The sequence below is a fragment of the Nocardioides aurantiacus genome (assembly GCF_003752505.1).
GTDB lineage: Bacteria > Actinomycetota > Actinomycetes > Propionibacteriales > Nocardioidaceae > Marmoricola > Marmoricola aurantiacus.
Map to the genome: position 1 here is coordinate 3,280,342 of NZ_RKHO01000001.1, position 55,388 is coordinate 3,335,729.

Annotated in this window: 54 protein-coding genes and 1 tRNA gene (2 of these 55 only partly in view); 18 read left to right on the top strand and 37 right to left on the bottom strand. The window is 74.2% G+C overall.

The annotated features are described in order from the left end of the window. The 3 genes in view from EDD33_RS15935 to EDD33_RS15945 are tightly spaced (at most 10 nt apart) and all read right to left on the bottom strand, a layout consistent with a single transcriptional unit that may run on beyond the window. Positions 1-210, bottom strand: partial view of a glutamate mutase L gene (locus EDD33_RS15935; RefSeq protein ID WP_123391972.1) — the 5' end (the start) only. Its footprint begins 1,155 nt before the window's first position; the window shows 210 of its 1,365 coding nt (coding positions 1-210); the start codon lies at positions 208-210; the stop codon falls past the left edge of the window. Position 211: 1 nt separating this feature from the next. Further along, positions 212-532 carry a YidH family protein gene (locus EDD33_RS15940; RefSeq protein WP_170169848.1) on the bottom strand — a complete coding sequence of 107 codons (321 nt, stop codon included), beginning with the start codon at positions 530-532 and terminating at the stop codon, positions 212-214. Between the two features lie 10 nt (positions 533-542). After that, positions 543-1,715, bottom strand: coding sequence for a cystathionine gamma-synthase (locus EDD33_RS15945; RefSeq protein WP_123393547.1), 1,173 nt, complete (start codon positions 1,713-1,715; stop codon positions 543-545). Between the two features lie 101 nt (positions 1,716-1,816). On the opposite strand from EDD33_RS15945, the gene msrA reads away from it, so the two are divergent. Continuing rightward, positions 1,817-2,461: a peptide-methionine (S)-S-oxide reductase MsrA gene (msrA, locus tag EDD33_RS15950; RefSeq protein ID WP_123391975.1), complete on the top strand. Its 645-nt coding sequence runs from the start codon at positions 1,817-1,819 to the stop codon at positions 2,459-2,461. Between the two features lie 135 nt (positions 2,462-2,596). On the opposite strand, the gene EDD33_RS15955 is transcribed toward msrA, so the two are convergent. Genes EDD33_RS15955 through EDD33_RS15970 form a run of 4 tightly spaced genes read right to left on the bottom strand, consistent with a single transcriptional unit; the run spans position 2,597 to position 5,289 of the window. Further along, positions 2,597-3,319, bottom strand: a complete 723-nt coding sequence (locus EDD33_RS15955; RefSeq protein ID WP_123391976.1) for a sulfotransferase-like domain-containing protein — start codon at positions 3,317-3,319, stop codon at positions 2,597-2,599. Between the two features lie 5 nt (positions 3,320-3,324). Then, positions 3,325-4,119, bottom strand: a complete 795-nt coding sequence (locus EDD33_RS15960; RefSeq protein ID WP_123391977.1) for a spermidine synthase — start codon at positions 4,117-4,119, stop codon at positions 3,325-3,327. Positions 4,120-4,129: 10 nt separating this feature from the next. Beyond that, positions 4,130-4,633 (bottom strand): VOC family protein, encoded by a 504-nt coding sequence (locus EDD33_RS15965; protein WP_123391978.1) that lies wholly within the window; start codon positions 4,631-4,633, stop codon positions 4,130-4,132. 35 nt (positions 4,634-4,668) lie between these two features. Continuing rightward, positions 4,669-5,289, bottom strand: a complete 621-nt coding sequence (locus EDD33_RS15970; protein ID WP_123391979.1) for a YceI family protein — start codon at positions 5,287-5,289, stop codon at positions 4,669-4,671. 103 nt (positions 5,290-5,392) lie between these two features. Between EDD33_RS15970 and EDD33_RS15975 the strand changes: the two genes are divergently transcribed. Further along, on the top strand, positions 5,393-6,253 hold the full coding sequence (locus EDD33_RS15975) for an SDR family oxidoreductase (RefSeq protein ID WP_123391980.1): 861 nt from the start codon (positions 5,393-5,395) through the stop codon (positions 6,251-6,253). Positions 6,254-6,265: 12 nt separating this feature from the next. Here the strand turns inward: EDD33_RS15975 and EDD33_RS15980 are convergent, their stop codons facing one another. The 3 genes from EDD33_RS15980 to EDD33_RS15990 all read right to left on the bottom strand — a co-directional run bounded on the left by EDD33_RS15980 (position 6,266) and on the right by EDD33_RS15990 (position 9,609). Next, positions 6,266-7,087 (bottom strand): DUF309 domain-containing protein, encoded by an 822-nt coding sequence (locus tag EDD33_RS15980; RefSeq protein WP_246003551.1) that lies wholly within the window; start codon positions 7,085-7,087, stop codon positions 6,266-6,268. Then, entirely contained in the window at positions 7,084-7,827 is a 744-nt protein-coding gene (locus EDD33_RS15985; protein WP_170169849.1) for a PH domain-containing protein, read from the bottom strand. Before EDD33_RS15985 ends, EDD33_RS15980 begins: the two co-directional genes overlap by 4 nt. 102 nt (positions 7,828-7,929) lie before the next feature. Further along, complete coding sequence (locus EDD33_RS15990; protein ID WP_123391982.1) at positions 7,930-9,609, bottom strand: formate--tetrahydrofolate ligase; 1,680 nt, start codon at positions 9,607-9,609, stop codon at positions 7,930-7,932. Positions 9,610-9,855: 246 nt separating this feature from the next. Here EDD33_RS15990 and EDD33_RS20735 point away from each other — a divergent pair, with 246 nt between their 5' ends. Further along, positions 9,856-13,383: a YncE family protein gene (locus EDD33_RS20735; RefSeq protein WP_170169850.1), complete on the top strand. Its 3,528-nt coding sequence runs from the start codon at positions 9,856-9,858 to the stop codon at positions 13,381-13,383. Between the two features lie 18 nt (positions 13,384-13,401). Here the strand turns inward: EDD33_RS20735 and EDD33_RS16005 are convergent, their stop codons facing one another. From EDD33_RS16005 to EDD33_RS16020, 4 genes are all read right to left on the bottom strand, one after another. Next, a complete protein-coding gene (locus tag EDD33_RS16005) occupies positions 13,402-14,256 on the bottom strand; it encodes an SDR family NAD(P)-dependent oxidoreductase (protein WP_123391986.1) in 855 nt (284 codons plus the stop codon). A gap of 32 nt (positions 14,257-14,288) precedes the next feature. Continuing rightward, positions 14,289-15,278 (bottom strand): aldo/keto reductase, encoded by a 990-nt coding sequence (locus EDD33_RS16010; protein WP_123391987.1) that lies wholly within the window; start codon positions 15,276-15,278, stop codon positions 14,289-14,291. 133 nt (positions 15,279-15,411) lie between these two features. After that, positions 15,412-15,485, bottom strand: a tRNA-Met gene (locus tag EDD33_RS16015). 88 nt (positions 15,486-15,573) lie between these two features. Next, positions 15,574-16,155 carry a hypothetical protein gene (locus tag EDD33_RS16020; RefSeq protein WP_123391988.1) on the bottom strand — a complete coding sequence of 194 codons (582 nt, stop codon included), beginning with the start codon at positions 16,153-16,155 and terminating at the stop codon, positions 15,574-15,576. Positions 16,156-16,315: 160 nt separating this feature from the next. Here EDD33_RS16020 and EDD33_RS16025 point away from each other — a divergent pair, with 160 nt between their 5' ends. Continuing rightward, positions 16,316-17,857, top strand: coding sequence for an adenylate/guanylate cyclase domain-containing protein (locus EDD33_RS16025; protein ID WP_123391989.1), 1,542 nt, complete (start codon positions 16,316-16,318; stop codon positions 17,855-17,857). Between the two features lie 304 nt (positions 17,858-18,161). Here the strand turns inward: EDD33_RS16025 and EDD33_RS16030 are convergent, their stop codons facing one another. From EDD33_RS16030 to EDD33_RS16050, 5 genes are all read right to left on the bottom strand, one after another. Further along, positions 18,162-21,146 (bottom strand): UPF0182 family membrane protein, encoded by a 2,985-nt coding sequence (locus tag EDD33_RS16030; RefSeq protein WP_123391990.1) that lies wholly within the window; start codon positions 21,144-21,146, stop codon positions 18,162-18,164. Beyond that, on the bottom strand, positions 21,146-21,754 hold the full coding sequence (locus EDD33_RS16035; RefSeq protein ID WP_211332572.1) for a PPA1309 family protein: 609 nt from the start codon (positions 21,752-21,754) through the stop codon (positions 21,146-21,148). The genes EDD33_RS16030 and EDD33_RS16035 overlap by 1 nt, the downstream gene beginning before the upstream one ends. Next, positions 21,751-22,866 carry a YlbL family protein gene (locus EDD33_RS16040; RefSeq protein ID WP_123391992.1) on the bottom strand — a complete coding sequence of 372 codons (1,116 nt, stop codon included), beginning with the start codon at positions 22,864-22,866 and terminating at the stop codon, positions 21,751-21,753. The genes EDD33_RS16035 and EDD33_RS16040 overlap by 4 nt, the downstream gene beginning before the upstream one ends. Before the next feature lie 72 nt (positions 22,867-22,938). Beyond that, positions 22,939-23,220 (bottom strand): hypothetical protein, encoded by a 282-nt coding sequence (locus EDD33_RS16045; RefSeq protein ID WP_123391993.1) that lies wholly within the window; start codon positions 23,218-23,220, stop codon positions 22,939-22,941. 70 nt (positions 23,221-23,290) lie between these two features. Beyond that, entirely contained in the window at positions 23,291-23,764 is a 474-nt protein-coding gene (locus tag EDD33_RS16050; protein ID WP_246003552.1) for a molybdenum cofactor biosynthesis protein MoaE, read from the bottom strand. Positions 23,765-23,858: 94 nt separating this feature from the next. Here EDD33_RS16050 and EDD33_RS16055 point away from each other — a divergent pair, with 94 nt between their 5' ends. Both EDD33_RS16055 and EDD33_RS16060 read left to right on the top strand, forming a co-directional pair. Next, complete coding sequence (locus tag EDD33_RS16055; protein ID WP_123391995.1) at positions 23,859-25,229, top strand: zinc-dependent metalloprotease; 1,371 nt, start codon at positions 23,859-23,861, stop codon at positions 25,227-25,229. Then, entirely contained in the window at positions 25,226-25,795 is a 570-nt protein-coding gene (locus EDD33_RS16060) for an NUDIX hydrolase (protein WP_123391996.1), read from the top strand. The genes EDD33_RS16055 and EDD33_RS16060 overlap by 4 nt, the downstream gene beginning before the upstream one ends. On the opposite strand, the gene EDD33_RS16065 is transcribed toward EDD33_RS16060, so the two are convergent. Both EDD33_RS16065 and EDD33_RS16070 read right to left on the bottom strand, forming a co-directional pair. Next, positions 25,792-26,328 carry a M48 metallopeptidase family protein gene (locus tag EDD33_RS16065; protein WP_246003553.1) on the bottom strand — a complete coding sequence of 179 codons (537 nt, stop codon included), beginning with the start codon at positions 26,326-26,328 and terminating at the stop codon, positions 25,792-25,794. The two genes, EDD33_RS16060 and EDD33_RS16065, sit on opposite strands and share 4 nt — an antisense overlap. Next, positions 26,325-27,371 carry a PHP domain-containing protein gene (locus tag EDD33_RS16070; RefSeq protein ID WP_123393553.1) on the bottom strand — a complete coding sequence of 349 codons (1,047 nt, stop codon included), beginning with the start codon at positions 27,369-27,371 and terminating at the stop codon, positions 26,325-26,327. The genes EDD33_RS16065 and EDD33_RS16070 overlap by 4 nt, the downstream gene beginning before the upstream one ends. Before the next feature lie 404 nt (positions 27,372-27,775). On the opposite strand from EDD33_RS16070, the gene kaiC reads away from it, so the two are divergent. From kaiC to EDD33_RS16090, 4 genes are read left to right on the top strand one after another with little or no spacing between them, the layout of a single operon-like run. Next, on the top strand, positions 27,776-29,494 hold the full coding sequence (gene kaiC / locus EDD33_RS16075; protein WP_123391997.1) for a circadian clock protein KaiC: 1,719 nt from the start codon (positions 27,776-27,778) through the stop codon (positions 29,492-29,494). Further along, a complete protein-coding gene (locus EDD33_RS16080) occupies positions 29,491-29,832 on the top strand; it encodes a circadian clock KaiB family protein (protein ID WP_123391999.1) in 342 nt (113 codons plus the stop codon). The genes kaiC and EDD33_RS16080 overlap by 4 nt, the downstream gene beginning before the upstream one ends. Beyond that, the gene (locus tag EDD33_RS16085; protein WP_123392001.1) at positions 29,829-30,593 is read left to right on the top strand and encodes a PAS domain-containing protein; all 765 of its coding nucleotides are present in this window, start codon (positions 29,829-29,831) and stop codon (positions 30,591-30,593) included. The genes EDD33_RS16080 and EDD33_RS16085 overlap by 4 nt, the downstream gene beginning before the upstream one ends. Further along, positions 30,590-30,982, top strand: a complete 393-nt coding sequence (locus EDD33_RS16090; protein ID WP_123392003.1) for a response regulator transcription factor — start codon at positions 30,590-30,592, stop codon at positions 30,980-30,982. Before EDD33_RS16085 ends, EDD33_RS16090 begins: the two co-directional genes overlap by 4 nt. Before the next feature lie 40 nt (positions 30,983-31,022). On the opposite strand, the gene EDD33_RS16095 is transcribed toward EDD33_RS16090, so the two are convergent. Further along, complete coding sequence (locus EDD33_RS16095) at positions 31,023-31,832, bottom strand: enoyl-CoA hydratase/isomerase family protein (RefSeq protein WP_123392005.1); 810 nt, start codon at positions 31,830-31,832, stop codon at positions 31,023-31,025. Positions 31,833-31,958: 126 nt separating this feature from the next. Here EDD33_RS16095 and EDD33_RS20135 point away from each other — a divergent pair, with 126 nt between their 5' ends. The 3 genes from EDD33_RS20135 to EDD33_RS16105 all read left to right on the top strand — a co-directional run bounded on the left by EDD33_RS20135 (position 31,959) and on the right by EDD33_RS16105 (position 34,486). Further along, positions 31,959-32,117, top strand: coding sequence for a DUF5679 domain-containing protein (locus tag EDD33_RS20135; RefSeq protein WP_011754982.1), 159 nt, complete (start codon positions 31,959-31,961; stop codon positions 32,115-32,117). A gap of 130 nt (positions 32,118-32,247) precedes the next feature. Continuing rightward, positions 32,248-33,120, top strand: a complete 873-nt coding sequence (locus tag EDD33_RS16100; RefSeq protein ID WP_123392007.1) for a hypothetical protein — start codon at positions 32,248-32,250, stop codon at positions 33,118-33,120. Positions 33,121-33,154: 34 nt separating this feature from the next. Then, complete coding sequence (locus EDD33_RS16105) at positions 33,155-34,486, top strand: ABC1 kinase family protein (RefSeq protein WP_123392008.1); 1,332 nt, start codon at positions 33,155-33,157, stop codon at positions 34,484-34,486. A 9-nt stretch (positions 34,487-34,495) separates the two neighbouring features. Here EDD33_RS16105 and EDD33_RS20140 read toward each other — a convergent pair whose 3' ends face one another. The 5 genes from EDD33_RS20140 to EDD33_RS16125 all read right to left on the bottom strand — a co-directional run bounded on the left by EDD33_RS20140 (position 34,496) and on the right by EDD33_RS16125 (position 37,959). Further along, positions 34,496-34,657, bottom strand: coding sequence for a hypothetical protein (locus EDD33_RS20140; protein WP_170169851.1), 162 nt, complete (start codon positions 34,655-34,657; stop codon positions 34,496-34,498). A 115-nt stretch (positions 34,658-34,772) separates the two neighbouring features. Continuing rightward, entirely contained in the window at positions 34,773-34,979 is a 207-nt protein-coding gene (locus EDD33_RS16110) for a hypothetical protein (RefSeq protein ID WP_123392011.1), read from the bottom strand. An 84-nt stretch (positions 34,980-35,063) separates the two neighbouring features. Further along, positions 35,064-35,342: a WhiB family transcriptional regulator gene (locus tag EDD33_RS16115; RefSeq protein WP_123393555.1), complete on the bottom strand. Its 279-nt coding sequence runs from the start codon at positions 35,340-35,342 to the stop codon at positions 35,064-35,066. Between the two features lie 141 nt (positions 35,343-35,483). Further along, positions 35,484-35,690 (bottom strand): hypothetical protein, encoded by a 207-nt coding sequence (locus tag EDD33_RS16120; protein WP_123392012.1) that lies wholly within the window; start codon positions 35,688-35,690, stop codon positions 35,484-35,486. A 172-nt stretch (positions 35,691-35,862) separates the two neighbouring features. Further along, on the bottom strand, positions 35,863-37,959 hold the full coding sequence (locus EDD33_RS16125) for an ATP-dependent DNA helicase UvrD2 (RefSeq protein ID WP_123392013.1): 2,097 nt from the start codon (positions 37,957-37,959) through the stop codon (positions 35,863-35,865). 125 nt (positions 37,960-38,084) lie between these two features. Between EDD33_RS16125 and EDD33_RS16130 the strand changes: the two genes are divergently transcribed. After that, the gene (locus EDD33_RS16130) at positions 38,085-38,315 is read left to right on the top strand and encodes a mycoredoxin (RefSeq protein ID WP_056542024.1); all 231 of its coding nucleotides are present in this window, start codon (positions 38,085-38,087) and stop codon (positions 38,313-38,315) included. 45 nt (positions 38,316-38,360) lie between these two features. Here EDD33_RS16130 and nudC read toward each other — a convergent pair whose 3' ends face one another. Beyond that, positions 38,361-39,281 (bottom strand): NAD(+) diphosphatase, encoded by a 921-nt coding sequence (gene nudC / locus EDD33_RS16135; protein ID WP_123392015.1) that lies wholly within the window; start codon positions 39,279-39,281, stop codon positions 38,361-38,363. Beyond that, positions 39,278-41,203: a M3 family metallopeptidase gene (locus EDD33_RS16140; protein ID WP_123392016.1), complete on the bottom strand. Its 1,926-nt coding sequence runs from the start codon at positions 41,201-41,203 to the stop codon at positions 39,278-39,280. Before EDD33_RS16140 ends, nudC begins: the two co-directional genes overlap by 4 nt. A 32-nt stretch (positions 41,204-41,235) precedes the next feature. Between EDD33_RS16140 and deoD the strand changes: the two genes are divergently transcribed. Then, positions 41,236-41,946: a purine-nucleoside phosphorylase gene (gene deoD, locus EDD33_RS16145; protein WP_123392019.1), complete on the top strand. Its 711-nt coding sequence runs from the start codon at positions 41,236-41,238 to the stop codon at positions 41,944-41,946. Here deoD and EDD33_RS16150 read toward each other — a convergent pair. From EDD33_RS16150 to moeZ, 5 genes are all read right to left on the bottom strand, one after another. Continuing rightward, positions 41,943-45,170: an ATP-dependent helicase gene (locus EDD33_RS16150; protein ID WP_246003554.1), complete on the bottom strand. Its 3,228-nt coding sequence runs from the start codon at positions 45,168-45,170 to the stop codon at positions 41,943-41,945. The genes deoD and EDD33_RS16150 overlap by 4 nt on opposite strands. Further along, complete coding sequence (locus tag EDD33_RS16155; protein ID WP_123392021.1) at positions 45,167-48,511, bottom strand: ATP-dependent helicase; 3,345 nt, start codon at positions 48,509-48,511, stop codon at positions 45,167-45,169. Before EDD33_RS16155 ends, EDD33_RS16150 begins: the two co-directional genes overlap by 4 nt. A 48-nt stretch (positions 48,512-48,559) precedes the next feature. Beyond that, a complete protein-coding gene (locus EDD33_RS16160) occupies positions 48,560-48,883 on the bottom strand; it encodes an MGMT family protein (protein ID WP_342773630.1) in 324 nt (107 codons plus the stop codon). Positions 48,884-48,904: 21 nt separating this feature from the next. Further along, a complete protein-coding gene (locus EDD33_RS16165) occupies positions 48,905-49,771 on the bottom strand; it encodes a S1 family peptidase (RefSeq protein ID WP_246003555.1) in 867 nt (288 codons plus the stop codon). 182 nt (positions 49,772-49,953) lie between these two features. Beyond that, on the bottom strand, positions 49,954-51,156 hold the full coding sequence (gene moeZ / locus EDD33_RS16170; protein WP_056541772.1) for an adenylyltransferase/sulfurtransferase MoeZ: 1,203 nt from the start codon (positions 51,154-51,156) through the stop codon (positions 49,954-49,956). 186 nt (positions 51,157-51,342) lie between these two features. Between moeZ and EDD33_RS16175 the strand changes: the two genes are divergently transcribed. After that, complete coding sequence (locus tag EDD33_RS16175; protein WP_246003556.1) at positions 51,343-52,011, top strand: TetR/AcrR family transcriptional regulator; 669 nt, start codon at positions 51,343-51,345, stop codon at positions 52,009-52,011. 85 nt (positions 52,012-52,096) lie between these two features. Beyond that, a complete protein-coding gene (locus EDD33_RS16180) occupies positions 52,097-52,318 on the top strand; it encodes a DUF3107 domain-containing protein (RefSeq protein ID WP_123392027.1) in 222 nt (73 codons plus the stop codon). Here the strand turns inward: EDD33_RS16180 and EDD33_RS16185 are convergent. Further along, positions 52,290-52,715 (bottom strand): winged helix-turn-helix transcriptional regulator, encoded by a 426-nt coding sequence (locus tag EDD33_RS16185; RefSeq protein WP_123392029.1) that lies wholly within the window; start codon positions 52,713-52,715, stop codon positions 52,290-52,292. The genes EDD33_RS16180 and EDD33_RS16185 overlap by 29 nt on opposite strands. 123 nt (positions 52,716-52,838) lie before the next feature. Here EDD33_RS16185 and EDD33_RS16190 point away from each other — a divergent pair, with 123 nt between their 5' ends. Beyond that, positions 52,839-53,693 (top strand): SDR family oxidoreductase, encoded by an 855-nt coding sequence (locus EDD33_RS16190; protein ID WP_123392031.1) that lies wholly within the window; start codon positions 52,839-52,841, stop codon positions 53,691-53,693. A 63-nt stretch (positions 53,694-53,756) separates the two neighbouring features. Here the strand turns inward: EDD33_RS16190 and EDD33_RS16195 are convergent, their stop codons facing one another. Beyond that, entirely contained in the window at positions 53,757-55,352 is a 1,596-nt protein-coding gene (locus EDD33_RS16195) for an MDR family MFS transporter (protein ID WP_123392033.1), read from the bottom strand. Further along, positions 55,349-55,388: the final stretch of a MarR family winged helix-turn-helix transcriptional regulator gene (locus EDD33_RS16200; RefSeq protein ID WP_123392035.1), read on the bottom strand. It continues 482 nt past the right edge of the window; only the last 40 of its 522 coding nucleotides appear in the window; its start codon lies off the right edge, out of view; it ends in the stop codon at positions 55,349-55,351. Before EDD33_RS16200 ends, EDD33_RS16195 begins: the two co-directional genes overlap by 4 nt.

A 55,388-nucleotide genomic window follows, 5' to 3' on the forward strand; every position in this document is an offset into this window, starting at 1 on the left:
TCCGGCCGAGGAGCAGGCCAGCAGGGCGGCGTCCACGGCCTCCGGGTGGCGCTCCGCCAGCGCGGCCCGGCAGGCGTCGACGCCGTCCATCACGTCGGTGGCCAGGGTCGTGGGGTGCGACGTGGTGCCCAGCAGGTCACCGGTGTCGCCGTCGACGAGCGCGGCCTTGGTGAACGTCGACCCGAGGTCGACGCACAGGAGAGGCTCCACCTCAGTCCCGGGCCAGCAGCACGTAGGCCGTGGCGACCAGCAGGCTCACCACCACCGCGAGGCTGAGCAGGTGCGCCGCGGGACCGGAGCCGATCGGTCGCCCCTCGCGCATCGCGCGCTCCACGCCACGGAAGCGCAGGTAGCCGCCCACCGCCGCGATCGCGGAGGTCAGCACGAAGGCCAGCCCGAGCAGCAGCGACAGCGGGCCGCGCTCGAGGAAGTGCACCACCGCCACGGCGGCGGCCAGCATCGCGACCGAGGTGCGCTGGTAGGCCAGCAGGGTGCGCTCGTTGGCCAGCGAGAACCGGACGTCCGGCTCCACCGACTCGCCCTCAGCCAAGGGCCCGGTCCAGGTCGGCGAGCAGGTCGTCGGCCGTCTCGATGCCGACGCTGAGCCGGATCAGGTCCGAGGGCACCTCGAGGGCGGTGCCGGCGACGCTCGCGTGGGTCATCCGGCCCGGGTGCTCGATCAGCGACTCGATGCCGCCGAGCGACTCGGCCAGGGTGAACACCTCGGCGCGGGCGCAGGCGTCCAGGGCCGCCTGCTCGCCGGCGGCGACACGGAAGGACACGATGCCGCCGAACCGCTTCATCTGCCGGGCCGCGACCGCGTGGCCGGGGTGCTCCTCCAGGCCGGGGTAGATCACCTGCGCCACCTTCGGGTGCCCGGCGAGGAACTCCACCACCCGCTCGGCGTTGTCGCAGTGCCGGTCCATCCGCACGGCCAGCGTCCTCAAGCCGCGCAGCACCAGCCAGGAGTCGAAGGGGCCGGCCACCGCACCGATGGCGTTCTGGTGGAACCCGACCCGCTCGGCCAGCTCCAGGTCACGCACGACCAGGGCTCCGCCGACGACGTCGGAGTGGCCGCCGGCGTACTTGGTCGTGGAGTGGACCACCACGTCGGCGCCCAGCGTGAGCGGCTGCTGGAGGTAGGAGGAGGCGAAGGTGTTGTCGACGACCAGCAGCGCCCCGGCGTCATGGGCGACGCCCGCCAGCGCCTCGATGTCGCCGATGTTGAGCAGCGGGTTGGTGGGGGTCTCGACCCAGACGAGCCGGGTCCTCCCGGGGCGGATGGCGGCACGGACCGCGTCGACGTCGCTGACCGGCGCCGCGTCGTACTCCAGGCCCCACCCGGTGGCGACCTTGTCGACGAGCCGGAAGGTGCCGCCGTAGGCGTCGTCGGGGATGACCACGTGGTCGCCCGGACCGCACACCGAGTGGAGCAGCGTGTCCTCGGCGGCGAGGCCGGAGGCGAAGGCGAAGGCCCGCTCCCCCTCCTCCAGGGCGGCGAGGTTGCCCTCCAGGGCGGTGCGGGTGGGGTTGCCGGAGCGGCTGTACTCGTAGCCCCCACGGAGCCCCCCGACGCCGTCCTGCTTGTAGGTCGAGGTGGCGTAGATCGGCGGGATCACCGCGCCCGTCGCGGCGTCCGGCTCGTAGCCCGCGTGGATCGCCCGCGTCTCGAAACCGGACTTGGATCGGTGCTGGTCGTGCTGCTCCTGGGTCACCGGCAGCACGCTACTCGCCGGGAACACCTCGCCGCCCCCTGCCGTTGTGACCACAGGCACCCGCGGGTGCCACCGCAGTCGGAACCGACGAGAGGACCACGATGTTCGGTCGCACCAAGACCACCCTGCCCACCGCCGACGAGGCCCTGCGCGGCCGCGAGGAGCGGTGGTTCCCGCTGTCGGAGAAGCACCGCGCGCTCGACGCTCCCCTGGTGACCGACGAGGTGCCCGACGGCTACGAGGTCGCGGTCTTCGGGCTCGGCTGCTTCTGGGGTGCCGAGGAGATCTTCTGGCAGGTCCCGGGCGTCTGGTCGACGTCGGTCGGGTACGCCGGCGGCCACACCCCCCACCCGTCGTACGAGGAGGTCTGCAGCGGTCGCACCGGCCACACCGAGGCCGTCCGCGTCGTCTACGACCCGGCGAAGGTGGACTACGCCGAGCTGGTCGCCCAGTTCTACGAGGTGCACGACCCGACGCAGGGGATGCGCCAGGGCAACGACCTCGGCACGCAGTACCGCTCCGCGATCTACGTCTCCACCCCGGAGCAGGAGAAGGTCGCCCGCGAGGTGACCGACCGCTACCAGGCCGAGCTCACCCGCCGCGGCTTCGACGCCATCACCACCGAGATCCGCCCCGCCGCGGACACGCCGTACTACTACGCCGAGGACCCGCACCAGCAGTACCTGCTCAAGAACCCCTTCGGCTACCGCTGCCACGCCAAGACGGGCGTCCCCGTCCCCCGCTGACCCAGCGGGTCGAGCGCGTCGGGACCCGGTCGACGATCAGTTCACCGCCAGCGGACCGGTCCCACGCCTGGGCGACGGCCGCGCAGCGACGAACTGATCGTCGGTCCGGCGGACCGGGCGACCACGGCGAGCGGGTCAGCCCGGCAGGGCGTGCGCCAGGAGGCGCTCGTAGACCGGGAGCGCCGCGTCGTACGCCGCCCGGAGCCGGCTGTCCTCGTGGCCCGGGGGCGGCGGGGGCGGTCGGAGGTCGCCGAAGCCGGTGCTCCTCGAGGTCGAGGCGTGCCACTCGCCCCACAGCTCCCACTCCGGGCGCATGCCGGGCTCCCAGGTCAGCGCGGAGGGGTCGTAGGTCACGCCCATCCGCTCGCACCAGTCCTCGACGACGGCGGCGGGGTCGGCACAGAGCCGGTCGGCGTCGACGACGACCAGCGGCTGGCCGAGGTCCTCGACGAGGTCGGCCGCACGGTCGAGGTCGGCCCACCCGGTCTCCTCGTCGGTGAAGTCGGGCCACTTGCGGGCCAGCGAGGTCAGCGTCGCGGCCGGGTCGCGCACCAGGAAGGTGTTGCGGAACCGGGCCAGGAACTCGCGGTCGAGCAGCTCGGTGGGGTGGTAGGCCATGTCCTTGACGAACACCGGCCGCTCCTCGGCGGCCGCCTCGACCTCGGCGAGCACCTGCGTCGCCGCGCTGCCCGGAATGGTCTCGTCGTAGCGCTGCGATCGGCGGTCCGGGCCGAAGTAGTAGGCCCGCGAGAAGGGCTCGTCGAAGACGGTGTGGTCACCGCGCTCGCTGATCATCCGCTCGAACGACGTGGACACCGAGCGGGGCACGCTCCACAGGACGGTGATCGGGTGGCTCACGCCGCCTAGCCTGCCGAGTCGACGCCGCCCGGCGGACCGGGGTCCGCATCGTGGCGCGGCGCCCCGCCGCCGAAGGCATCGGAGACCTCGCGGCCGACGAGCACCCGGTAGGGCGCGGCGTACGACGCGGCACGCCGGCGCAGCGCGTCGCCCAGCGAGCCGTCGGGACCCGCGACGAGCAGCACGTTGCCGCCCCGACGGCCCTTGAGGGTGGCCGGCTCGGCGCCGAGCACGACGTGCTCGACCAGCGGGGAGGCGGCCGCGACGACGTCGCGCACCAGCGTGAACGGCGCGGTGTCGCTGAGGTTGGCCACCAGCGTCCCGGTGGGTGCGAGCACCTCGAGGACGACGGCCAGCGCCTCGGCCGTGACCAGGTCGGCGGGCACCTCGCCGGCGTCGTAGGCGTCGACCAGGACGAGGTCGGCACCCGCGCCGCGCAGCGCCTCCAGGCCGGGCCGGCCGGCCACCGGACGCACCCGTACGCCGCTGCGGCGCGGCAGCGGCAGCTCCTCGCGGACCCGGGCGGTCAGCGCCTCGTCGGGCTCGAGGACGACCTGCCACGAGCGCGGGCGCGTCGTGGCGACGTAGCGCGGCAGCGTCAGGCCGGCGCCGCCGACGTGGACGACGCGCAGCGGGTCGCCGGGGGCGGCGGCCGCGTCGATGACGTCGCCGGTGCGGCGCACGTAGTCGAAGGCCAGCCGGGTCGGGTCGAGCAGGTCGACGACCGACTGGTCGCGGCCGTCGAGCCGGACGAGCCAGGAGCCCGCCCGGTCGCCCTCGACGATCTCGGGATCGGGCATCGCGGGCGGCTCAGCCCTCGACGAGGCGGCCCGCCGTACGACGCCCGCCCCACCGGTCGATCTCGCCGGCGAGGTCGAGCCGCTCGGTGGTGGCGCTGTGCTCGAACTCGCCCCAGTCGGCGCGCGGGAGCATCCACATCACCTCGAACTCGTTGCCGTCCGGGTCGACGCCGTAGATGCTCTTGGTCGCGCCGTGGCTGGACTCGCCGGTGTAGGCGTCGAGGCCGGCCAGCGTGGTGCGGGCCGCCTCGAGGTCCTCCACGGTGTCGACCTGCCAGGCGAGGTGGTAGAGCCCCACCGTCCCGGGCTGCCGGGCCGGGGCGTGCGCCCCGATCCCGAACAGACCCAGGTCGTGGTGGTTCTCCGAGCGCGGCATCCGCAGGAAGGCGGCGTTCGCGCGGGGCTCCCGCGCGACCACCTCCACCCCGAACGCCGCGGTGTAGAAGGCCAGCGCGCGCTCGAGGTCGGACACGAAGAGCACCGCGTGGTTCAGGCGTACGACGGGCACGGTCATCTCGGGCTCCTGCGGGCTGGTCGGGGGTGGGTGGGTCAGGCGGACTTGATGGCGGAGACGTCGAACTCGAGCTTGATCTTCTCGCTGACGAGCACGCCGCCGGTCTCGAGCGCAGCGTTCCAGGTCAGGCCCCAGTCCTTGCGGTTGATCGAGGTGGCGCCCTCGAAGCCGATGCGGGTGTTGCCGAAGGGGTCGATCGCGGAGCCGGTGGACTCGAAGTCGATGGCGACCGACTTGGAGACGCCCTTCATGGCGAGGTCGCCGGTCAGGCGCCACACGTCGTCCTCGACGCGCTCGACCTGGGTGGTGGTGAAGGTGATCTCGGGGTTGGCGTCGGCGTCGAAGAAGTCGCCCGAGCGCAGGTGGCCGTCGCGGTCGGCGGAGCCGGTGTCGATGCTCGCGGTCTTGATGACGAGCTTCGCGCTGGAGGCCGAGGGGTTGGCGGTGTCGACGTGGGCGGTGCCCTCGAACTCGCCGAAGGAGCCGCGGACGGTGGTGACCATGGCGTGGCGGGCCGAGAAGCCGATGCGGGAGTGGCTGGCGTCGATGACGTAGTCGCCGGAGATGTCGCTCAGGTGGGCGGTGGGGGCGTCGAAGACGGCGGTGGCGGTGGTGCCCGCGTCGGCGGACTTGTCGGAACGGTTGAACAGACCCATGACGAGCTCCTGGTGGTGTGAGGTTGAGACTTCAACTAACAAGGTGGACTCTACACGAGACATTTGAAAAGTCAAACGTTTGGTCCCCGCTAGGTTCGCCCCCATGACCTCCGCTCCCCCCTCCCCCACCCGAACGCTCCGCGACCGCACGATCGTGATGTCCGGCGGCAGCCGCGGCATCGGCCTGGCCATCGCCCTGCGCGCCGCCCGCGACGGCGCCAACGTGGTGCTGCTGGCCAAGACCGGCGAGCCCCACCCCAAGCTGGAGGGCACCGTGCACACGGCCGCCGCCGAGATCGAGGCCGCCGGCGGCCAGGCGCTCGCCGTGGTCGGCGACGTGCGCGACGACGCCGACGTCGAGGGCGCCGTCGCCGCGGCCGTCGAGCGCTTCGGCGGCATCGACGTGGTGGTCAACAACGCCAGCGCGATCGACCTCAGCGGCACCCGCGAGCTGTCGATGAAGAAGTACGACCTGATGCAGGACATCAACGCCCGCGGCACGTTCCTGCTCTCCAAGACCGCGCTGCCCCACCTCGAGCGCAGCTCCGGTGCCCACGTGCTCACGCTGTCGCCGCCGCTCGACCTGCGGCCGCAGTGGGCCGGGCAGTACCTCGGCTACACGATGGCCAAGTACGGCATGAGCCTGGTGACGCTCGGGCTGGCCGAGGAGCTGCGCGAGGCGGGCGTCGCCGCCAACTCGCTGTGGCCGCGCACCATGATCGCCACCGCCGCGGTCGCCAACCTGCTCGGCGGCGACGAGGCCGTCGCGGGGTCGCGCACCCCGGAGATGGTCGCGGACGCGGCGTACGCCGTGCTGACGCGTGACCCGCGCACCTGCACCGGCAACTTCTTCATCGACGACGAGGTGCTGGCGCAGGAGGGGATCACCGACCTCGAGGGCTACCGCGCGGTGCCCGGCGGCGAGGCCCCGCTGCGCGAGGACCTGTTCCTCGACCCGATCTGAGCCGCGACCGGCTCAGGCGTCGACGCGCCGGCGGGCGCAGGCCAGCTCCGCCGCGAGGTCGAGGCCGTACGTCGGGCCGCCGGTCGCGGCGTACTCCTCGACCCGGCCGGCCCCGCGCTCGAGCAGCCGGGCCGCGCCGACCGCGTTGCCGCGGGCCGCGTGGGTGAGCGCGACGCACAGCTGGGCCAGGCCCTGCCACAGCGGCCGCTCGGCCTCCGGGGCGTCCTTCCACCGGGCCTCGAGCACCTCGTGGGCCGAGAACGGGCGTCCCTGCGCGAGCAGCTCGCGCGCGGACGCGACCGTCTCGAGCGCCGGGAGCGGCTCCTCGGACACCGGCTCGACACCGGTCTCCCCGTAGGGCAGCGGTCGGCCCAGCGCGTCGCGCGGTCGGGCCTGCCGGGCACGCCCCTCGGGATCCCGGTCGCGGCCCTCGGGCGCCCGGTCGCGGCGCCGCGCCTCGACCCCGGCGTCGTCGCAGAACCCCCCGCCGCTGCGCTTGAGGCAGAGCAGCCCGAGCAGGGTGCCGCCGTCGTCGACCACCGCCAGCCGGCGTCGCCCGGTGGCCGCCATCTGCTCGAGCAGCTGCGCCACGTCGGCGTCGGGAGAGGTCGTGCGCCCCTCGAGCTCCGCGACCTCGAGGGCAGGCTGCGCCTCCCCGTCGGCGCGCTCGAGGTCGGACCGGTCGAGGGTGCCGAGGAGCCGGCCGTCCTCGACGAGGAGCAGCAGGTGGACGTGCGGGTCCTCCAGGGCGACGTGCGCGGCACCGACGGTGAGGTCGGCCGGGTGCACGGTGGGCCGGGTGAGCATCGCCCGGGCGGCTGTCAGGGTCGTCATCGGGCGGAACCTCCGAGCTCGTCGAGCCGGCCGGTCCGCGCCCGCTCCACGGCCCGGCCGTCGGCGAGCTCGTCACGCTCGCGCGGGTGGGTCCGGTAGTGCTCGACCAGGCGGGCGACGAGATCGGGGTCCGAGCGCAGCTCGGGGCCGGGGAGTGCGAGCACGCGTCCGGAGTACCCCAGGAGCGCCAGCGGTCGCGGTCCGACCCCGGTGAGCGAGCTCCACGGGAGGTGGTCCCGCCCGTCCGGACCGCTCACCTCGACGCCGCTGGCGTGCAACCGCAACCGGCTGCGCAACCGGCGGCCGGCGAGGACGTGGCGGAGCCCGGCTGTCGCCAGCAGGGCCAGCACCGCGAGCACCGCGACCGGAGCGGCGGCGTCGAGGGAGGTGGTGCCCGGGGCGAGCGGACCCGGGTCGACCAGGGACAGCACGCCACCGACGAGGGCCAGGACGAGGACGACCGGCGCGGCGACGTCGACGGGGCGCGACCACGGCGAGCCCACGACCTCGGTCGTGCCGTCCACGGCGCGGAGGCGGAGCCGGCCGCGCCGCGTGAGCAGGGTGACGAGGAGGTCCGCCACCCACAGCAGCAGGGCGACGCCCATGGCGCCGAACATCCAGGCCCAGCTGGGCTGCTGAGGTGCCGCCAGCGGCACCGCCACGAGGCAGCCGAGCGCCACGACCAGCAGGGTGGCGTGCGCCAGGGCGGCGCGCACCGGGGTGACTCCACGCGCGGACACGCCCGTTCGGAGGGTGGTGCGCATCTGCTGTCCCTCCCCGAGTGCGGTCGACGCCAGCCTAGGCGCCGGGGTCCTCACCCCTCCCGTACCCACGGAGCCGCGTCAGGACAGGCCCAGGATGGTGCCGTCGTCGGCGAGGTCGATGCGTCCGGCCGCGGGGGTCGCCGGCAGGCCCGGCATCGTCATCATGTCGCCGCACACGACGACCACGAACCCGGCGCCGGCCGAGAGCCGGACCTCGCGCACGTGCAGCTCGTGGCCGCTCGGGGCGCCGAGCGCCGTGGGGTCGGTGGAGAAGGAATACTGCGTCTTGGCCACGCAGACCGGGAGGGCGCCGTACCCGTCGCGCTCGATCCGCTCCAGCCGCCGCCGCGCCCTGGCGTCCCAGGTGACCAGCGAGGCGCCGTAGAGCCGGGTGGCCACAGCCTCGACCTTCCCGGTCAACGACAGCTCGTCGGGGTAGGTGTAGCCGAACTCGTACGCCGGGGGCTCGGCCAGCGACCGCAGCACTCCCTGCGCCAGGTCGCGCGCCCCCACGCCGCCGTCGGAGAAGTGCGTGGCCGGGTGGGCCTCGACCCCCTCGGCCGCGCACAGCTCGACGACCTTGGCGACCTCGGCGTCGGTGTCGGTCGGGAACCGGTTGACCGCCACCACGCACCCGATGCCGTAGACGCCGCGGACGTTGTCGAGGTGGCGGCGCAGGTTGACCATCCCGGCCTCGACGGCGGCGAGGTCCTCGGCGCCGAGGTCGGCCAGGGCGACGCCGCCGTGGTACTTCAGCGCCCGCACCGTGGCCACCACGACGGCCACGTCGGGACGCAGTCCGGACTTGCGGCACTTGATGTCGACGAACTTCTCGGCCCCCAGGTCGGCCCCGAAGCCGGCCTCGGTGACCACGACGTCGGCCAGTCGGAGCCCGGCGCGGGTGGCGGCGACCGAGCTGCAGCCGTGGGCGATGTTGGCGAACGGGCCGCCGTGGACGAAGGCCGGCGCCCCCTCGAGGGTCTGCACCAGGTTGGGTGCGAGGGCGTCGCGCAGCAGCGCGGCCATGGCGCCGTGCGCCCCGAGGTCACGGGCCGTGACGGGCTGCGAGGAGCGGTCGTAGCCGACCACGATGTCGCCGATGCGGCGCTTGAGGTCGGCCCACGACTCGGTGAGGCAGAAGATCGCCATCAGCTCCGAGGCGACCACGATGTCGAAGCCGTCCTCCCGGGTGAAGCCGTTGGCGTGGCCGCCGAGGCCGACCACCACCTCCCGCAGCGCGCGGTCGTTGACGTCGAGCACCCGCTTCCAGGTGATGCTGCGGGTGTCGAGGTCGAGCGCGTTGCCGTGGTGCACGTGGTTGTCGATCAGGGCGGCCAGCAGGTTGTTGGCGGCCGCGATGGCGGCGAAGTCGCCGGTGAAGTGCAGGTTGATGTCGGTCATCGGCACGACCTGGCTCCAGCCGCCGCCGGCCGCGCCGCCCTTCATGCCGAACACCGGACCCATGGAGGGCTCGCGCAGGCAGGCCACCACCCGGTGACCCAGACCGTGGAGCGCGTCGGTCAGCCCGACCGTGGTCGTCGTCTTGCCCTCTCCCGGCGGTGTCGGCGAGAGCGCCGTGACGAGCACGAGCCGGCCGAGCGGGCGGTCCTCCAGGGAGGCGAGGTAGCCGAGGTCGACCTTGGCCTTGAAGTGGCCGTACGGCACGAGGTGCTGCTCCTCGATGCCGAGCGTCTCGGCCGCCACCTCCCGGATGGGCCGCAGCACCGCCGCGTTGGCGATCTCGATGTCGGAGCGCACGGCTCGTCCCCCTCACGGTCGGGCGGCCCCCCACGGGCCTGCTCCGCACCGTAGCCCACCGCCCGTCTAGACCGGGTGGACGAAGCGGGCGCAGCACGTCTGCCGCAACGGTAGGTTCCGGCTGCCGGGGGCGCGCCCCGGGCCCCGCCCGCTGAGGTAGATCCGCCAGCTGCCGGCCGTCAGGTCGTGCTGGACGACGTACTCACCTCTCGGCTCACCGCTGGGCTCGTCTCTTGGGAGACCTCCGTGCTGCTCACCCGCACCCCGTCCGACCACGCCCTCACCCGCCGCCCGGCACGCCGGGTCGGCATCCTCCTCGCCCTCGCCCTCGTGGGCTCGGGCACGTCGCTGGTCGGGGCGCCCACAGCCACCGGGGCGGTCACTGGGGCAGCCACCGGGGCGGTCACCGCAGCAGCGGCCGACGGCAGCACCACGACCTGCGGCCCGGTGGAGTGCACCGTGACCTTCGACTACACGGGCGAGGAGACCACCTGGATCGTCCCGACCGGCGTCACCTCGGCCAGGGTCGTCGCCCGGGGCGCCGAGGGCGGGACCTCCCTCGGCTACGACCGGCGTCCGGGTGGCAAGGGGGCGGTGGTCACCGCGACGGTCCCGATGAGCGGCGGACAACGGTTCCTGGTGACCGTCGGCGGCACGGCCACGGGGCCCGCCAACACCACCGGCGGCTGGGGGGGCACCGCCCCAGGCGGCCCCGGGTGGTTCGAGGGCGTCGAGGAAAGTCCCGCGGGGGGCGGCGGCGCCTCCGGGATGACGCTGTCGCCCTACGAGAACGTCCGGGTGGTCGCCGGCGGCGGCGGCGGCGCCGGCGGGCACGGCGTCGGCTCGGCCAGCAAGCACGGCGGCGCCGGCGGCCCGAGCGGCTCGAACGGCAGCGACGGCGACGCGCAGGAGGGCGACATCCGCACGGCCTCCGGGGGTGGCGGCGGCAAGGCGGGCACGACCTCCGCCGGCGGCGCCGGCGGTGCCGCGGGCGTCGGCGTGCTCGACTACTGGGGCGGCTCTGCGGGCCAGTCCGCCCAGGGGCGATGGGGAGCCCCGGGAGCGATCCGCTCCCACCTGGCCAGCGACAACCGCAACGCCGGGGGCGGCGGCGGTGGCGGTGGCGGCTACTTCGGTGGCGGGGGCGGCGGCACCGGCGGCGTCGCCGACGGGGCCTGGAAGCTGCGCGGTTCCGGCGGCGGCGGCGGGGGCGGCGGGAGCAGCTTCACCACCCCTGGGCTGGTGACCGACGCGAGCATCGTCGACGGCGCCCACACCGGCAACGGGCAGATCAGCATCACCTACCGCGTCCCGATCACCACGCCGACGCTGGTCACCAAGCGCGACGTCCGGGTCGAGGCCGGCAGGATGCTGGTGCAGGTCGCCTCCCTGGAGGGCGGGCACCAGCCCACCGGCGACATCCGGTTCCGGCTGTACGGCCCCTCGGACCCCACCTGCTCCGGCACCCCCCTCTCCGACAGCACGCGCAGCCTCAGCGCGCAGAGCCTCGGCTCGGTCTTCTCCGCCTACGTCAGGGCCACCCGACCGGGCACCCACCGCTGGTCCACGACGTACGCCGGCAACGAGGTCAACCGTCCCGTCAGCCAGCTGTGCACCGATGCCTCCGAGGTCGTCCCCGGTCCGCCGGCGACCCTGGTGATGACCCCCGCGACCAGCAGCGTGACCGCCGGCGGGAGGCAGGCCTACCGCGTCGTCGGCACCGACGCCTACGGCAACCTGCGCGGCGACGACACGGCGACCACCGAGTTCAGCATCGCCGGCGGCGGCACCTGCACCCAGGGCCCGCAGGCCGGGTGCACCTCGCTGGTGCCCGGGACGCACCAGGTCAGGGCGGTCAACGGCGCGGCCAGCACCACCGGCCAGCTCGTCGTCGAGCCGCTGCGCGTGGGCGTGGACGGCGCACTGCCCACCGGCACCCAGCCGCAGTCCGTCGCCGTCGACCCGACCACGCACCGCGCCTTCGTGGCCAACTCGGGCAGCGACACCGTGTCGGTCCTCGACGGCGTGACCGGCGCCCTGGTCGCCACCGTGCCGGTCGGCGACTACCCGACCGCGGTGGCCGTCGACCCGACCACCCACGCGGTCTACGTGAGCAACCTGCGCGACGGCACCCTGTCGATCCTCGCGAACGGCGGCACCGGAACGGTGTCGACCGTCGCGGTCGGGCCCTACCCGCTCGGGGTGGGCGTCGACCAGGGCACCGGGACGGCGTACGTCGCCAACAGCGGCAGCAGCACCGTCACGGTCGTCCGCGACCGCCGGGCCGTGGCCACCGTGCGGGTCGGGTCGCGCCCGCTCGGTCTCGACGTGGACCCCACGACCCACCGCGTCTACGTCGCCAACTCCGACGCCGGCACGGTCTCGGTGATCGACGGGGCCAGCAACGCCGTGACCGCGACGGTCGACCTGGGGCTCACCCGCAGCCAGCTGGTCGACGTCACCGTCGACCGGTTCACGCGCGACGTCTACGTCGCCGACCGCGAGGGGGGCCGGGTCCACGTCATCGACGCCGCCACCGACGAGGTGACCGGCTCGCTGGCCGCCGGGACCCAGCCGAGCGGTGTCGCCGTCGACCCGGGCACCCGGACGACGTACGTCACGGACGCCGGCTCCGACGAGGTCACGGTGCTCGACCAGCGGAGCGGTCAGGTGCTCGACACCCTCGGCGTCGGGAGGCGCCCCACCTCGGTGGCCGTGGACCCCACGACGCACACGGCGTTCGTCACCAACTTCGACGACGGCACCGTCTCGGTGCTGCGGCTCGCCGACGCCGCCCGACCGGTGGTGTTCACCTCGACCCCGCCGAGCCCGGCGCTGCACGAGGGCAGCTACACCCCGACGGCCGTCGGTCCCGACCCGTCGCGACCGGTGCGGTTCAGCATCGGCGCCACCAGTGACCTCGGCACCTGCGCCATCGACGACGCCGGCGTCGTGTCGTTCACCGGCACCGGCAGGTGCGTCGTCGAGGCCGACCAGAGCGGCACCCTCGGCTCCGCGTCGGCCGCCGGCGCCCGCCAGACCGTCATCGTCAGCGCGGCGCCGCGGTTCGTCTCGGCCGACCCGCCCCTGCGGGCTGCGCACGCGACGCCCTACACCGCCGCCTTCCGCGCCGCCGCCTACCCCAGCCCGACCTACTCCCTGGTCGGGGCACCCGGGTTCTTGAGCATCGACCCGGCGACCGGCCGGGTCAGCGGCACCCCGGACGCACCCGACGCCGCCTACACGCCGGCGACCTTCAGCTACGCCGTGCGCGCCGAGAACCCCGTGGGTGCGGCCACCACCGAGACGTTCACGGTGTCCGTCAGCCCGCAGGCCCTTCCCGGCGGCGACCCCGGCCCCCAGGAGCCCGGTCCCCTCACCCCGGTGCCCGGGGGCGACGGGACCGATCCGGGGGACCCGACCGACCCGACCGACCCGACCGACCCGTCCCTGCCCGACCCGACCACGTCGCCGGTGCCCCCGGTCACGGGCCCTTCCGCGGGACCGGACACCGGACCGCGACCGGACGTGGGACCGGACGTGCCGCTCGCGTCGTCGTCCCCGCTCGTCCCGGGCGCGGGGACAGCGTCCGGGTCGCCCGCCGCGGCCGGCGGGCCGGTCGTCACCAGGGGGACGACCGCCACGGGCGGCCCCCTGCCCGACACCGGCGCCCCCACGCACGCCGGCGTGCTCGGCGGGGCCGGTCTGCTGCTGCTCCTCCTCGGCGGCGCCGTGGCGTCGTGCACGCGACGTCGACCGGGTCGCGCCGGCTGAGCCGCCGCCGGGAGGCGCTCAGGCCTGCTGCTCGGCCTTGAGCAGCCGGCGCTCGAGCAGCACCGCGACGCGGGTCGCCGTGGCCGGCGCGAGCCGGACCAGTCGGTCGACGGCCACGGCGTCCTTGCCGACCCGGATCCGCGGCCGGCCACGCTCGACGCCGTCGACGATGATCGAGGCGGCCTTGTCGGCGGGCAGCTTGAGGAGCTTCTCGGTGTAGGTGCGCTGGCGGGCCTCGTGCGCGGCGGTGACCTCCATCCCGCTCGAGCGCGCCCACTCCAGCGCGTTGGCGGAGATGGCCGTGGCCACCCCGCCCGGGTGGACGACGCTCACCTGGACCGGGTGACCGGCCAGCAGCATCTCGGCGCGCATCGTCTCGGTGAAGCCGCGCACCGCGAACTTCGCCGCGCAGTAGTGCGAGAGCCCCGGCTGGGCGAGGTAGCCGTTGAGGCTGGAGACGTTGACGACGTGGCCGTCGCCGGAGTCCACGAGGTGCGGCAGGAACGCCTGGGTGCCGTGGATGACGCCGTGGAGGTTGACCCGCAGCACCCGCTCGTAGTCGGCCCAACTGCTCTCGATCACCGGGGCCGTGAAGGCGATCCCGGCGTTGTTGTAGACCTGGTGGACCGCGCCGTGGTGGGCGGCCACGTCCTCGGCGTACGCCTCGACGGCCTCGCGGTCGCCCATGTCGACCACCGCGGTGTGCAGCTCGCCGCGGGTCAGCGAGGCCGTCTCCTTCAGCCCCGCCTCGTCGACGTCGCAGCCCGCGACCCGGGCACCGCGCCGATCGAGCTCGAGGACCAGCGCCCGGCCGATGCCGGACCCCGCTCCGGTGACGACGACGACCTTGTCCGCGACGCTGCTCCGACTCATGCGGCGACGCTACCGGGCGGCGGCGTACGACGTCAGCGGTCGATCATCCGCTGCATCGCCTCGGGGTAGCGCTCGCCCACCACCTGCACGCTCGCCGAGGCCCGGTCGAGCTCGGCGAGGTCGTCGGCGGTCAGCTCGACCCGGGCCGACCCGAGGTTCTCGTCGAGCCGCTCGAGCCGGCGGGTCCCGGGGATCGGGACGATCCAGGGCTGCTGGGCGAGCAGCCAGGCCAGGGCGACCTGGCCGACGGTGGCGCCCTTGCGGTCCGCGACCGCGCGGACCAGCCCGACCAGCGCCAGGTTGGCCTCGAGCGCCTCGCGCTCGAACCGCGGCAGCGTGGCCCGGATGTCGCCGTCGCCGAACTGCGTGTCGGCGGTGAGCTGACCGGTGAGGAACCCGCGACCGAGCGGGCTGAACGGGACGAAGCCGATCCCGAGCTCGGCCAGGGCGGGCAGGATCTCCGCCTCGGGCTCGCGCCAGAACAGGGAGTACTCGCTCTGCAGCGCCGTGACCGGCTGCACCGCGTGCGCGCGGCGGATCGTCCCGACCCCCGCCTCCGACATCCCGAAGTGGCGGACCTTGCCGGCCTCGATCAGCTCGCCGACGGTGCCGGCGACGTCCTCGATGGGGACGTCGGGGTCGACGCGGTGCTGGTAGAGCAGGTCGATGCTGTCGGTGCGCAGCCGGCGCAGCGAGCCCTCCACCGCCGCGCGGATGCCGTCGGGTCGGCTGCTGACACCGGTCTGCTTCCCCTCCTCGTCGAAGGCGAAGCCGAACTTGGTCGCGATCACCACGTCGTCGCGGACCGGCTGCAGCGCCTCGCCCACGAGCTCCTCGTTGTGGAAGGGGCCGTAGACCTCGGCGGTGTCGAAGAAGGTGACGCCGCGCTCGACCGCCTCGCGCACGAAGGTGATCATCTCCCCGCGCGGGGGCGGCGTGCCGAAGGACTGGCTCATCCCCATGCAGCCGAGGCCGAGCGGGGAGACCTGGAGGCCGGAGGAGCCGAGCGTGCGGGGTTCCATGGTGCTTCCTCTCGTGGAGCGGTGGGTCACGTCCTCCACGCTAGGCCCCCGCCGGGCAGCCCGGGAGGTCGTGTCAGCACCCCCGGAACGCAGAAGTCCCGGCCCAGGGGACCTGGACCGGGACTTCGACTTGTAGCGGGGGCAGGATTTGAACCTGCGACCTCTGGGTTATGAGCCCAGCGAGCTACCGAGCTGCTCCACCCCGCGTCGGCTCTGTGAACACTACTGCCGTCGCGGGGGTGGGGCCAAATCGGGGGCCGCGCAGGACGCCGTGACGGTGGTCACGCAGCCACTCTCACCCGATGAAGAGCACCACGAGCAGGACCAGCAGGGCCAGGGCCAGGAGCGGGGCGAGGACCGCGATGGCCACCCCCTGCGCGACCGAGGCACCGAGGGGGGTGCGGTCACGACCGGCGGGGTCGTCGAGGAGGACGGTCGGCTCGTCGGGGGTCTCGCCGTCCTCGGTGCCGGCGCCGTCCTCGGTCTGCTCGGCCTCCTGGGGCTCGGGCGGCCGGGCAGGCCGCTCCCGTGGCGCGTCGTCGCGGTCGAGCTCGACGGAGACGGTCTCCTCGCCCTGGGGGTCCAGCCCGGGCGAGGGGCGCACCTCGCGCCACGGCACGCGCACGGGTGTGACGGGCTCGAGCTCGACCACCTCGACGACGAGGTCGCCGGGCGGACCGCCGGCCGCGGCCGGAGCGCCGTACCCCTCGAAGACGTGGCGCCCGACCTCGCTGACCTCGCCGACCGCCTGCCCGGTGACGTGGTCGACGACGGTCACGCCGGCCTCGAGGTCGTCGCGGTAGAAGAAGTGCGTCTGGTGGATGTCGTGACCCCGGCGCGGCGGACGCGCCGGACGACGGGCGGCGGACTCGTGCACGGGACGCTCCTCTCGGGGTTCGGTCCCCCCAGGGTGCCCCACCGGGCCTGGTCACCGCGATCCCCGCCACATCTCCCCCGCTGCCCGCCGGCGACGCCTAGGCTGTGCCCGCCCCACGACCCCGTCGCAGCCGTGCGCCCGCCTGGAAGGAGCCGGACCCGTGAGTGCCTCCACCTCGGGCTACGGCTCGGTGCTCCTGGGCACGCCGGGGCAGAGCCGCCGTCGGCTGCGCGTGCGGGTGCAGGTGCTGCTCACCGTGCTCCTGATCAGCACCAACGTGATCGGCGCGGGCATCGTGTTCGTGCTCTCCGCGGTCGTCATCCCCAGCCCCGCGGCCAACCGCGGCACGGTGCTGTCGCTGGCGATCGGGGTGCCGGTCTACGTCGGCGTCGCGGTCGTCGTGGGCGCCGCCTGGGGCACCGCCGGGGCGCTGCGCTCGCTGCGCTGGGCCACCCGCGAGGACGAGCCGACCGAGGAGCAGCGCGTCGAGGCGCTCGGGGTGCCGTGGTTCCTCACCAAGGTGCAGGCCACCCTGTGGGCCTGCGCCACCGTGCTGTTCACCGCGCTCGCCGTCGTCGTCCAGCCCGAGCGCGCGCTGACCACCGCCTTCACCGTCGGCATCGCCTCGGCCGTGGTCACCACGATCGCCTACCTGTTCTCGGAGTTCGCGCTGCGCCCCATCGCGGCTCGTGCGCTGTCGGGCGAGGAGCGGATCAAGGTGCGGCGGGTCGGCGTACGACGTCGGATGCTGCTGTTCTGGGGCCTCGGCACCGGCGCCCCCGTGGTCGGCCTGGTCTCGGTCGCCATCTTCACGCTCACCCTGCGCGAGGGCGAGGTGACGCTCGACCGGCTGGCCGTGGTGATCCTCGCCCTCGGCAGCGTCGTGCTCGTCTTCGGCGCCCTGGTGACCTGGCTCAACGCCCGCGCCGTCGTCGCCCCGATCCTCTCGGTCCGCAACGCCATGGAGCGCGTGGAGGACGGCCTGCTCGACACCGAGGTCGAGGTGTACGACGGCACCGAGCTCGGCCAGCTGCAGGCGGGCTTCAACCAGATGGTGAGCGGACTGCGCGACCGGGAACACCTGCGTGACCTGTTCGGCCGACACGTCGGTCGCGACGTCGCCGAGGCCGCGTCGCGGGGCGAGGTCGAGCTGGGCGGGGAGACCCGGGAGGTCTCGGTGCTCTTCGTCGACGTCGTCGGCTCCACCACGCTGGCCACCGAGCGCGACCCGGTCGAGGTCGTCGAGCTGCTCAACCGCTTCTTCGCCGTCGTGGTCGAGGAGGTCGACCGCCGCGGCGGGTTCGTCAACAAGTTCATCGGCGACGCCGCGCTCGCCGTCTTCGGCGCCCCCGTCGAGCTCGACGACCACGCGGGCCAGGCCTTGGCCGCCGGCCGCGCCATGGCCGCTCGGCTGGCCGACGAGGTGCCGGACCTCGCCGCCGGCATCGGCGTCGCCACCGGCGAGGCGGTCGCGGGCAACGTCGGCGACGAGAGCCGCTTCGAGTACACCGTCATCGGCGACGCGGTGAACGCTGCCGCCCGCCTCACCGAGCTCGCCAAGGACGTCGACGGCAACCTCCTCGTCGCGATGACCTCGGTCGAGCGCGCGAGCCAGGACGAGGCGCGCCACTGGCGCGAGCAGGACACCGTCACCCTCCGCGGCCGCTCCACCGAGACCACCTGCGCCGTCCCGGTCGAGTAGGCGGGTGGTGGCCGGTCGCCGATCGCCGGTCGCCGGTCGCCGGTCGCCGCATGTAACGCGGGGTTATTGCATGTGGACAAGGGGCGTACGCCGCTCTGGGCGGCACAGCACCGCACCAGATGACCCGTGGCCCGGCCCACGGACGGCCGATCCGCCCGGTGGGCGGTCGTCGACGCGCCGGTCGGGCGAGCGAGCGGCGTACGGACAAGTCGGGCGGTGACCTGACCGAAACTGCCCATCAGCGCCCGGTTCGTCCCGATCCTGCGGGCAGTTTCACCGGCTGGCCGGTGAAACTGCCCAGCCCCTACCCCTGCGAGCTCAACGCCCGCTCGACGAGGGCCTTGGCCTCGTCGACGGCGCTGGCGTAGCCCTGGAGGTCGCCGTCGGCGAGGGCCCGGTCGGCCTCGGCGAACTTGGCGTCGGCCTGCTGGAGCAGCTCGAGCGCGTCCTGCGGGAGTTGCTCGCCGGTGCCGCCACCGCCACCGCTCTCCTCGCCGGACCCGCTGCCCTCGTCGGGCGTCGGCGCGGGGGTGTCGCTGCCGGCGTCGCCGCCGCCGCTCTCGATGACGTTCTCGAGGGCCTCGGACAGCGTGGCGCCGATGCCGACCTCCTCGCCGAACGAGGCGACCACGAACCGCAGCAGCGGGTAGGTGCCGTCGCCGCCGGTCCGCTCGGTGTAGAGCGGCTGCACGTAGAGCAGGCCGCCACCGACCGGGAGCGTCAGCAGGTTGCCGTACTGCACGTTGGCGTCGGCCTGGATGAACGGCCGCAGCGCTGCCGCCACCTTGGTGTCGTTGCTGAAGTTGTTGGCGATCTGCTGCGGACCCGGGACCTGGGTGCCGGGCAGCCGCAGGATCTGGAACTTCCCGTAGGTCTCGGGGTCCGAGGCGTCCGCACCGACCGCCATGAACGACGCGAGGTTCTGGCGGTTGCGCGGCACGTAGGTCGAGGTCAGCGAGAACACCGGGTCGTCGGCGCCGGGGGCCGCCACGGAGAGGCGGTAGGCCGGCTGCTTGCGCGAGGAGCGGGAGTCCACCGGGTCGGTCGGGACGACCCACTCGTCGCTGCCCTCGTAGAAGGTGCGGGGCTCGAGCACGTGGTAGCGGGCGAGCATCTCGCGCTGCACCTTGAACAGGTCCTCGGGGTAGCGCATGTGGTCGAGCACCTCGTCGGGGATGTCCGACTTGGGCTTCACGACGCCCGGGAAGGCCTTCTCCCAGGTCTTCAGGACGGGGTCCTGGTCGTCCCACTCGTAGAGCGTCACGGTGCCGTCGTAGGCGTCCACGGTCGCCTTGACCGCGTTGCGCATGTAGTTGACCTGGTCGGTCGGCAGCGTGGCGTACGCCGAGCGCGGGTTGATCGCGTCGGAGGTCATCTCCTCCAGCGATCGCTTCTGCGCCTGCGGGAACTTGTCGCTCGTGGTGTAGCCGTCGAGCAGCCACACCATCTTGCCGTCGACGACGGCCGGGAGCGCGTCGCGGTCGACGGTCAACCAGGGGGCGACCTTCTGCACCCGCTCGCGGGGCGACCGGTCGTAGAGGATCTTGCTGTTCTCGTTGACGCGGCCCGAGAGCAGGATGTTGGCGTCGCCGAACTTGGTGGCGTAGAGCAGCTTGTTGAACACGTTGCCGACCGAGACACCGTCCTTGCCGGCGTACGTCGTGGACGTGGAGCCGCTCGGGGAGTCGCCGTCGCTGGTCGGGACGTCGAGCTCGACGTCGTTGCCGCCGGAGCGCTTGCCCACGATGGAGTACGTCGGGCTCTGCTCGCCGAAGTAGATCTGGGCGCGGTACTGGCCGTCGGGCTGCGACTCGCTGATCGCCCCGTTGGGCGGGAGGTTCTCCTCGGCCCAGACCGGCTCGCCGCCGGTCGCCGCGGGCTCGTCCTCGGCGTTGCGCTGGTTGCCGAAGGCGCCGATCAGGCCGTAGCCGTGGGTGTAGACGGTCTTCTCGTTGGACCAGTTCTTCTGGCTCTCCGGGATGCCGGCGAGGTTCATCTCGCGGGCGGCGACCACCACGTCGCGCGTGGTGCCGTCGATGTCGTAGCGGTCGACGTCGAGGACGTCGGGCACGCTGTAGTAGCCGCGCACCTGCTGCAGCTGCTCGAAGGTGTCGGAGACCAGCTGCGGGTCGACGAGCCGCACGCCCTCGGTGGTGGCGGCGCTGTCGGCCAGCTCGGACTGCGAGAGCTCGGTCGAGGCGGCGTACGACGTGGAACGGCTGTCGGCGATCCCGAAGGCGTTGCGGGTGGCCTGGATGTTGGCCCCGATGTACGTCGACTCGCGGTCGGCCTCGTTGGGCTTGACCTGGAACCGCTGCATCAGCCCGGGCCACACCCCACCGAGGAGCACCGCCGAGATGGCGAACAGCGCGAGGCCCACGCCCGGCAGCAGCCAGGTGCGGCGCACGATGTTGGCGAAGAACAGCAGCGCGCAGATCACCGCGATGAAGATCAGGATGGTCTTGCCGGGCAGCACCGCGTTGTCGCGGGTGTAGGTCATGCCGGTGACCAGACCGCCGTTCTGCGAGGTCAGGTCGAAGCGGTCCAGCCAGTAGTCGACGCCCTTGAGCAGCAGGAAGGTGCCGAACAGCGCCGAGAGCTGCCCCACGGCCGCGCCGGAGAACCGGTCGCTGGCCGACTGCAGCCGGATGCCGCCGTAGAGGTAGTGCACGACCGCGGCCAGGGCCAGGGCGGTGAACACGACCGTCATCGAGAAGTCGACGAGGAAGTGCAGCCAGGGCAGGTCGAAGACGAAGAAGCCGATGTCGCGACGGAAGTAGGGGTCGTTGCGACCGAACTCCTCGCCGTTGCGCCACAGCAGGAAGGTGCGCCAGCGACCGGTCGCCGACATGCCGGCGAAGACGCCGAACACGAGCGAGACCACGACGAGCAGCAGCCGGCGCATCGGGGTGACGACCTCGCGGTAGCGCTCCAGGTTGGCCTGCTCGGGCGAGTGCGGCCGGAACATCGGGCGCATCCGGTAGGCCAGCCACAGGTTGAGGCCGACCACGACCGCCATCAGGCCGCCGAAGGCCAGGAACAGGCCGACGCGGGTCCAGATCAGGGTGCTGAAGACGGCGCCGTAGCCGAGGCTGGTGAACCACAGGCGGTCGGTCCAGATGCCCGAGAACAGCGAGAAGCCGAGGACGACGGCGCCGACCACGATGATCGCCATGAGCAGCGGCCGGGGGCGGCGCGATCCTCTGGCGGGTCCCCGGGGCGGCGGTGCGCCCCCGGATCCGTCCCCACCGGGGGCACCGGCGGGCTGGGCGGCGAAGAAGTCACTCATCAGGGGTGGGGGTCTCCGTCGGAGGTGGGGGCGGGGCTGGGGTCGGACTCGTCGTCGGACTCCTCGTCCAGGGCGTCGTCCGGGGCGGGCTCGAGCGTGGTGTGCAGCAACTGTAGGAGGCCGGGCACAAGGTCCGGCCCGGTCAGCACGAGGTCGTCCTCGTCGTGCCCGCGCTGGCGCACCGCGCACCACGCGGCCCCCGAGCGCAGCACGCCGGCGACGACGCGGGCCTCCTCGCGGTCGGGGTCGCTGCTGGCGCGGGTGGCGAGGTCCTCGGCCGCGGTCGGGTCCTCGGGCAGGGCGCCGGCCTCGGGAGGCAGCGTGGTGGCCTCCAGGACCACCGCGCAGCCCGCCACCTCGGGCGGCCAGACGATGCGGGGCAGCAGCTCCTCGAGGCTGCCGCCCGAGGTCTCCTGCTCGACCGGGGTCAGCGAGCCGGGCGCGGCACCGTCGTCGGCGCCGAGCAGGGCGGCCAGCTGGGGCTCGCGCTGGGCGAGCTCGTCGGTGTCGACCAGGGCGAAGAGCTGCGCCGGCTGGTCCCACCCGGCGCGCGAGGCGTGCAGCTCGACCTCGCGGACGACCTCGGCGAGGCGCTCGTCGGCGCTCATCGGGTGCACCGCGGGAGGTCGGCGGCGGGGTCCTCGACCCAGGCCTTCACGTCGGCGAGCGCGTCCTTCAGGGTCTCCACCTTCACCAGTCGCATCCTGTCGGGGTCGTAGTTGCCGCCGAGCGCCTCGGCGCAGTTGCCGGCGGGGACGAGGAACAGCCGGGCGCCGTCGTCCTGGGCCCCGACCAGCTTCTGCTGGATCCCGCCGATCTCCCCGACGCGGCCCTCGGGGTCGATCTCGCCGGTCCCGGCGATGACCTTGCCGCCGGTGAGCGAGCCCGGGGTGAGCACGTCGTAGATCCCCAGCGCGAACATCATCCCGCCCGACGGGCCGCCGATGTTCTGGCTGATGTTGAGGTCGACGTCGAAGGGGAAGTCGTAGCAGCACACCGCCACGCCGATGCGCACCGCGCTGGCCTGCGGGTCGTCGGTGGCGCCGACCGTGCGCAGGCCCTCGGTGACGGTGCGGCCGTCGCGGCGTACCTCGATGCGCACGCGGGTGCCCACCGGCAGCGCGCGCACCGCCCTGGTGACCGACTCGACGTCGGTGATCCGGCGTCCCTGCACCCGCAGCAGCTGGTCGCCGGCCTCGAGCCGCCCCTGGGCCGGCCCCTCGGGGTCGACGCTCGCCACCCCGACACCCTCGTCGAAGTCAATGCCCAGGGCGGTCAGCGCGGCCGCGACGGCGTTCTCCTGCGAGGAGGTCATCTGCGCGGCGGACTGCTGGCGCACGGTCTTGCTGGTCTCCTCGCTGCCGTAGACCGCGTCGTACGGCAGGACCGAGACGTCGGGGTCCATCCAGGACCGGACCAGCTGCACCAGGTTGACCTTCTCCCCCGGCGCGCTGGGGATGACGGTGACCAGGCGGAGACCGCCCTCGTCGGAGTAGGTCCTGCGGTCCTCGACCTCGATGATCGGCTTGCCGTCGAACTCGCTCAGCACGTTGACCGTGGGCCCGGGCGAGAAGGTCGCGTAGGGCACCGGCTCGCGCAGCGCGAGGAACCCGGTCACCAGCACCAGGAGCAGCGCCAGCAGGCTGGCCCACGTGCGTCGACGGTCGGTGCGCGCCGGCGCCCCCTCCCCCGCAGGCGGGTGCTCGGGGGCGCTCGTCATGGCGTCACCTTCTCACCCTGCGGCAACACGCCCCGGGAGCAGGTCCGGGGTCTGCGTGCTGCGCCGCGGGCCTCAGGCCGAGCGGCGGGTCTCGTCGGCGCGGTCGCGAGCGGTCGGCACCGGACGCTGCGAGGGGCGTACGGCGATGCCGGTGCTGCGCTCCCGGACCGGCCGGACGGCGTGCACCTGTCGGGCCGCGGCGGGGAGGTCGCGCTCGATCGCCGCCCGGAAGCGCTCCTGCGCCGCGTCGGAGCGGTCGGGCTCGGTGGAGCGGGCGCGACCGGCCCAGCCGACCCACACCATCGCGCCCGCGGTCACGACGACGGGCGGCAGCCACCAGAGCAGGATCTCCACGGGCCCATGGTGGCCCGCGCGGACGCCCCGTCGCGGCCACGACACGCGCGACCGCCCGGAACCGCGGCGGTCAGGGGGTGCCGACCCACTCGTCGTGCCCGTCGGCGAACACCTGGTGCTTCCACACCGGCACCTCGGCCTTGAGCCGGTCGATGAGGGCGCGCGAGGCGTCGTAGGCCTGGCCGCGGTGCGCGGCCGAGGCGGCGACGAGCACCGCGGTGTCGCCGACGTGCAGCGTCCCGGTGCGGTGCACCGCGGCGACCGCCGTGACCTCGAAGTCGCGGACCACGCCCTCGGCGACCTCGCGGAGCCGGGCCAGCGCGGTCGGGTGGGCGGAGTAGTCGAGGTGGTCCACCGACTCGCCGCCGTCGTGGTCGCGCACCACCCCGACGAAGAGGTTGACGCCCCCGGCCGAGGGGTCGTCGACCGCCGCCAGGACCTCGGCGGCGTCGAGCGCCTCCTCGCGCAGGTCGAGCAGCCGGATCACGGCGTCGGCTGCGTCTGCGGCTGCGTCTGCCGGGCCGGCGGGGGTCTCGGAGGTCACCGCGGCAGCGTAGCGCCGGGCCTGCCCGGCGCCACCCCGCCCGCGCACCGGCGGTGCACAGGGACCGCTCAGGGAACAGCGGTATTTTGGGCCCATGAGCAGCAACCCCGGCGGACCCGACGACAACCCCTTCAAGGGCACCCCCTTCGAGCAGATCTTCCAGGCGCTCGGTGGCGGCGCCGGGGGCACGGGCGGCGCCGGGATGCCCGACCTGTCGGCGCTGATGGGGCAGATGCAGGCCATGATGCAGCCGTACGACGGGCCGGTGAACTGGAGCCTGGCGACCGACATCGCCCGCCGCACCACCGCCCAGGAGCCCGACCCGACGCCGGGTCGCGCCGAGCAGACCCGCGTCGCCGACGCCATCCGGCTGGCCGACCACTGGCTCGACAGCGCGACCGTGCTGCCGTCGGGGGTGACCACCAGCGCCGCCTGGAGCCGCGCGGAGTGGATCGAGCAGACCACCGAGGTGTGGCGCGTCCTGGTCGAGCCGGTCGCCGAGCACGTCGTGGGCGCGATGGGCAAGGCGATGCCCGAGGAGGCCCGCGCCATGGCCGGACCGCTCATCGGCATGCTCGGCAAGGCCGGCGGGGCGATGTTCGGCAGCCAGGTCGGTGCCGCCCTGGGCGGCCTGGCCGGCGAGGTCCTCACCGCCAGCGACATCGGCCTCCCGCTGGGCCCGGCCGGCAAGGCCGCGCTGGTCCCCCACAACATCGCGGCGTTCGCCGAGGGCCTCGACGTGGGCGTCGAGGACGTCACCCTCTACCTCGCCCTGCGCGAGGCGGCCCACCAGCGCCTGTTCGCCCACGTCCCGTGGCTGCGCGCCCACCTGATCTCCTCGGTCGAGGACTTCGGCCGCGGCGTGACCATCGACGTCTCCGGCATCGAGCAGGCCATGGGCGGGCTGGACCCGACCAACCTCGAGGCGATGCAGGAGGCGCTGCAGGGCGGTCTGTTCGAGCCCAAGCAGACGCCGCAGCAGGCGGCCGCCCTCGAGCGGCTCGAGACCACGCTGGCGCTGGTGGAGGGCTGGGTCGACGAGGTCGTCGGCCAGGCCACCGCCGAGCGGATGCCCGCCGCGGCCAAGATGCACGAGGCGTTCCGTCGTCGTCGCGCCGCGGGCGGTCCCGCCGAGGAGACCTTCGCCGCGCTCGTGGGCCTGGAGCTGCGGCCCCGCCGGCTGCGCGACGCCTCCACGCTGTGGGGGGCACTGCGCTCCAAGCACGGCACCGAGGAGCGCGACGCCGTCTGGGCGCACCCCGACCTGCTGCCCACCGCCGCCGACCTCGACGACCCGCTGGGCTTCCGCGAGGACCTCCCCGAGGTGCCCGAGCTCAGCGACGAGGACTTCGACCGCGAGCTCGGCAAGCTGCTCGACGCCGGCAGCGACGCGGGCCCCGAGGGCCCCGAGGGCCCGGACACCACCGACGGCCCCGGCGACGCGGACCCGCGCCCCGGCGCGTGACCCTGCACGACACCGCGCGGGCGGCGCTGGCCGGCTGGACGGCGCCCGGCGCCGACCAGGAACGGCTGCGCACGTCGTACGTCGCCCACCTCGACGCCCGTCCCGACGGCGTGCGCCGCGCCTGCTTCCCCGCCCACCTCACCGCCGGCGCGCTCGTGCTCAGCGACGACGGCGACCACGTGCTGCTCAACCTGCACCGCAAGGCGCGTCGCTGGTTCCACTTCGGCGGCCACCTCGAGGACGGCGACGCGACCCTCCAGGAAGGCGCGCGCCGCGAGGCGACCGAGGAGTCCGGTCTGCCCGACCTCGCCGTCGACGCCGAGCCGCTGCACCTGTCGCGGCACCGCGTCGAGTTCTGCGATCCCCGGGGGCCCGTCGACCACCTCGACGTGCGGTTCCTGGCCAGGGCCGCGGCCGGGGTCGAGCCGGTGGTCAGCGACGAGTCGCTCGACGTCCGGTGGTGGCCGGTCGACGCGCTGCCGACGCAGGACGCCGACATGGTCGAGATGATCGGCCTCGCCCGGGACCGGGCCCGCTCGGCCGACCGGGCGGGACCGGCCTGCTAGGCGTCGTCGACCTCGCTCGGGCCCGACGCGTCGGCGTGGGCGACGCCGGCCAGGAACCCCTTGGCCCGCTCGGCCCGCGGCAGCACGTCCACCAGGGCCCAGAAGCTCGGGCCGTGGTGGGGCTCGACGAGGTGCGCCAGCTCGTGGAGCAGCACGTAGTCCACGACCCAGGCCGGCATCGCCTGCAGCCGGTCGGACATCCGGATCTCGCCGGTGCCGGTCGTGCAGGAGGCCCACCGCGTCGTCATGGTGCCGACCCAGCGGACCGAGGTGGGGGCCGTGCCCGGCGGGAGGTGGGCGGCGCACAGCTGCCGGGCGCGCTCCATCAGCTGGTCGTCGCTGCGACGGGTGCGGCGCTCGGAGCGCTCCAGGCGGCCGAGCATCTTGGTGACCCACTCCTGCTCCTCGGCGCGGGAGAAGCGGTCGGGGATCAGCACCACGACCCGGCCGTCGCGGCGGTAGGCCGAGACGGTGCGGGTGCGCCGCCGGGAGCGGCGTACCTCCACCGGCGGGTGGGACTGCTCGGCGCTCACGCCGGCCGCGCCCAGTCCAGGAGCCGCTCGGTGGTCCAGGTGTTGACGATGCGCTCGGGGTCGAGGCCGAGCTCCTCGGCGCGGGCGCAGCCGTAGACCTGGAAGTCCAGCTGGCCCGGCGCGTGGGCGTCGCTGTCGATCGAGAACAGGCAGCCCGCGTCGATGGCCTGCTGGAGCAGGCGCGTCGGCGGGTCGCGCCGCTCGGGCCGGCTGTTGATCTCCACGGCCGTGCCGGTCTCCGCGCAGGCGGCGAAGACCGCCTCGGCGTCGAACTCCGACTGGGCTCGGGTGCCGCGGTTGCCGGTCACCAGCCGACCGGTGCAGTGGCCCAGGACGTTGGTCCACGGGTCGTGCACCGCGGCGACCATCCGTCGGGTCATCGCGTCGCGGTCCATCTTCAGCTTGGAGTGCACCGAGGCGACGCGCACGTCGAGCCGGGCCAGCATCTCCTCGGTCTGGTCGAGGGAGCCGTCGTCGAGGATGTCGACCTCGATGCCGCGCAGCAGCCGGAACCCGCCGTCGAGGTGCTCGTTGACGGCGTCGACGACCTCCAGCTGGCGCGCGAGCCGCGCCGCGGAGAGGCCGTTGGCGACGGTGAGCCGCGGCGAGTGGTCGGTCAGCACGAGGTAGTCGTGGCCGAGCTCCATGGCGGTGAACGCCATCTCCTCGATCGGCGAGCCGCCGTCGGACCAGTCGCTGTGGGAGTGCAGGTCGCCGCGCAGCGCCGCGCGGACCTGCTCGCCGCCCTCGACGAGGGGGCCGCCGACCTCCTGCTCCAGCTGCGCCAGGCGCCGGGGCACCCGACCCTGCACCGCCGCCTCGATCACCTCGGCGGTCGACGCCCCGATGCCGGGGAGCTCGCGCAGCGTGCCGGCCTCCACCCGGGTGACCACCTCCTCGCCCAGCGGCAGGATGGTCGCCGCCGCGGCACGGAAGGCCTTGACCTTGTAGGTCTCCGCCCGGCTCCGCTCCAGCAGGAAGGCGATCCGCCGCAGCGCCTGCACCGGCCCGGGGGGTGCCTCGGTCGTCTCGCTCGTCGCCACCGGGCCATTGTGGCCCGCGCCGCCGACAGTGCCCGGACGGGCACGGTCCGGGCTCGGCGAGGTCCACAGGGCCCGCAGCCTCGTCCACACGTCGACGACGTTGTCCACAGGTCTGTCCACAGCGGTGCACAACCGCACCGGGGCCCGTCGGACCACCGGGCGCCGCCCGTCGCGCCGACTCCATTGACCCGTCGGCGTCCCCGGCCCTAACGTGTCGGGCAGAAGGGGCCCTCGTCGGTCTCCGCGTTCGCAAGGGGAAGGCAAGCGCGGACGACCCGACGGGGGCCCCGACGACGTTTCCCCCGCCGACGTGCGACTTCTGGCGCAAACCCCCACGGCGCGTGCACGGACAAGGGAGACTGCCGCGTGGAGCACCGTCGCGCAATCAGTGAAGGAAGTGACACGTGACCACGTCCGGGAGTGGTGTGACCGGTCTGCGCAAGGCGCCGACCGGCATCACCGGGTTCGACGAGATCACCAACGGGGGCCTCCCCCGCGGCCGTCCGACCCTCGTCGCCGGCTCGGCGGGCGCGGGCAAGACGCTCTTCGGGCTGGAGTTCCTGGTGCGCGGGGCCATCGAGCACGACGAGCCCGGGGTGCTGCTGGCCTTCGAGGAGGCCGCCCCCGACATCGCCACCAACGTCGCGTCGATGGGCTTCGACCTCCCGGCGCTCGAGGCCGAGGGCAAGATCGCGATCGACTCCTTCCGGCTCGACCCGGCCGACTTCATCGAGGCCGGCCAGTTCGACCTCGAGGGGCTGTTCATCCGCCTCGAGCTGGCGGTGGCCTCCGTCGGCGCCCGGCGCGTGGTGCTCGACACCATCGAGGTGCTCTTCGCCGCGCTGCCCAACGTGGCCGTGGTCCGCAGCGAGCTCAACCGGCTGTTCCGCTGGCTCAAGGAGCGCGACCTCACCGTCGTGATCACCGGCGAGCGCGGCGGCGGCGAGGACCAGCTGACCCGCATCGGGATCGAGGAGTTCGTCTCCGACTGCGTCGTGGTCCTGGACCACCGTGTCGAGGACGGCCTGTCGACGCGACGGATGCGCGTCACGAAGTACCGCGGCTCGCTCCACGGCACCAACGAGTACCCCTTCCTGATCACCGCCACGGGCATCGTCGCGGTCCCGATCACCTCGATGGGCCTCACCTACGAGGCCTCGGACGAGCGGATCACCACCGGGATCGCCGAGCTCGACGAGATGCTGAGCGGCGGCATCTACCGCGGCTCGGCGATGATGATCAGCGGCTCCGCCGGCACCGGCAAGACCAGCATCGGCGCGACCATGGCGGCCGCCTCGTGCGCCCGCGGCGAGTCGGTGCTGTTCGTCTCCTTCGAGGAGTCGCCCGCCCAGCTGACCCGCAACATGCGTTCGATCGGGATCGACCTCGAGCGCTGGACCGAGGCCGGGCTGCTCCAGCTGCACTCGGTGCGTGCCACCGCGTTCGGGCTGGAGGAGCACCTCGCCCAGCTGCACCGGCTGGTCGACGAGCACCAGCCGCGGCTGGTCGTGCTCGACGCCGTGGTCAGCCTGGGGCGGAGCGGTTCGGGCCACGACGCCTCGCAGGTCCTGGCCCGCGACCTCGACCTGCTCAAGAGCCGCGGCGTGACCTCGGTGATGACGACGCTGACGCGCACCACCGAGGCCGAGAACAGCGAGGTGGAGGTCTCCTCGCTCGTCGACACCTGGCTGCTGCTGCGCAACCACGAGACCAACGGCGAGCGCAACCGGCTGATGTTCGTGATCAAGAGCCGCGGCACGTCGCACTCCAACCAGGTGCGCGAGTTCGTCCTCAGCGGCGACGGACCTCACCTGGTCGAGGTCTACGTCGGACCCGAGGGCGTCCTGACGGGCTCCGCGCGGGTCGAGCAGTCGCTGCGCGAGCAGGCCATGGCCGCCGCACGCGAGGACGAGCGGGTCCGCCGTCGTCGGTCCCTGGACCAGCGCTCGGCCGCGCTGGAGGCACAGATCGCCTCCCTGCGGGCGGAGCTGGACTCCGACCGCGAAGAGTTCGAGAGGTTGGTCGCGGAGGAAGCAGCCGCGCACGAGGTGGACGAGGAGGCACGAACGTCGATGGCACAGCGACGAGGAGCCCAGGACGTCCGGTCAGGGGCGGGGTCGTGACGGAGACCTGGGAGGACGACGACACCGCGGGTGCGACCGGGCAGGGACGCGAGCTCTACGACCTGCGGCTCTACGTGGCCGGACAGTCACCGCGCTCGGTCCGGGCGGTGGAGAACCTCCGCCGCGTCTGCGACGAGCACCTCGCGGGCCGCTACCGCGTGGAGGTCATCGACCTCCTGGTCAACCCCGCGCTGGCCCGCGGCGACGAGATCGTGGCCGTGCCGACCTTGGTGCGCAAGCTGCCCGACCCGATCCGCAAGATCATTGGGGACCTCTCCGACACCGACAAGGTGCTGGTGGGCCTGCAGCTGCGCGCACCCGAGAGCGGTGGCGCGTGAGCACGGCCCGGGACGACGACGACACCGTCTTCCTGGCCCAGCTGCAGGAGCAGATCTCCACGCTGCAGCGCACCCTCAACGCCATCGGCGGCGGCAGCGGCATCGACGCCGTCGTCCTCGGCGAGGGTGCGGACGAGCAGGTCTTCTCGCTGACCAGCGCCGACCGGCCCTACCGCGTGATCGTGGAGAACATGGGCGAGGGCGCGATGACGGTCTCCGAGCACGGCGTGGTCCTGTACGCCAACCCGCAGGTCGCCTCGTTCCTCGGCGTCGACGCCCAGTCGATGCCCGGACGCGACATCGCCGACTACGTCTCGGTCGACCAGCTCCCCACCCTGACCACGCTGCTCACCTCCTCCGAGCAGCCGACCCGGCGCGCGGAGCTGACGCTGCCCACCACCGAGGGCGAGCTGCCGTGCCTGGTCGCGGCGACCGACCTCGACGTCGACGGCGTGCTGGTGCGCTGCCTGGTCTTCACCGACCTCACCATGCAGAAGCTGGTCGAGCACCAGGTCGCCGTCGACTCCGCCCGCGCCGAGCGGACCCTCGTGGCCGCCGAGGTCAACGACACCATCGTGCAGGGGCTGGTGGCCGCCGAGATGGCGCTCGACCTCGGCCAGACCGACTTCGCCCGCAGCATCGTGGCCCGGACCTCCGGCCACGCCCGCCACTGGATCGGAGAGCTGGCCGGGGGTGAGTCGGTGGAACCGGGAACCGCCGTACGCACCGGGCCCGCTCGGAGCGGCTCGGAGAACCCATGACGACCGGACTCAACGTGATGGTCGTCGACGACTCCGACGACCTGCGCGACCTCATCAGCATGGTGATCCGTCGCCACCCCCACGGGTGGCGCGTCGTGGCCACGGCGACGGAGGGACGTGAGGCCGTCGACGAGGCCCGCGCCAACCAGCCCGACCTCGTGCTGCTCGACATCGCGATGCCGGTGATGGACGGCATGGAGGCGCTGCCGCTGATCCGGCAGGCCGCGCCCGGTGCCACGGTCGTGATGCTCTCGGGCTACCCGTTCGAGACCGCCGGCCGCGGGGCGCTGGACGCCGGGGCGCACGGCTACCTGGAGAAGTCCGACCTGGTCAAGAGCCTCATCCCCCGCCTGGAGAAGATCCTCGAGGGCAGCCCGCGGGGGGCCTGACCCGCTCGCCCCGGCCCACGCCGGCCCACGCCAGGTCCCCTCAGACCCCGCGGAACTCCGCGGGTCGCTTCTCGCGCGCTGCGCGGATGCCCTCCTGGAGGTCGGCCGTGGCCAGGGTGACCGGCTGTGCGAGCGCCTCCCACTGCAGGCAGGACTCCAGGTCGGGGTGCCCCTCGCCGCGCAGTGCCAGCGTCGTGTAGCGGCTCGCGATCGGGGCGGTGGCCGCGATCCCCGCCGCGATCTCCTCGACCTGTGCCGAAAGCTCCTCGCCGGGCAGCACGCGGGAGACCAGCCCGAGGCCGAGGCCCTCCTCGGCGGTCACGATGCGGCCCGTCAGCAGCAGGTCGCGGGCCACGGCCCGGCCGACGACGTCGGGCAGCAGGAAGGTGGCCGCCATGCCGGGGTTCATGCCGAGCTTGACGAACGGGGCGCCGAGCTTGGCGCCCGCGGCGGCGTACCGCAGGTCGCAGGCCAGCGCCAGGCACAGCCCGGCCCCGATCGCCGCACCGTTGACGGCCGCGATGGTCGGCACCTCGAGCGAGCGGATCGAGAGCCAGGCCCGGTAGAAGGCCATCATCCGCGTGCGCAGCCGGTCGACGCCCGCGTCGGGCTCGCTGGCGATCCAGCTGGTGTCCCCGCCGGAGCAGAAGGCCGACCCCTCCCCGGTCACGACGACCACGCGGACCGTGGGGTCCTCCCGGACCTGCGCGACCGCGCTCGTCCACGACTCCGTCATCGGCGCCGACATGGCGTTGCGCTGCTCGGGGTTGTCCAGCACCAGACGGACCACGCCGTCGGAGGGGCGCTCGAGTCGCAGGTGGGTCAGGTCGAGGCTGTCCGTGTCTGGCATGCGGCGGAGGCTACCGCCCGGCGGGGCGGGCGTGGACTAGGGTCGAGCGAGGTCCGGGCTACCGGACCCCGGCGGCGCTGCGTGCACCGCCGCCACGAGCTGGTCACACGATGCGAGGAGTCCCTCATGGCCGAGACCTGGAGCGGCGAGTTCTACTGCGTGAAGTGCAAGGAGAAGCGCGAGGCGGAGGGCGAGGTGAAGGTGAACGACAAGGGCACCCGGATGGCCAAGGCCGTCTGCCCCGTCTGCGGCACCAACCTCAACCGCATCCTCGGCAAGGCCTGACCCGAGCCGTACGCCGCCCCGCGGCGCGAGCGCCCAGGACGGCGGGACCCCACGGGTCCCGCCGTCCTGGCACGTCCGGACCTGTGGACGACCGCAGCGCGCTCCGTCCCGGGCGCCCTACGGTCACGGCGTGCCAGCCACGTCACCCTTTCCGCTCCCCGGCCTGCACCCCGACCCGTACGCCGCCGACGGCCGCGCCCGGCTCGCGCCCGGGCTGCGCGTGGTGCGGCGTGGCACCGACCTGCTGCAGGTCGGCCTCGAGCCCGACCGCCGGGTGCTGCTGCCCCGCGACCCTGCGTCCGCCGAGGTGCTGCACGCCCTGCGTGCCGACGCGCCGCTGCCCACGTCGCCCGCCGCCCGCCGGGTGGTCCACGCCCTGCTCGAGCGGGGCTGTCTGCAGGTGCGTCCCGACGCCGCACCCGCGGCGGCCGTGGCGCTGCTCGACGACCTGGCGGGCGACCCCGACGACCCGGTGAGCACGGTGCGGCTGCTCGAGGGCGCCGGGGTGGCGGTCACCCCCTGGACCGAGGGCGCCGACGCGGTGCTGGTGCGCTCCCGCGGTGAGTGCGACCGCGACCGGCTCGACCCGCTCGTGCGGGCCGGCACCCCGCACCTGCTGCTGCGGCTCGTCGACGGCGAGGCGCTGCTCGGCCCCTTCGTCGCCCCCGGGCTGACCTGCTGCCTGCGCTGCGTCGACGCGCACCGTGCCGTGACGGACCCCGACCACCACGCGGTCACCACCCGCTACGTCGAGGCAGGCGCCCGACCGCGCGAGGACGGCGTCCCCGACCTCGCCGACCCGGCCCTGGTCGCGCTCGTGACGGCCGCCGCGGTGCGCGAGGTGGCGGCGTACGTCCGGGGCGAGGAGCCGCCCGGCTGGTCCCGCACCCGCCGCTGGACCGGGACCGCCGACGAGCCGGTGGTGCAGGCGTGGGCACGCCACCCGCGCTGCGGCTGCAGCTGGGCGCCCGACGACCACGCGTGGGGCACGATGGGGGTATGAGGTCCGGCCGGAGCACCCGCACGCAGGCGCCGCGATGAGCGAGATCCCGCGGCGGGCCGTGCGACGCACGGCACGCCTGGCGGCCCTCCCCCTGGGGTACGCCGGCCGCACCGCGCTCGGCTTCGGTCGCCGCATGGGCGGGGCGTCCGCCGAGAGCGTCCTCTCGGAGGTCCAGCAGCGGACCGCCGAGCAGCTGTTCCGCACCCTGGGCGAGCTCAAGGGCGGGGCGATGAAGTTCGGCCAGGCGCTGTCGGTCTTCGAGGCGGCACTGCCCGACGAGCTCGCCGGCCCCTACCGCGAGCAGCTGACCAAGCTCCAGGACTCCGCGCCGCCGATGCCCACCATGACGGTCCGCGAGATTCTCGCCCGCGAGCTCGGCAGCGACTGGAAGCAGCACCTCGTCGAGCTCGACCCGATGCCCGCCGCCGCTGCCTCCATCGGGCAGGTCCACCGCGGCCGGTGGGCCGACGGCCGCGACGTCGCGGTCAAGGTGCAGTACCCCGGCTCCGCCGAGGCGCTGACCTCCGACCTGCGCCAGCTCTCCCGCGTCGCCCGCGGCCTGGGCCCGCTGGTGCCCGGCCTGGACGTCAAGGCGTTGATCGCGGAGGTGCAGGCCCGCGCGGTGGAGGAGCTCGACTACCAGCTCGAGGCCGAGGCCCAGCGCGGCTTCGCGGCGGCCTTCGCCGCCGACGAGGCCTTCGTGGTGCCCGACGTCGTGGCCGACGCCGGCACCGTGCTCGTGACCGAGTGGATGGACAGCCACGGCTCGCTGGCCCGGGTGATCCGCGAGGGCACCCAGGAGGAGCGCGACCACCTCGGCGAGCTGTTCCTGCGCTTCATGTTCGAGGCGCCCGGCCGTACCGGCATGCTGCACGCCGACCCGCACCCCGGCAACTTCCGCCAGGTCCTCGACCCCGACGGCGGGCCCGATCGGCTCGGCGTCCTCGACTACGGCGCCGTGGCGCGACTGCCCGAGCGCAGCCTGCCCACCTCGATGGGCACGCTGATCCGGATCGCGATGCTGGAGGACTACGACCAGCTCGTCGAGCAGCTGCGCGCCGAGGGCTTCATCCGCGACAAGATCCGGCTCGACCCGGAAGCGCTGAAGGCCTACCTCGGGCCCTTCCTGGAGCCCGCGAGCGTGGAGACCTTCCACTTCTCCCGGGCCTGGATGCAGGAGCAGTTCCAGCGGGTCCAGGACCCCCGGAGCGACGCCTACAGCACGATGCTGCGGCTCAACCTGCCTCCGTCGTACATGTTGATCCACCGGGCCTTCGCGGGCGGCATCGGCGTGCTGAGCCAGCTCGAGGCGCGGGTGCCGTTCCGTCGCGTGCTCGAGGAGACGCTGCCCGGCTTCGCCGGCTGAGCCGGGCGGCTACCACCACTCGGAGTCGAGCTTGCCCTCCATCGACCGGAGGTGCTCACGCGAGCAGGTGTCGCAGAACCACCGCTGCCGGCCGCGCTCGACGGCCGTGGTCCAGGTGAGCGGCGGCGTCTCCCCCTCGACTGCCCGACCGCAGCACGCGCACGTGACCATGCGCCCACGCTAGACCCGCCCGGCTCCCCCGGGAACGGCGACGAGCCCCGGGGAGGGCGTCCTCCCCGGGGCCCGTGGCTCCCGGTGGTGCTGGCGTGGTGCGGGGTGGGTGGGCTCAGATGACGCGGGCGACCGCGACCCGGGCCCGCGCTGCGACGCGCTCGGCCCGGACGGTGGCCCGCTCGGCCCGGAGGGCCAGGCGGGTCGCCCGGCGCTGCAGCCGAGCCGCGGCTGCGACCCGGCCCGCCCGGCGGGCGTGCTCGGCCTCGGTGCGGCGCTCCTCGTGCCGCTCGAGGGCGAGGTCGATCGAGGTCAGGCTCATCGACGTGCTCCTTGCTGGTGGTGGTGCGGACGGTGGGGGTGGTGGTGCGGGGGTCGGTCACGGAGTGCTCCTGGGGACGGGGGATCAGGCGGCCACGACGGCGTCCTTGCGGGGACGCCCGCGGGGTCGCTTGCGGGGGATCACCCGGCCCTGGGCGAAGAGCTCGCCGCCCCACACGCCCCAGGGCTCGCGGCGCTCCAGCGCCCCGTCGAGGCAGGCGGCCCGCACCGGGCACGCCCGGCACAGCTCCTTGGCCAGCTCCACGTCGGCCGGGGACTCGGCGAAGTAGAGCTCGGGGTCCTTGCTGTGGCAGGGCAGTCCCGCCTCGTCGGTCCGTGGTCGGTCGACAGCACTGGTGTTCATCTCGGTCACCTCCTCGTGAACGAAGTCGGGTCGAAGCGAGTGGCTCCGCGACCTGCTCCTCGTGCCCGGGAAGCACGAAGGCCGCGGAATCCCGGTGGGGTTCCGCGGCCTCGAGGCTGCCGACGTGTCTGAGCCGAAGGCTCAGGTGGTCGGTGGACTGGAGGTGCGGAGACCCGGGTCGGCGTCGAAGCCGCCCATGGCGGCGACCGGGGAGGTCACGTCCTGGGCGAGGGTGTCGACGCGGCGACGGCCCGTCTGCGGACGGACCTCTCCCCCGGCACCGAGCAGGACGGGCGAGACGGGACCGTGACGCAGAGCGGTCGCGGGGGTGTGGTTCCAGAACTTCATCTCGCACCTCCTTCGGTGGCTGGGGGGCAGCGGCGGTCGGCCGGGCCCGGGGACGTGGTGCACAGCACGGTAGTGGCCCCCTGCGCGAGGACGCAACGCATTTAACGCCGACCGTGTCACGAGGGCCCTGCGACGGCCGGGAGACCGCCGGGTGCGGGCCGGGCGACGGGACTCAGGCGAGCAGGGCGAGCAGCTCGTCGGCGTACTTCTCCAGCTTGGCGCGACCGATGCCGTTGATGCCCTGCAGCCCGGTGTGGGTGGTCGGCCTGACCTCGGCCAGCGCCTCCAGGGTGGCGTCGGAGAGGACCACGAAGGCGGGCACGCTCTGGGCGTCGGCCTGCGCCTTGCGCCAGCTGCGGAGCGACTCGTAGAGCTCCTCGTCGTAGGGCACCGGGCAGTCGGCGCAGTAGCCCCGGTTGCGCTCGCGGGAGCTCGCCAGCGGGCGCTGGCACTGCTGGCAGGTCGCGGCCCTGCGGGAGGTACGCCGGGCCGGCCGGCCGACGGCAGTCCCCGTGGCGCGATCGGTCGCCGACGTGGGCCGCAGCCCGTCGAGGAACCGTGAGGGCTTGCGCCGGGCCTGCCCGCCGGGGTTGCGGGCCAGCGACCAGGAGACCCACAGGTGCGTGCGGGCGCGGGTGACGCCGACGTAGAGCAGCCGGCGCTCCTCCTCGACCCCGGCCGGGGTGTCGGCGTGGACGATCGGCATCGAGCCGTCCTGCATGCCGACGAGGAACACGGCGTCCCACTCCAGGCCCTTGGCGGCGTGGAGGGTGGCCAGCGTGACGCCCTCGGCGACGGGGGCGTGCTGCTCGTGGGCGCGGCGGTCCAGGTCGGCCACGAAGGCCCCCAGCGTGGCCGGCTGCTCCTCGCCGGCCGCGGCGACGAACGCCTCGGCCTGCGAGTGCAGCGCCTGCAGCGACTCCCACCGGTCGCGGGCCTGGCCGCGGGCGGCCGGCGCCCGGGTGGACCAGCCCATGCCGCCCAGCACGCCGGTGACCTGCTCGAGCAGGTCACCGGCCGGGGTGGTCAGCTCGCCGGCGTCGGCGGCCCGCTCGGCCGCGCGGACGTCGCCGCGCAGCAGCGCGACGGCCTGCCGCACCTCCTGGCGCTCGAAGAAGCGGGCGGCGCCGCGCAGGACGTAGGGCAGCCCGTGCGCGGTGAGGGCCTCCTCGAAGGCCTCGGACTGGGCGTTGATGCGGAACAGCACCGCCATCTCGCGCAGCGGCACGCCGCGGTCGCGCAGCGCGGCCACCCGGGTCGCCACTGCCTCGGCCTCGGCGACCTCGTCGCTCGCCTCGCGCCAGGTCACCTCGGGACCGCCCGAGGACTGGGAGCGCAGCGTCACGCTGCGGGTGGTGCCGCCCGCGAGCACCCCGTTGGCCGCGGCGATCACCTGCGGTGTGGAGCGGTAGTTGCGGACCAGCTCGACGCTCGTCGCGCCGGGGAACTTGGTGGTGAAGTCGGACAGGAAGGCCGGCTGCGCGCCGGCGAAGGAGTAGATGGTCTGCGCCGGGTCGCCCACGACGCAGAGCTCGTCGCGGCCGCCGAGCCACAGGTCGAGCAGCGCGCTCTGGATGGGGCTGACGTCCTGGAACTCGTCGACCACGAACCACTTGTACTGGCGACGCACCTCGGCGGCCACGCGCTCGTCGTCGCTGAGCAGCGCCGCCGCGCACAGCAGCACGTCCTCCATGTCCATCCGGCCCTGCTCGCGCTTGGCCTCCTCGTAGGTGGCGAAGACCCGGGCCACGGTGGCGGCGTCGGCGCCGGTGACCTCGCGTCCGCGGGAGACCGCCAGCCGCTCGTAGTCGTCGGGCCGCACGTTGCTGACCTTGGACCACTCGACCTCGCTGGCCAGGTCGCGCAGCAGCGCCTGGGAGGTCTCGACCCGGTTGCGCCGGGCCGCGGCCGCCAGCACCGGGATCTTGGACTCCATCAGCTGCGGGGGCTCCCCGCCGTAGACCTTGGGCCAGAACCACCGCACCTGGCGCAGCGCCGCGGAGTGGAAGGTGCGGGCCTGGGTGAGGCCGGCCCCCATCGTGCGCAGCCGCGCCCGCATCTCGCCCGCCGCCCGGGTGGTGAAGGTGACGGCGAGGACCTCGGTGGGGTTGTAGACGCCCGTCGCGACGCCGTAGGCGATGCGGTGGGTGATCGCGCGGGTCTTGCCCGTGCCTGCGCCCGCGAGCACGCGCACCGGCCCGCGCAGGGCGCTGGCGACCTCGCGCTGCTCGGGGTCGAGCGCCGCCAGCAGGTCATCGGACGACGGCACGAAATGAACTCCCTCTGCGGTGCGTTGGCCAGGGGTCAGAGCCTAGATGCGAGAGAGGACAGCCCGTGACCGACCACCAGTCCGGCCCCACCACCCCGAGCACCCGTGGGGGCGCCGCCTTCACGATGTACAGCACCCCGTGGTGCGGCTACTGCCACCGGCTGCGCAGCCAGCTCGACCGCGAGGGGATCGCCTACGACGTGGTCGACATCGAGCAGGACCCCGCCTCGGCCGAGATCGTGATGCAGGTCAACCGCGGCAACCAGACCGTGCCGACGCTCGTCTACAGCGACGGCTCGGCCCAGACCAACCCCTCGCTGAAGCAGGTCAAGGAGAAGATCGCCGCGCTGGCGTGATCCGCGAGGCGCACGGTCCGCTCACCACGGGACTCACCACGGGCCTCACCACTGGCCGGTGAGCGGGCCGCCGTACCAGTCCTCGATGAGCGAGCGCGAGATCGAGACCCCGCTGGGCAGCACCAGCGTGCCCGCCTCGGACTGGGTCCGCAGGTCCTCGCGGGTGAACCACCCGGCGGCCTCGATCTCGGCGCCGTCGACGTCGACGCGGGTGCTCGTGGCCCGACCGGTGAACCCCACCATCAGGCTCGCCGGCATCGGCCAGGGCTGGCTGCCGAAGTAGGCCACCTCGCCCACCTCGACGCCGGTCTCCTCGGCGACCTCGCGGCGTACGGCGTCCTCCATGGTCTCGCCGGGCTCGACGAACCCCGCGAGCGTGGAGTAGCGACCGGCGGGCCAGGCGGGGCTGCGGCCCAGCAGCGCCCGCTCCTCGGGCGACCCGGGCTCGCCGTCGGTGACGAGCATGATCACGGCCGGGTCGGAGCGAGGGAACTGGTCGCGCCCGCAGCGCGGCGAGTGCAGCACGTGCCCGGCCTGCCGCGGCTCCAGGCGGTCGCCGCAGCGCGGGCAGAACGTGGTCGCCGCGTGCCACTCGGCCATGCCGATGGCGTGCATCACCAGCGGACCGTCCTCGATGGTGTCGTCGACCAGCCCCATCACGACCGAGCGCAGCGGCACCCACTCCTCGCGGTCCCCCGGTGCCTCGGTGGGGTCGACGAGCAGCGCGAAGTGCTCCACCTCGTCACGCTCCCCCAGGAGCAGCCGCAGGCCCCCGGGCGGGGCGTCGGCGGAGGGCACCCAGGCGACCTTCCCGTCGACCGGGCGCAGCCGTGCGCCGGAGATGACCAGGACCCGGGTGGCCGCGTCGTGCCAGCGCTCGTCGAGCCAGGCCTCGTCGCGGCGCAGCTCGCCGTGACGGTCGTGCGCGTGCTGCGAGAGCGCGACGTGGGGCAGGGTGCGGTTCACAGGTGGTCCTCGCCTCGGTGGTCGAGCCAGGCGCTGAACGCCCGGTCGTCGTAGGGCCGGCCGAGGAAGTCCTCGACCAGGTCGGCGGCGTCGCGGGACCCGCCCGCGGCGAGCACCGTGTCGCGGTAGCGACGGGCCACCTCGGGCGCGAACAGGTCGTCCGCGTCGAAGGCGGAGAAGAGGTCCTGGGCGATGACCTTGCTCCACAGGTAGGTGTAGTACGCCGAGGTGTAGCCCTCCAGGTGACCGAACCCGGCGTGGAAGTGGGTGTCGGTCACCAGCTCGACGAGGCTGTAGCGCGCCATCAGCTCGCGCAACCGGGCGGTCAGGTCGGGCGGGCACTCCTGGTGGAAGGCGTAGGAGATCGCGGCGTACGCCGTCTGGGTGCGGGCCAGGAGTGCGGTGCCGAGCTCCTGCGCCGCCCGCATCCGGCCCACCAGCTCGGAGGGGATGGGCGTGCCGTGCTCGTCGGTGGCGAAGCTCGCGAGCACGCCGGCGTCCCAGGCCCACTCCTCGAGCAGCTGCGAGGGCGCCTCCACGAAGTCCCACTCGGTGCTGACCCCGGAGAAGCGCACCCAGTCGTGGCGGCCGGCCAGCACGTGGTGGAGCAGGTGACCGAACTCGTGGAACAGCGTGACCACGTGGTCGAGCTCCATCAGCCCGCGCGAGAAGTTGCAGACCAGCACGCCCTCGGGCAGCAGCCGGTCGCGCACACCGGGGACGAGGCTGAACTGGGCGGCGTGGTGGTACTTGTCCGGCCGCGGGTGGAGGTCGAGGTGGACCCGGCCCAGCAGGGTGCCGTCCTCGAGGTGGACGTCGTGGCTGGTGACCTCGGGGTGCCAGGTGGGCGCGTCGACCGGCTCGTAGCGCAGCCCGAACAGCCGGCCGGTCACCTCGAGCAGGCCGGCACGGACCTTGCCGGCGTCGAGGTAGCGGCGTACCTCCTGGGTGTCGACGTCGAACCGCTCGCGGCGCAGCGTCTCCAGGTGGTGGCGCCAGGAGGAGAAGTCGACGACGTCCTCGCCCGCGGCACGGGCCACCTCCAGCAGGTCAGCCAGGTCGCGGCGCCCGGGTGCGTCGGCGGCCTCGGCGACGCGGTCGACGAACTCCGGGATCCGGTCTCCCTCGCCGATCATCTTCAGCTCCGCGTCGTACGACGGCCAGTCGGCGTGGCCCAGCAGGGTGGCCCGCTCCCGCCGGGTCGTCAGCAGCTCGGCCAGCACCGCGTCGTTCTCCGGCCAGGCGACGTTGTGCATGGTGCGCGCCACCGCCCGTCGCGCCTCGGCGTCGCGGGCGTGGGTGAGGACCGGCAGCGTGTCGGGGTAGTCGGTGCTCACCTCGACGGTGCCGTCGGCGTCGGCGGGGTGCGCGGCGAGCCAGTCGGCGGGCAGGTCGGCGAGCGAGGCCGCGGGCACCCGCGTGGTCCGACGCCCCTCCCGGATCGCGCGCGAGAAGGACTGGCCCAGCTCCTGGGCCCGGCGGTCGAGCTCCCGCACCCGCTCGCGGGTGGCGTCGTCGCGGTCGACCCCGGAACGCCGGAACGCCCGCAGGGCGTCGGCCAGCACACGCCGTGCCGGCGCGTCCAGCGCGTCGGCGTCGAGCGCGGCGAGGCGGGCGTGCACCTCGGCGTCGAGGTAGACGTCGGTGGCCAGGCGCCGGGTCGCGAGATCGTGCGACTCGGCGGCCTCGCGGACGGCCCCGTCGGGGTGCACCGCGCCCAGCAGCGAGACCAGCGACAGCACCTGCGACAGCGCGACCTCGACGTCGTTCCAGCGGGTCAGCGCCACCGGGTCGCCGGGTGCTGCGGCGCGGAGGTCGGCCAGGCCCGCCTCGGCCGCGGCCACGCCCTGCTCGACCCGGGCGTCGGTCCACGGCAGCCAGTCGCCGGCGGTGGCGGGGAGCGCGAGGGGCTGGAGGTCCATGTCGGCCGAGCGTACGACCTAGGTTGTCCCGCATGAGCACCCACATCGGCGCCGAGCCCGGCCAGATCGCCCCGACCGTCCTGCTTCCCGGCGACCCGCTGCGCGCGCGCTGGATCGCTCGGACCTTCCTCGACGACGCGGAGTGCCACAGCGAGGTGCGCGGGATGCTCGGCTACACCGGCACCTGGCGCGGGCAGCCGGTCTCGGTGCAGGGCTCGGGGATGGGCCAGCCCTCGATGTCGATCTACGTCAACGAGCTCCTCGACGACTACGACGTGCAGACCGTGGTGCGGGTCGGCTCGTGCGGCGCGCTCACCGAGCGGGTGGCGATCCGCGACCTCGTGATCGCCTCCGGCGCCTGCACCGACTCCTCGATGAACCGGCTGCGCTTCGGCGGCCTCGACTACGCCCCGGTGGCCGACTTCGGCCTGCTGCGGGCGGCGTACGACGCGGCGGCCGCGCGTGAGGACGTCACCGCCCACGTCGGGCTGATCCTCTCGGGCGACACGTTTTACAACCCCCGTCCCGAGCTGACCGCCCCGCTGGTCGAGCACGGTGTCCTCGCCGTCGAGATGGAGGCCAGCGCGCTCTACACCCTCGCCGCCGCGAAGGGCCGCCGGGCGCTGGCGATCTGCACCGTCAGCGACCACGTCGTCACCGGCGAGGAGACCACCTCCCAGGAGCGCGAGGAGACCTTCGGCGCGATGGTCGAGGTGGCGCTGGAGGCGGCGCTGGGCGCCTAGCCGGGACGCACCAGCGCCTCGAGCGCCGCCCGGTCGGGCAGGTCGGTCGGGCGCACCGTCTCGCCCGACCGCACGTAGTGGAACGCGGCGTCGACGTCGTCCGGGGGGACGCCGACCAGGTCGGCCCACGCCAGGCGGTAGAGCGCGAGCTGGAGCGGGTCCTCGTCCTGGTGGCTGCTGGTCTTCCAGTCCACGACCAGCCAGCGGCCGTCGGGCTCGGCGTACACCGCGTCGATGCGGCCCCGCACCACCTGCCCGCCCAGCACGAGCGAGAACGCCGCCTCGACCGCGTGGGGGACGCGGTCGGCGAAGGGTCCGGCCTCGAACCGGCCGACCAGCTCGCGCAGGTCGTCCTCGTCGTCGATGCCGAGGTCGCCGCGGCCCGGGAGGTCGTCGGGGTCGAGCAACGACTGCTGGCCGAAGCGTGCCTCGACCCAGGCGTGGAAGCGGGTGCCGAAGCGGGCCGCGGGCGACGGGCGGCGCGGCATCGGTCGCGCGAGGTCGCGCGCGAACGCCTCGGGGTCCTGGCGCAGCCGCACCACGGCGGTGGCCGACAGGCTGCTGGGGAGCGGCACGTCGACCACGTCGGCGCGGTCGGCCCGCGCCTCGGTGAGCAGCCGGTCGATCTCGGCGTCCCAGTCGCCCACCCGGGCGGTCTCGACCATGTCGAGGTCGTGGTCCTCCCCGTCGGGGTCGCTGGCGCGCACCAGCTCGGCGGCGGCGAGCCGGAGCGTGGCCTCGCGCCCGAGCCCGCTGAGCGGCCAGGGCGAGGACCGGTCGACGTCGTCGTAGGGGTTGGGAGCGCCCTTCTCCGGCTTGTCGAGCCAGGTCACCTCCTCGCCCCACGCCTCGACCTGCTCGCGCAGCCGCTGCTGGTAGGACGAGGGTCCGTAGGGCGTGGCCCGGGTGCCCCACAGGTGGGAGGTCACCGAGAGCCGGCGCGCCGCCCGGGTGAGGGCGACGTAGCCCAGGCGCAGCTCCTCCTCCGCGTCGTGTGCCCGCGTGGCGGCGCGGTAGGCGTCGAGCGCCGCCTTGTCGTGGCCGTGCAGCTGCGGCTGGTCGGCCGCGTCGCCGCGCAGCGGGGCGGGCAGCACCGCCGGCGAGGAGGTCCACAGCGTGCGCGAGCGGTTGGAGGGGAAGCGCGTCTCGCACACGCCCACCACGAACACCGAGTGCCACTCCAGTCCCTTGGACCGGTGCACGGTCAGCAGCTTGACCGAGTCGGCCTCGGTCGGGGTGGCCACGTCGAGGCCGTTGCCCTGGTCGTCCTCGGCCGTGAGGTAGGCCAGCAGGGCGGGCAGGGTGACGTCGCCGTCGACGGCCTGGAACTCCGCCACCGCCTTGAGGAACAGGTCGAGGTTGTCGCGGCGCGCGGCCGCGGCCGGGCTCACCGCGGAGGCCAGCTCGACGTCGACCCCGGTGGTGTCGACGATGCGGCGCACCACGTCGAGGATCGGCTCGCCGACGGCCGCACGCAGCCCTCGCAGCTCCCCGGCCAGCAGGCCGAAGCGCTCCAGCGCCTCCGGGGAGTACGCCGCGTCGCCGGGGTCGGCGAGCGCGTCGGAGAGCGCGGCCGCCTCGGCGGGGTCGATGCCGTCGGCGATCTCGGTCAGCTCGCGTGCGATCGAGACCGGCCCGTCGGCCCGACCACGCCGTCCGGCGATCTCGGTCGCGCGCTCCCCCAGCAGCCGGAGGTCACGAGGACCCACGGCCCAGCGCGGGCCGGTCAGCAGGGTCAGCAGCGCCGGGTTGGCGGTCACGTCGTGGAGCAGGGTCAGCACCGCGACGACCTCGGCCACCTCGGGCAGCCGCAGCAGGCCCGAGAGCCCGACGATCTCGACGGGCACGCCGCCCGCGGTCAGCGCGTCGAAGACCGCCTCGGCGGTGCTGTTGTCACGGGTCAGGACGCCGATGTCGGACCAGGCGACCCCGCTGCCGGGCGGTCCCCCGGGGTCGTGGGTGGCCTGGACCTCCTCCAGCAGCCACGCCAGCTCGGCGTCGGCCGTCTCGAAGACCTGCGTGGTCACCCGACCCTCGCGCTCGGCGGCGGGGACCAGGGGCGCGACGTCCGGCAGGGCGGCGTACAGCGGCTCGGCGAGGGTGTTGGCGACCTCGAGGATGCGGCGGTCCGAGCGCCGGTTGACGGTCAGCGGCAGCACCGGGACGGACCCGTCGACCGCCGGGAAGGTCGAGCCGAAGCCGAGGATGTTGGACACCGAGGCGCCGCGCCAGCCGTAGATCGCCTGGTTGGGGTCGCCGACCGCGGTGACGGCGTGACCGAGCCCGGTGTCGGGCGTCGGGCCCGAGAACAGCCGGGCCAGCATCTGTGCCTGGGCCACCGAGGTGTCCTGGTACTCGTCGAGCATCACGACCCGGAAGCGGGACCGCTCCAGCGCCCCGACCTCGGGCTGCTCCTGCGCCAGTCGGGCGCCCAGGGCGATCTGGTCGGCGAAGTCCATCAGCCCCAGGTCGGCCTTGAGGCGGCGGTAGGACCGCACCAGCCCCATCAGGTCGGCCCGGCGGTCGATGGCCGAGACCGCCTTGGCGAGCGGCTCCAGATAGGTCTTGCGGTTCTTGCCGGCCGCCTCCTCCTCGTGCGCGCGCAGGAACCCCGCCCGGGCCTCGGCGTCGAGCGCGAGCACCTGGGCCGGGCTGACGAGGTGTTCGGTCATCGCCCCGTCGAGCGCGAGGAGGTTCTGGATCACTGTGGGCGGGTGGTCGGAGAGCACGTGGACGTCACCGGCGTAGCGCTCCACCGCCCGCGCCCCGAGCTGGAACCGCGACGCGTCGGTGATCACCCGGGTGTCGGGCTCGTGCCCGATGCGCAGCCCGTGGTCGGCCAGCAGCGAGGCGGCGTAGGCGTTGTAGGTCACCACGGTGGGCTCGAGCGCGTCCTCCGGGTCCTCGCCCGGCGCGAGCGCGGCAGGGCGTACGTCGGGACCGAGCACGCCGGCGACCACGAGGGCGTCGCGGATCCGCGCCCGCAGCTCGCTGGCCGCCTTGGTGGTGAACGTCAGGCCCAGCACCTCGTCGGGTCGCACCTGGCCGGTGACCACGAGGTAGACCACGCGCGCCGCCATCAGCGTCGTCTTGCCCGACCCGGCCCCGGCGATGACCACGGCCGGGGACAGCGGCGCCGAGATCGCCTGCCACTGCTGCCGGCTGACCTCGTAGTCGCTGCGCATCACCTCGCGCAGGTCGGCCGGGCTGTCGATGCGCCTCACTGCTGGACCACCGAGCCGGCGCTCCGGGCCGGGCACACGGGCACGAAGGAGCAGTCCTGGCAGTGCGGTCCCGGCGTGGCCGGGAAGACCTCGGACCGCAGGTGGCCCGCGGCACGGCCCAGCTCGCCGCGCAGCACGTCGCGCTCGGCCCCGCCCTCGGGCTGCACCGGCTGCTGCTGGACCACCGCGTCGGGGGACTCGTCGAGCCTGCCCAGCTGCACCAGCTCGGCTCCCCCGGCCCGGCCCGGGACCGGCAGCTCGTGGCCGGCGAGGAGGTCGTCGACGGCACCGTGGTCCACGGCGTACTGGTAGAGGCCGAGCTGGCGGTGGCGCTCGACGGCCACCTTGCTCGGCACGGTGCGGCCGGTCTTGAGGTCGACCACGACGACGTGGCCGTCCGCGTCGACCTCGACGCGGTCGGCGTAGCCGGAGATGCGGACGCGCTCGCCGTCGTCGAGCACGACGTCGGTGGCGAAGTGCGTCTCGGTGCCGAGCAGCCGGCGGGGGTTGTGGCGGTGCCACTGCAGGAACCGGCCCAGCGCCGCGCGCACCCGGGCGTGCTCGCGCTGCCGCGACCACGGGGTGCGGAACTCCAGCCGGTCCCACACCGCCTCGACGTGGGCCATCAGCTCGCCGACGGCCTCGGGGTCCGCGGGCAGCTCGCCGGAGGCGACCCGGTCGGCCAGCGCGTGCAGCAGCTGGCCGAGGTTGGCCGACTGGTGCACCCGGTCGGTGCCGCCGGCCTCGCGCTGGAGGAACCACTGGGTCGGGCAGACCGCCATGGCGTCGAGCACGCTCGCCGAGACCGGCACCGGGCGCTCGGGGTCGCGCACCGGCTGCTCGGAGCGGCTGGCCGCGCGGGTACCCCACCAGGTGGCCGGGTCGGCGGTCGGCACCAGCGCGCGGCCGCTGCCGGTGGTCTCCCGGGACAGCCGGGCGAGCCGGGTGGCCGCCGCGGCGCGCAGCGCCGGGCTGGTCGCCGGGTCGGTGACGGTGCGGCGCAGCTCGCCCACCAGCCCGGCCATCGACAGCGGCCGCGGTGGGCGGCCGGTGACGCGGCGGGGCTCGAGCCCGAGCTCCTCGAGGAACCGGCTGGGCTGCTCGCCGTCGTCCTCGGGCGAGGCGACGGCCGTGACCACCAGCCGCTCGCGGGCGCGGGTGCAGGCGACGTAGAAGAGCCGGCGCTCCTCCACGAGCAGCTCGCGGCTGGTCAACGGCGGGACCAGCTCGCCCGCCCCGATCCGGTCGGCCTGCAGCAGCGTGGTGCGGCGGCGCAGGTCGGGCCAGCCCTCGGCCTGGACGTGCGCGACGACCACCAGGCGCCACTCCAGGCCCTTGGAGCGGTGGGCGGTCAGCAGCCGCACCGCCGAGCCGCGCACGCCCTGCTCGGCGAGGGTGTCGGCGGGCAGCTGCTGCGCGACCAGCGTGGCCACGAACGACTCCACGCCGTGGTGGTCGCGCTGCTCCTCGGCCCGCGCGGCGGCGGCGCACAGCGCCACGACCGAGTCGAGGTCGCGGTGGGCGCGGCGCGCCGATGCGCCGCCGGCCTCGACCGCGCGACGCAGCCGCCCGGGCCAGCTGGTGCCCGACCACAGCTCCCACAGCAGCTCCTCGGCCGACGCCCCGGCGACGAGGTGGTCCTGGGCCCCGCGCAGCAGCCGGTGCAGCGCACGGGTCCGCAGCACCTCGGGCCCCTCGGGCAGTCCGTCGAGGAACCCGGGCCGCAGCAGCGCCAGCCGCAGCAGCTCCCGCGACGTGCGCGGACGCGCGACGTCGGCGGGGCCGGGCTCCGGGCCGGGTCGTGGCGCGGGCTCCCCGGCCGGCTCGTGGGCGAGGTCCTCCTCCACCCGGTCCTCCAGCGCGAGCTTCTCCCGGCTGCGCAGCGCCCGCGCCAGGCGGCGTACGTCGCTCGCGTCGAGGCCGCCGAGAGGGCCGGTCAGCAGCGCCTCCACCCGCCCGGCGTCGAGGTGGCCGAGGTGGTCGGGGTCGTCCACGTCGAGGTGCAGCACCGCCCGCAGCGCGTCGAGCAGGGGTCGCACGGAGGGGTCGCGCACCAGCGGCACGTCGTCGCCCGCGACCTCGACGGGCACCCCGGCCGCCCCCAGCGAGCGGCGCAGCCCGGGGATCGAACCGCGGCCCGAGCGGACCAGCACCGCCATCTCGTGCCAGGGCACGCCGCCCTCGAGGTGGGCCCGGCGGAGCAGGTCGGCGAGGTGCTCGCTCTCGGCGCGCTCGGTGTCGAAGGTCATCACCTCGACGCGACCGGCGACGGGCGCCTGCGCCACCGGGTGCAGGAACGCCTCGCGCGCCTGCTCCGGCAGCCCGCCGGGGAGCGGCAGCCGGTGGGCGACCCGCTGGGTCGCCGCCAGCACCCGGGGCCCGAACCGGCGGGTGGTGCCGAGGGCCACGACCTCGGCCGGGCGGCCGTCGGCGCGGGGGAAGGCGTGCGGGAAGTCGAGGATGCCGCGCACGTCGGCGCCGCGGAAGCCGTAGATGGACTGGTGCGGGTCGCCGACCACGGTCAGGTCGCGACCGTCGCCCGCGAGCGCGCGCAGCAGCGCCACCTGGCCGGGGTCGGTGTCCTGGTACTCGTCGACGAAGACGTGCTGGAGCTGCTGACGCAGCTCGGTCTGGTGCACCTGGGCCTCGAGGGTGGCCCGACGGATCAGGTCGGCGTAGTCGGTGGCCCCGAGGTCGTCGAGGATCGTGAGGTACTGCTCGAGGAAGTGGCCCGCCGCGACCAGCTCGGGCAGGTCGTGACGGCGGCCCAGGTCGGCCAGCTCGTCGCCGTCGAGGCCCTTCTCCCGGGCCCGTCCGAGGACCGCGGCCACCTCGTGGGCGAAGCCACGCGTCCCGGCGGCCCGGCGCAGCGACTCGGGCCAGCGCACCGACTCGGGCGTCTCGAGGAGCAGCTCGCGCAGCACGACGTCCTGCTCGGGGGCGCTGAGCAGGCGCAGCGGGCCGGCGTAGAGCTCGGGCGGGGAGTAGCGGCGGATCAGGCCGTAGGCGAAGGAGTGGAAGGTCGAGCACATCGTCGTGGCGGTGGTGCGGCCCAGCCGGGCGGTCACCCGGTCGCGCAGCTGCTCGGCGGCCTTGCGGCTGAAGGTCAGCGCGAGCACCGAGGACGGGTCGGCCCCGCCGCGCTCGACCCGGTCGACGATCGCCTCGACGAGCGTCGTGGTCTTGCCCGTGCCCGGCCCGGCGAGCACGAGCAGCGGCCCCCCGGCGTGGTCGACGACCGAGCGCTGGGCGGCGTCGAGCGGCGGCGGTGCGGTCGCAGCGGTGGCCGGGAGGGCGAGGCGGTAGCGCGGGGAGCGCGGAGTGCGGGCCTCGGGTCTCACCGGGACACCCAAACACCCGCCACCGACAACGGACCGCTCAGGGGCTGCTCACGGGCCGGGGGTCCCGTCGTCGGGGTCCCAGAAGGCCCGCGGCATGTCCACGCGCCCGCTGGGGCGCAGCGCCGTCCCCTCCTCGAGGTACGCCGCCCGCGCCTCGTCGTCGTGCGAGGGCGGCAGCGAGCCGTCGGCCCGGACGACGCGCCACCAGGGCACCCCTCCGCCCTGCTGCGACATCACCCGGCCGACCGAGCGGGGACCGCGCCGGCGGGGGTCGGCGACGTGCTCGGCGATCGCGCCGTACGTCGTGACGCGTCCACGGGGGACGCGCTCGACCACCGACAGCACGCGCTCGACGTAGTCCTCGGGGTCCACCCGCAGATCCTGCCCCAGGGGTCAGAGCACCGGGTCGAAGGGCTCGGTGCCGTTCACCAGCGTCAGGCCGGCGATCCCCGAGTTCTGCTGCGCGAAGGCCAGCTCCCGCGACAGGTCGCCGATGTTGTTGGAGGCGGGCAGCGGCGCGAGGCCGAGGGTGGACAGCGTGCCCACCGCCTGGCCGTCCTGCGAGAGGAACGCCGAGCCGGAGTCGCCGGGCACGCCCGGGGTCACGGTGTAGAGCGGGTGGCTCCAGCCGCCGTCCGCCGCGTCGTCGCCGAGGCTGACGCCGGTCTTGGGCGAGAGCGGCTCGAGGCCGGCGCGCAGGCTGGAGTTGCCGTAGCTGAAGACGCGGTCGCCGGCGGTGGTGCCGTCGGTGTCGATGCCGGCGGGGCCACCCCAGAACGGGATCGAGGGGTTGACCTCGGCGACGTCGTCGGCGTCGACCTTGACGAGCGCGAAGTCGTTGTAGGCGCAGGTGTCGGCATCGGTGGTGCCGATGCGGTCCATGGTGTCCCAGGAGCTGTAGGCCAGGGTGCCCTCGCCCAGGGTGGTGCCCTCGGAGGCGAGGTTGCCGCCCTCGGCGAACCGGACCCGGGTGCCGAGCGGCAGCGAGTCGGCGACGCACCCGTCGGTGTCGGTCGCGGCGCCGGTGCCGGCGCAGTGCGCGGCGTACCCCACGTAGACCGCGCCGGCGCCGTCGGTGAAGACGAAGTTGGCGGTGCACTGGGCGCCGTCGGTGTACATCTGCGTGCCGGGCGTGATGGTCGCGGTGTCGGCCGGGGCCCACTGCGGGGCGGCCTCGGCGGTGGCGGAGGTGGCGCTCAGGCCGGCGGCGGCGAGCACCGTCGCGGAGGCGGTGGCGAGCAGGGTGCGGGACAGGCGCATCGCAGGGGACCTTCCGGGGTCGCGGACGTGAGGTACAGGTCACAACGCGGGTGAGCGCCCGGAGTTACGGGCGCTACGCCCCGGGGTTGCGCAGGGAGCTGCTCGCGGGGTCGCGCACGACGACGGCCCGCCCCCGGTGGGGACGGGCCGTCGGACGTGCGTCGGTCAGCGCAGCGGGTGCGTCAGTACGACGGCTGCGAGGGGTCGATCTGGTTGACCCACGCGACCACGCCGCCGCCCACGTGGACGGCGTCGTCGTAGCCCGCGCCCTTGAGCACGGCCAGCGCCTCGGCCGAGCGGACGCCCGACTTGCAGTGCAGCACGACGGGCTTGTCCTGACCGAGCTGGTCGAAGACGTTGCCGTTGAGGAACTCGCCCTTGGGGATCAGCACCGAGCCGGGGATCCGGTTGATCTCGTACTCGTTCTGCTCGCGCACGTCGACGAGGGTGAAGTCGCGGCTGCCCTCCTCGCGCTCCTTGAGCATGTGCTCGAGCGTGGTGACCGAGATCGTCGAGCCGGCGGCGGCGTCGGCGGCCTCGTCGGAGACCGCGCCGCAGAACGACTCGTAGTCGATCAGCTCGGTGACGTCGGCGTTCGGCCCGCACAGGCGGCAGTTGGGGTCCTTGCGGACCTTCAGGGTGCGCCACTCCAGCTCGAGGGCGTCGTAGATGACCAGCTTGCCGACGGCCGGGTCGCCGATGCCGGCGAGCAGCTTGATGGCCTCGTTGACCTGGATCGAGCCGATGCTCGCGCACAGCACGCCCAGCACGCCGCCCTCGGCGCAGCTCGGGACCATGCCCGGCGGCGGGGGCTCGGGGTAGAGGCAGCGGTAGCAGGGGGCGTCCGCACCCTCGAGCGTCGGCCAGAAGACGCTGGCCTGGCCGTCGAAGCGGTAGATCGAGCCCCAGACGTAGGGCTTGTTCAGGAAGTACGCCGCGTCGTTGACCATGTAGCGGGTCGCGAAGTTGTCCGTGCCGTCGACGATCAGGTCGTACTGGGCGAAGATCTCCAGCACGTTGTCGTTGTCGAGCCGCTCGTCGTGGACGACCACCTCGACCAGCGGGTTGGTCTCCGCGATCGACTCCTTCGCCGAGACCGCCTTGGACTTCCCGATGTCGGACTGGCCGTGGATGATCTGGCGCTGCAGGTTGGACTCGTCGACCTCGTCGAACTCCGCGATGCCGAGCGTGCCGACGCCGGCCGCGGCGAGGTAGAGCAGGGCGGGGCTGCCGAGACCGCCGGCGCCGATGACCAGCACCTTGGCGTTCTTCAGACGCTTCTGCCCGGTCATGCCGACGTCGGGGATGATGAGGTGGCGGCTGTAGCGGCGTACCTCGTCGATGGTCAGCTCGGTGGCCGGCTCGACCAGCGCGGGAAGGGACACGACGACTTCTCCTCGGGTTTGCGGGGTTGCTGCGATGCACAACACGGCGCCGTGCGTGGCTGTTCCCGCCGGCGCCGCGGCTCCATGCTCCCCCGCGGGCCACACCGCTCCGGCCGTGCCCGCCATCCGGACGCCCCCCGCGGCTGCTGCCCGGCCACGGGCGAGCCTGCTTGTAGGCTTCGCCGGGTGAGCAGGATCGACGAGACTCGGCGCGACCCGCGGGAGGGCACCCTCCCGGGCGCCACACCCACCGGACGCGGGGTGCGCCTGCCGCGCCGCGCACGACGGGCGCAGCTGCTCACCGCCGCCCGCGAGGTGTTCGTCGCCCAGGGCTACCACGCCGCCGCGATGGACGACATCGCCGAGCGGGCGGGCGTCTCCAAGCCGGTGCTCTACCAGCACTTCCCCGGCAAGCTCGACCTCTACCTCGCGCTGCTCGACGAGTCGTGCGACGCGATGATCGACGCCGCGCGCGCCGCGCTGGAGTCGACCGACGACAACAAGCAGCGCGTGACCGCGACGATGCACGCCTTCTACCAGTACGTCGCGGGCGCCGAGGGCGCCTTCCGGCTGGTCTTCGAGTCCGACCTGACCAACGAGCCCGCCGTCCGGGCGCGGGTCGACCGCGTCACCACCGAGTGCGCCAAGCTGATCGCCCACGTGATCCGCGACGACACCGGCCTGCCCGCCGAGCAGTCGCAGCTGCTCGCGGTGTCGCTGGTCGGAATGGGCCAGGTCAGCGCGCGGTTCTGGCTCCAGGAGACCGGCACCATCCCCCAGGGTGACGCCGCGTCCCTGGTCGCCGGCCTCGCCTGGCGCGGCATCGGCGGCTACCCCCGCACCGACGAGCGCTGAGGCGGCGCCGGCCCGCCGGCCGGTCCCGTCGCGCTCGGCTCCACCCACCCCGGCACCGCCCGAACTACACGAGGAGGCCCTCCGCATGGAGGTCAAGATCGGCGTCCAGAACGTCGCCCGCGAGATCACGATCGACACCACGCTCGACGCCGACGCCGTCGAGGCGGCGGTCGCCGCGGCCATGGCCGACGGCGGTGTGCTGGCCCTGACCGACGCCAAGGGCCGGCGTGTGGTGGTCCCCGGCAGCACCCTCGCCTACGTCGACATCTCCACGAGCGTCACCGGGACGGTCGGCTTCCGCTCCTGACGTCCCCGGCGGACCCGACGCCCCCGTCACCGGCGGGGGCGTCGTACGCCGCCCGGGCCTGCTCGATCACGCCGATGTGCTCGACGGCCCACGCCTCCAGCACGGCCAGCGGCCCGCTGAGCGACCGGCCGAGGTCCGTCAGCTCGTAGTCGACCCGCACCGGCACCGTCGCGTGCACCGTGCGGACGAGCATCCCGTCGCGCTCGAGGTGCCGCAGCGTCTGCGTGAGCATCTTCTGGCTCACCCCCTCGATCGCACGGGCGATCTCGCCGTACCTCCGCGGCCCGGTCGCGAGCACCCCGAGCACGAGCACCGTCCACTTGTCGCCGATCCGGTCCAGCAGCTGGCGGCTGGGGCAGGCCCCGGAGTAGGGGTCGGGTGCGTGGGTCGCGGTCATGGCTCTCCTCGGGGTGGCTACAGCACTTCAAGGTGCCTGCTCTCCAACGGGAAGTGACCCGGGGCTGTTCCCGTTGCGCTCCTGCCGGGCCGCACCCGCGGCCCCACCACCGGGAGGAACCCCATGTCCATCGTCGTCACCGGCGCCTCCGGCCACCTCGGCCGGCTGGTCGTCGAGTCCCTGCTCGCCCGCGGCACCGACCCGGCCCGCATCGTGGCCACGGCCCGCCGCCCCGAGGTCCTCGACGACCTCGCCGCGCGCGGGGTCGAGGTACGCCGCGCCGACTACGACGACCGCGCCTCGCTCGAGAAGGCCTTGGCCGGCGCCGAGCGGGTGCTGCTGGTCTCCGGGACCGCGTTCGGCCGGCGCGTCGCCCAGCACACGGCCGTGATCGAGGCCGCCGTGGCCGCCGGGGCCTCGCTGGTCGCCTACACCTCGGCGCCGCGCGCGAGCACCACCTCGCTGCTGCTCGCCGCCGAGCACGCCGCCACGGAGGAGGTGCTCCTCGCCGCCGACGTCGACCACGTGCTGCTCCGCAACGCGTGGTACGTCGAGAACTACACCGACCAGCTCCCGACGTACGCCGAGCACGGGCTGGTCGGCGCCACGGGCGAGGGGCGCGTCAGCCTCGCCCTGCGCCGGGAGTACGCCGAGGCGGCCGCGGCCGTGCTGGTCGGCGACGGCCACGCCGGCCGGACCTACGAGCTCGGCGGACCCGCCGTCACCCTGGGCGAGCTCGCCGCCCAGATCGGTGGGGCGAGCGGCCGGGAGATCGGCCACACCGACCTCGACGTCGCGGCCCTCCAGCAGGTGCTCGAGGGCGCCGGGGTGCCCGGACCCGCCGCGGAGGTCTTCGCCGACGTCGACCGCGGCATCGCCGAGGGCGAGCTGCTGGTGCCGACCCACGACCTGGCCCGGCTGCTCGGCCGGGAGCCGCTGGCGGTGGCCGATGCCGTGCGCGAGGCGCTGCGGGCCTGACCCGGCTCGGACGCAGCACGGCCCCCGTCATGGTGGACGGGGGCCGTGGTGCAGCGGGGCGGCTCAGACGAGGGCGTCCTCGACGGCGCGGCCCTGCTCGGGCTCCGGCTCGGTCTTGCGGATCGTGGTCCGCAGCTCGGTGACCGGCATCAGCGACACCGCGACCAGGGTCACCAGGGCGACGAGCCCGGCGATCAGGAAGATCTCGGCGGTCGAGTCGGCGTACGCCGCCCGGATGGTCTCCACGACCGGGGCCGGGAGCCCGCTCAGGTCCAGCGTGCTGCCGGTGCTGCCGGCTCCCCCGCTGGTGCCCAGCGCCGAGGCGATCCGGTCGCTGACGCTGCTGGCCAGGACCGCACCGAGCGCCGCGACCCCGATGGTGCCGCCGAGCGAGCGGAAGAACGTGACCACGCCCGACGCCGCCCCGACGTCGGTGACGTCGACGGTGTTCTGCACCACCAGCACGAGGTTCTGCATCAGGGCGCCGGTGCCGAGGCCCATCACGACCATGTAGGCCGAGAGGTGCCACAGCGGGCTGGTGTGGGAGACGGTGCCCATGAGCAGCAGGCCGCCGGAGAGCAGCACGCCACCGAGGACCATGACGCCCTTCCACCGGCCGGTGCGGGTGATGTACTGCCCCGACCCGGTGGCGCCGACGAGGTTGCCGACGATGAGCGGCAGCATCAGCAGGCCGGCCTCGGTCGGGGTGTGACCGCGGGCGACCTGGAAGTACTGGCTCAGGAACACCGAGGCACCGAACTGCGCGACGCCGACCGCGAGGCTGCCGGCGATCGAGAGCATCGTCATCTTGTCGACGATGATGCGCGGCGGCACCAGGGCGTCGGGGTGGCGCCGCTCGACGACGACGGCGGCGGCGAGGGCGAGCAGCGTGCCCACCCAGAAGTACGCCGTCTCGCGCGACCACCAGGCGAAGCTGGTGCCGGCGAAGGAGACCCAGACCAGCGGCAGCGCGGCCGCCGCGGTGATGGACAGGGCGCCGAGGACGTCGATGCGGACCTCGCGGCGGATGGTCTCGACGTGCAGGAACTTCTGCAGCATCGCCAGGCCGGCGACGGCGAACGGCACGGCCACCCAGAAGCACCAGCGCCAGCCGAGGCTGTCCACGATGACGCCACCCAGGAGCGGGCCGGAGACGGTGGCGACGGCCATCACGCCGGCCATGTAGCCGCTGTAGCGACCGCGCTGCCGCGGCGGGATGATCGAGGCGATGATCGACTGCGTGAGCGCGATCAGGCCACCCATGCCGAGGCCCTGCAGGGCGCGGGCGGCGAGCAGCTGCGGCACGTCCTGGACGGCGCCGGCGGCGAGCGAGCCGAGGACGAAGATGCCGATGGCCAGCTGCACCAGCAGCTTCTTGTTGTAGAGGTCGGAGAACTTCGACCAGATCGGGCTGGTCACGGTCATCGCCAGCAGCGAGGCGGTGACGACCCAGGTGTACTGCGTCTGGGTGCCGTCGAGATCGGCGATGATCGTCGGCAGCGCCGTCGAGACGATCGTGGTCGACAGGATCGCCACGAACAGGGCGGAGAGCAGGCCGACGAGGACCTCGACGATCTCCTTGTGCGTGGGCTCGGCGGTGGACGGGGCGGTCGACGAGGTGGTGCGCGCGACGGCGGACGGGGCCGCGGTGTCGGTCATGGACGTTCCTTCACAGCTGCGTGGGTGGTGGTGGGG

What these genes read in the sequence shown, in the direction of transcription:
- EDD33_RS15975 (WP_123391980.1), top strand. Translation starts at nt 5,393, where the DNA reads ATGACCTCCGCTCCCCCCTCCCCCACCCGAACGCTCCGCGACCGCACG.
- EDD33_RS16180 (WP_123392027.1), top strand. Translation starts at nt 52,097, where the DNA reads ATGGAGGTCAAGATCGGCGTCCAGAACGTCGCCCGCGAGATCACGATC.
- deoD (WP_123392019.1), top strand. Translation starts at nt 41,236, where the DNA reads ATGAGCACCCACATCGGCGCCGAGCCCGGCCAGATCGCCCCGACCGTC.
- EDD33_RS16185 (WP_123392029.1), bottom strand. Translation starts at nt 52,715, where the DNA reads ATGACCGCGACCCACGCACCCGACCCCTACTCCGGGGCCTGCCCCAGC.
- EDD33_RS16190 (WP_123392031.1), top strand. Translation starts at nt 52,839, where the DNA reads ATGTCCATCGTCGTCACCGGCGCCTCCGGCCACCTCGGCCGGCTGGTC.
- EDD33_RS16035 (WP_211332572.1), bottom strand. Translation starts at nt 21,754, where the DNA reads ATGAGCGCCGACGAGCGCCTCGCCGAGGTCGTCCGCGAGGTCGAGCTG.
- EDD33_RS16095 (WP_123392005.1), bottom strand. Translation starts at nt 31,832, where the DNA reads ATGCCAGACACGGACAGCCTCGACCTGACCCACCTGCGACTCGAGCGC.
- EDD33_RS16055 (WP_123391995.1), top strand. Translation starts at nt 23,859, where the DNA reads ATGAGCAGCAACCCCGGCGGACCCGACGACAACCCCTTCAAGGGCACC.
- EDD33_RS16040 (WP_123391992.1), bottom strand. Translation starts at nt 22,866, where the DNA reads ATGACGAGCGCCCCCGAGCACCCGCCTGCGGGGGAGGGGGCGCCGGCG.
- msrA (WP_123391975.1), top strand. Translation starts at nt 1,817, where the DNA reads ATGTTCGGTCGCACCAAGACCACCCTGCCCACCGCCGACGAGGCCCTG.
- EDD33_RS16105 (WP_123392008.1), top strand. Translation starts at nt 33,155, where the DNA reads ATGAGCGAGATCCCGCGGCGGGCCGTGCGACGCACGGCACGCCTGGCG.
- EDD33_RS16110 (WP_123392011.1), bottom strand. Translation starts at nt 34,979, where the DNA reads ATGAGCCTGACCTCGATCGACCTCGCCCTCGAGCGGCACGAGGAGCGC.
- EDD33_RS15960 (WP_123391977.1), bottom strand. Translation starts at nt 4,119, where the DNA reads ATGCCCGATCCCGAGATCGTCGAGGGCGACCGGGCGGGCTCCTGGCTC.
- EDD33_RS16140 (WP_123392016.1), bottom strand. Translation starts at nt 41,203, where the DNA reads ATGGACCTCCAGCCCCTCGCGCTCCCCGCCACCGCCGGCGACTGGCTG.
- EDD33_RS16115 (WP_123393555.1), bottom strand. Translation starts at nt 35,342, where the DNA reads ATGAACACCAGTGCTGTCGACCGACCACGGACCGACGAGGCGGGACTG.
- EDD33_RS16165 (WP_246003555.1), bottom strand. Translation starts at nt 49,771, where the DNA reads ATGCGCCTGTCCCGCACCCTGCTCGCCACCGCCTCCGCGACGGTGCTC.
- EDD33_RS16030 (WP_123391990.1), bottom strand. Translation starts at nt 21,146, where the DNA reads ATGAGTGACTTCTTCGCCGCCCAGCCCGCCGGTGCCCCCGGTGGGGAC.
- EDD33_RS20140 (WP_170169851.1), bottom strand. Translation starts at nt 34,657, where the DNA reads ATGGTCACGTGCGCGTGCTGCGGTCGGGCAGTCGAGGGGGAGACGCCG.
- EDD33_RS20135 (WP_011754982.1), top strand. Translation starts at nt 31,959, where the DNA reads ATGGCCGAGACCTGGAGCGGCGAGTTCTACTGCGTGAAGTGCAAGGAG.
- EDD33_RS16005 (WP_123391986.1), bottom strand. Translation starts at nt 14,256, where the DNA reads ATGAGTCGGAGCAGCGTCGCGGACAAGGTCGTCGTCGTCACCGGAGCG.
- EDD33_RS15980 (WP_246003551.1), bottom strand. Translation starts at nt 7,087, where the DNA reads ATGACGACCCTGACAGCCGCCCGGGCGATGCTCACCCGGCCCACCGTG.
- EDD33_RS15970 (WP_123391979.1), bottom strand. Translation starts at nt 5,289, where the DNA reads ATGGGTCTGTTCAACCGTTCCGACAAGTCCGCCGACGCGGGCACCACC.
- EDD33_RS15965 (WP_123391978.1), bottom strand. Translation starts at nt 4,633, where the DNA reads ATGACCGTGCCCGTCGTACGCCTGAACCACGCGGTGCTCTTCGTGTCC.
- EDD33_RS16130 (WP_056542024.1), top strand. Translation starts at nt 38,085, where the DNA reads ATGTACAGCACCCCGTGGTGCGGCTACTGCCACCGGCTGCGCAGCCAG.
- EDD33_RS16090 (WP_123392003.1), top strand. Translation starts at nt 30,590, where the DNA reads ATGACGACCGGACTCAACGTGATGGTCGTCGACGACTCCGACGACCTG.
- EDD33_RS16195 (WP_123392033.1), bottom strand. Translation starts at nt 55,352, where the DNA reads ATGACCGACACCGCGGCCCCGTCCGCCGTCGCGCGCACCACCTCGTCG.
- EDD33_RS16010 (WP_123391987.1), bottom strand. Translation starts at nt 15,278, where the DNA reads ATGGAACCCCGCACGCTCGGCTCCTCCGGCCTCCAGGTCTCCCCGCTC.
- EDD33_RS16120 (WP_123392012.1), bottom strand. Translation starts at nt 35,690, where the DNA reads ATGAAGTTCTGGAACCACACCCCCGCGACCGCTCTGCGTCACGGTCCC.